Source organism: Acinetobacter junii CIP 64.5, from assembly GCF_000368765.1.
Lineage (GTDB): Bacteria > Pseudomonadota > Gammaproteobacteria > Pseudomonadales > Moraxellaceae > Acinetobacter > Acinetobacter junii.
Map to the genome: position 1 here is coordinate 974,902 of NZ_KB849655.1, position 57,671 is coordinate 1,032,572.

At 37.8% G+C, this 57,671-nt stretch carries 47 protein-coding genes and 2 pseudogenes (2 of these 49 only partly in view); 19 read left to right on the forward strand and 30 right to left on the reverse strand.

Going from position 1 to position 57,671, the window contains the following annotated elements:
- The 4 genes from clpK to F948_RS10280 all read right to left on the reverse strand — a co-directional run.
- Positions 1-145: the start of a heat shock survival AAA family ATPase ClpK gene (gene clpK, locus F948_RS10265; protein WP_004963481.1), read on the reverse strand. The gene continues 2,708 nt to the left of window position 1, outside the view; only the first 145 of its 2,853 coding nucleotides appear in the window; it begins with the start codon at positions 143-145; the stop codon falls past the left edge of the window.
- Between the two features lie 94 nt (positions 146-239).
- Positions 240-809, reverse strand: coding sequence for an Hsp20/alpha crystallin family protein (locus tag F948_RS10270; RefSeq protein ID WP_004963483.1), 570 nt, complete (start codon positions 807-809; stop codon positions 240-242).
- Positions 810-844: 35 nt separating this feature from the next.
- Positions 845-1,126: a helix-turn-helix domain-containing protein gene (locus F948_RS10275; protein WP_017397315.1), complete on the reverse strand. Its 282-nt coding sequence runs from the start codon at positions 1,124-1,126 to the stop codon at positions 845-847.
- A gap of 242 nt (positions 1,127-1,368) precedes the next feature.
- Positions 1,369-2,068 (reverse strand): IS1 family transposase gene (locus F948_RS10280; RefSeq protein ID WP_430732244.1). Its coding sequence is split into 2 segments (ribosomal slippage): positions 1,369-1,867 and positions 1,866-2,068, totalling 702 coding nucleotides; the frame shifts between segments, so codons are not numbered across the junction.
- A gap of 58 nt (positions 2,069-2,126) precedes the next feature.
- On the opposite strand from F948_RS10280, the pseudogene F948_RS10285 reads away from it, so the two are divergent.
- Positions 2,127-2,816 (forward strand): annotated as a pseudogene (locus tag F948_RS10285) (IS30 family transposase); the annotation flags it as partial.
- A 25-nt stretch (positions 2,817-2,841) separates the two neighbouring features.
- Here the strand turns inward: F948_RS10285 and F948_RS10290 are convergent.
- From F948_RS10290 to F948_RS16140, 3 genes and pseudogenes are all read right to left on the reverse strand, one after another.
- Positions 2,842-3,873: a hypothetical protein gene (locus tag F948_RS10290; RefSeq protein WP_004963490.1), complete on the reverse strand. Its 1,032-nt coding sequence runs from the start codon at positions 3,871-3,873 to the stop codon at positions 2,842-2,844.
- Positions 3,851-4,093 carry a hypothetical protein gene (locus tag F948_RS10295; RefSeq protein ID WP_004963492.1) on the reverse strand — a complete coding sequence of 81 codons (243 nt, stop codon included), beginning with the start codon at positions 4,091-4,093 and terminating at the stop codon, positions 3,851-3,853. The genes F948_RS10290 and F948_RS10295 overlap by 23 nt, the downstream gene beginning before the upstream one ends.
- Before the next feature lie 131 nt (positions 4,094-4,224).
- Positions 4,225-4,365 (reverse strand): annotated as a pseudogene (locus F948_RS16140) (transcription elongation factor GreAB); the annotation flags it as partial.
- Between the two features lie 371 nt (positions 4,366-4,736).
- On the opposite strand from F948_RS16140, the gene F948_RS10300 reads away from it, so the two are divergent.
- A complete protein-coding gene (locus F948_RS10300) occupies positions 4,737-5,846 on the forward strand; it encodes a transglycosylase SLT domain-containing protein (RefSeq protein WP_004963495.1) in 1,110 nt (369 codons plus the stop codon).
- Positions 5,847-5,900: 54 nt separating this feature from the next.
- Here F948_RS10300 and F948_RS10305 read toward each other — a convergent pair whose 3' ends face one another.
- Positions 5,901-6,284 (reverse strand): SCP2 sterol-binding domain-containing protein, encoded by a 384-nt coding sequence (locus tag F948_RS10305; RefSeq protein WP_004676693.1) that lies wholly within the window; start codon positions 6,282-6,284, stop codon positions 5,901-5,903.
- A 197-nt stretch (positions 6,285-6,481) separates the two neighbouring features.
- Entirely contained in the window at positions 6,482-7,387 is a 906-nt protein-coding gene (gene ttcA, locus F948_RS10310) for a tRNA 2-thiocytidine(32) synthetase TtcA (RefSeq protein ID WP_004908226.1), read from the reverse strand.
- Positions 7,388-7,879: 492 nt separating this feature from the next.
- On the opposite strand from ttcA, the gene F948_RS10315 reads away from it, so the two are divergent.
- Together F948_RS10315 and htpX are read left to right on the forward strand one after the other, a co-directional pair.
- Positions 7,880-8,740 carry a lytic transglycosylase domain-containing protein gene (locus F948_RS10315; RefSeq protein ID WP_004956064.1) on the forward strand — a complete coding sequence of 287 codons (861 nt, stop codon included), beginning with the start codon at positions 7,880-7,882 and terminating at the stop codon, positions 8,738-8,740.
- 214 nt (positions 8,741-8,954) lie between these two features.
- The gene (gene htpX / locus F948_RS10320; protein WP_004908232.1) at positions 8,955-9,860 is read left to right on the forward strand and encodes a protease HtpX; all 906 of its coding nucleotides are present in this window, start codon (positions 8,955-8,957) and stop codon (positions 9,858-9,860) included.
- A gap of 74 nt (positions 9,861-9,934) precedes the next feature.
- Here the strand turns inward: htpX and F948_RS10325 are convergent, their stop codons facing one another.
- The 3 genes from F948_RS10325 to F948_RS10335 all read right to left on the reverse strand — a co-directional run bounded on the left by F948_RS10325 (position 9,935) and on the right by F948_RS10335 (position 15,339).
- Positions 9,935-10,519, reverse strand: a complete 585-nt coding sequence (locus F948_RS10325; protein ID WP_004956059.1) for a DUF4112 domain-containing protein — start codon at positions 10,517-10,519, stop codon at positions 9,935-9,937.
- Positions 10,520-10,597: 78 nt separating this feature from the next.
- Positions 10,598-11,935, reverse strand: a complete 1,338-nt coding sequence (gene mgtE / locus F948_RS10330) for a magnesium transporter (RefSeq protein ID WP_004963502.1) — start codon at positions 11,933-11,935, stop codon at positions 10,598-10,600.
- Between the two features lie 299 nt (positions 11,936-12,234).
- Positions 12,235-15,339 (reverse strand): multidrug efflux RND transporter permease subunit, encoded by a 3,105-nt coding sequence (locus F948_RS10335; protein WP_004963506.1) that lies wholly within the window; start codon positions 15,337-15,339, stop codon positions 12,235-12,237.
- Positions 15,340-15,657: 318 nt separating this feature from the next.
- On the opposite strand from F948_RS10335, the gene F948_RS10340 reads away from it, so the two are divergent.
- Together F948_RS10340 and F948_RS10345 are read left to right on the forward strand one after the other, a co-directional pair.
- Positions 15,658-17,271: a phosphoethanolamine transferase gene (locus F948_RS10340; protein ID WP_004963509.1), complete on the forward strand. Its 1,614-nt coding sequence runs from the start codon at positions 15,658-15,660 to the stop codon at positions 17,269-17,271.
- Positions 17,272-17,423: 152 nt separating this feature from the next.
- Positions 17,424-18,560: a glycerophosphodiester phosphodiesterase gene (locus tag F948_RS10345; protein WP_004963513.1), complete on the forward strand. Its 1,137-nt coding sequence runs from the start codon at positions 17,424-17,426 to the stop codon at positions 18,558-18,560.
- A 34-nt stretch (positions 18,561-18,594) separates the two neighbouring features.
- Here F948_RS10345 and pnuC read toward each other — a convergent pair whose 3' ends face one another.
- Positions 18,595-19,164: a nicotinamide riboside transporter PnuC gene (pnuC, locus tag F948_RS10350; RefSeq protein ID WP_005402212.1), complete on the reverse strand. Its 570-nt coding sequence runs from the start codon at positions 19,162-19,164 to the stop codon at positions 18,595-18,597.
- A gap of 384 nt (positions 19,165-19,548) precedes the next feature.
- On the opposite strand from pnuC, the gene F948_RS10355 reads away from it, so the two are divergent.
- Positions 19,549-20,493: a DMT family transporter gene (locus F948_RS10355; protein WP_004963519.1), complete on the forward strand. Its 945-nt coding sequence runs from the start codon at positions 19,549-19,551 to the stop codon at positions 20,491-20,493.
- A gap of 110 nt (positions 20,494-20,603) precedes the next feature.
- A complete protein-coding gene (locus F948_RS10360) occupies positions 20,604-22,208 on the forward strand; it encodes a CocE/NonD family hydrolase (RefSeq protein ID WP_004963522.1) in 1,605 nt (534 codons plus the stop codon).
- A 28-nt stretch (positions 22,209-22,236) separates the two neighbouring features.
- Here the strand turns inward: F948_RS10360 and F948_RS10365 are convergent, their stop codons facing one another.
- The 5 genes from F948_RS10365 to rlmE form a co-directional block, all read right to left on the reverse strand.
- Positions 22,237-22,551, reverse strand: coding sequence for a DUF5713 family protein (locus F948_RS10365; RefSeq protein WP_004963525.1), 315 nt, complete (start codon positions 22,549-22,551; stop codon positions 22,237-22,239).
- 110 nt (positions 22,552-22,661) lie between these two features.
- A complete protein-coding gene (locus tag F948_RS10370) occupies positions 22,662-24,275 on the reverse strand; it encodes a vWA domain-containing protein (RefSeq protein WP_004963528.1) in 1,614 nt (537 codons plus the stop codon).
- Between the two features lie 119 nt (positions 24,276-24,394).
- Positions 24,395-25,252 carry a dihydropteroate synthase gene (folP, locus tag F948_RS10375; RefSeq protein WP_004963531.1) on the reverse strand — a complete coding sequence of 286 codons (858 nt, stop codon included), beginning with the start codon at positions 25,250-25,252 and terminating at the stop codon, positions 24,395-24,397.
- Between the two features lie 179 nt (positions 25,253-25,431).
- A complete protein-coding gene (gene ftsH / locus F948_RS10380) occupies positions 25,432-27,327 on the reverse strand; it encodes an ATP-dependent zinc metalloprotease FtsH (protein WP_004963534.1) in 1,896 nt (631 codons plus the stop codon).
- A gap of 136 nt (positions 27,328-27,463) precedes the next feature.
- Positions 27,464-28,114, reverse strand: a complete 651-nt coding sequence (gene rlmE, locus F948_RS10385; protein ID WP_004908277.1) for a 23S rRNA (uridine(2552)-2'-O)-methyltransferase RlmE — start codon at positions 28,112-28,114, stop codon at positions 27,464-27,466.
- A gap of 231 nt (positions 28,115-28,345) precedes the next feature.
- Here rlmE and yhbY point away from each other — a divergent pair, with 231 nt between their 5' ends.
- Entirely contained in the window at positions 28,346-28,669 is a 324-nt protein-coding gene (gene yhbY / locus F948_RS10390) for a ribosome assembly RNA-binding protein YhbY (RefSeq protein WP_004963538.1), read from the forward strand.
- Between the two features lie 7 nt (positions 28,670-28,676).
- Positions 28,677-29,213 (forward strand): DOMON-like domain-containing protein, encoded by a 537-nt coding sequence (locus F948_RS10395; RefSeq protein WP_004908285.1) that lies wholly within the window; start codon positions 28,677-28,679, stop codon positions 29,211-29,213.
- A 46-nt stretch (positions 29,214-29,259) separates the two neighbouring features.
- Here F948_RS10395 and F948_RS10400 read toward each other — a convergent pair whose 3' ends face one another.
- Entirely contained in the window at positions 29,260-29,868 is a 609-nt protein-coding gene (locus F948_RS10400; RefSeq protein ID WP_004963543.1) for a hypothetical protein, read from the reverse strand.
- Between the two features lie 360 nt (positions 29,869-30,228).
- On the opposite strand from F948_RS10400, the gene carA reads away from it, so the two are divergent.
- The 6 genes from carA (at position 30,229) to F948_RS10440 (ending at position 37,946) form a co-directional block, all read left to right on the forward strand.
- On the forward strand, positions 30,229-31,368 hold the full coding sequence (gene carA / locus F948_RS10405) for a glutamine-hydrolyzing carbamoyl-phosphate synthase small subunit (RefSeq protein WP_004956022.1): 1,140 nt from the start codon (positions 30,229-30,231) through the stop codon (positions 31,366-31,368).
- 14 nt (positions 31,369-31,382) lie between these two features.
- Positions 31,383-34,616 carry a carbamoyl-phosphate synthase large subunit gene (carB, locus tag F948_RS10410; protein WP_004908293.1) on the forward strand — a complete coding sequence of 1,078 codons (3,234 nt, stop codon included), beginning with the start codon at positions 31,383-31,385 and terminating at the stop codon, positions 34,614-34,616.
- 92 nt (positions 34,617-34,708) lie between these two features.
- Positions 34,709-35,185, forward strand: a complete 477-nt coding sequence (greA, locus tag F948_RS10415; protein ID WP_004878279.1) for a transcription elongation factor GreA — start codon at positions 34,709-34,711, stop codon at positions 35,183-35,185.
- Between the two features lie 68 nt (positions 35,186-35,253).
- Positions 35,254-35,880, forward strand: coding sequence for a CatB-related O-acetyltransferase (locus tag F948_RS10420; RefSeq protein ID WP_004963548.1), 627 nt, complete (start codon positions 35,254-35,256; stop codon positions 35,878-35,880).
- A 211-nt stretch (positions 35,881-36,091) separates the two neighbouring features.
- Complete coding sequence (locus tag F948_RS10425) at positions 36,092-36,529, forward strand: universal stress protein (protein WP_004956015.1); 438 nt, start codon at positions 36,092-36,094, stop codon at positions 36,527-36,529.
- Between the two features lie 341 nt (positions 36,530-36,870).
- Positions 36,871-37,946, forward strand: a protein-coding gene (locus F948_RS10440; protein ID WP_115636307.1) for an IS3 family transposase whose coding sequence is annotated in 2 segments (ribosomal slippage) — positions 36,871-37,123 and positions 37,123-37,946 — 1,077 coding nt in all. Because the reading frame shifts where the segments join, the coding sequence is not laid out codon by codon here.
- A gap of 714 nt (positions 37,947-38,660) precedes the next feature.
- Here F948_RS10440 and F948_RS10445 read toward each other — a convergent pair.
- The 3 genes from F948_RS10445 to F948_RS10455 form a co-directional block, all read right to left on the reverse strand.
- On the reverse strand, positions 38,661-40,160 hold the full coding sequence (locus F948_RS10445; protein ID WP_004963555.1) for a cation:proton antiporter: 1,500 nt from the start codon (positions 40,158-40,160) through the stop codon (positions 38,661-38,663).
- A gap of 244 nt (positions 40,161-40,404) precedes the next feature.
- On the reverse strand, positions 40,405-41,295 hold the full coding sequence (gene ypfJ, locus F948_RS10450; protein WP_004963557.1) for a KPN_02809 family neutral zinc metallopeptidase: 891 nt from the start codon (positions 41,293-41,295) through the stop codon (positions 40,405-40,407).
- Between the two features lie 37 nt (positions 41,296-41,332).
- Positions 41,333-42,256, reverse strand: a complete 924-nt coding sequence (locus F948_RS10455) for a DUF808 domain-containing protein (protein ID WP_004963560.1) — start codon at positions 42,254-42,256, stop codon at positions 41,333-41,335.
- A 163-nt stretch (positions 42,257-42,419) separates the two neighbouring features.
- Between F948_RS10455 and trpS the strand changes: the two genes are divergently transcribed.
- The 3 genes from trpS to F948_RS10470 all read left to right on the forward strand — a co-directional run bounded on the left by trpS (position 42,420) and on the right by F948_RS10470 (position 46,242).
- The gene (gene trpS, locus F948_RS10460; protein ID WP_004908319.1) at positions 42,420-43,433 is read left to right on the forward strand and encodes a tryptophan--tRNA ligase; all 1,014 of its coding nucleotides are present in this window, start codon (positions 42,420-42,422) and stop codon (positions 43,431-43,433) included.
- Between the two features lie 417 nt (positions 43,434-43,850).
- Positions 43,851-44,495 (forward strand): YqiJ family protein, encoded by a 645-nt coding sequence (locus tag F948_RS10465; protein WP_004950838.1) that lies wholly within the window; start codon positions 43,851-43,853, stop codon positions 44,493-44,495.
- Between the two features lie 34 nt (positions 44,496-44,529).
- Positions 44,530-46,242, forward strand: coding sequence for a flotillin family protein (locus F948_RS10470; protein ID WP_004963564.1), 1,713 nt, complete (start codon positions 44,530-44,532; stop codon positions 46,240-46,242).
- Positions 46,243-46,283: 41 nt separating this feature from the next.
- On the opposite strand, the gene pgaD is transcribed toward F948_RS10470, so the two are convergent.
- From pgaD to odhB, 8 genes are all read right to left on the reverse strand, one after another.
- Positions 46,284-46,763, reverse strand: a complete 480-nt coding sequence (pgaD, locus tag F948_RS10475; protein ID WP_004963567.1) for a poly-beta-1,6-N-acetyl-D-glucosamine biosynthesis protein PgaD — start codon at positions 46,761-46,763, stop codon at positions 46,284-46,286.
- Positions 46,750-48,024: a poly-beta-1,6-N-acetyl-D-glucosamine synthase gene (pgaC, locus tag F948_RS10480; RefSeq protein WP_004963570.1), complete on the reverse strand. Its 1,275-nt coding sequence runs from the start codon at positions 48,022-48,024 to the stop codon at positions 46,750-46,752. Before pgaC ends, pgaD begins: the two co-directional genes overlap by 14 nt.
- A 2-nt stretch (positions 48,025-48,026) precedes the next feature.
- Positions 48,027-49,862 carry a poly-beta-1,6-N-acetyl-D-glucosamine N-deacetylase PgaB gene (gene pgaB, locus F948_RS10485; protein ID WP_004963572.1) on the reverse strand — a complete coding sequence of 612 codons (1,836 nt, stop codon included), beginning with the start codon at positions 49,860-49,862 and terminating at the stop codon, positions 48,027-48,029.
- A complete protein-coding gene (gene pgaA / locus F948_RS10490) occupies positions 49,859-52,324 on the reverse strand; it encodes a poly-beta-1,6 N-acetyl-D-glucosamine export porin PgaA (RefSeq protein ID WP_004963575.1) in 2,466 nt (821 codons plus the stop codon). Before pgaA ends, pgaB begins: the two co-directional genes overlap by 4 nt.
- A 544-nt stretch (positions 52,325-52,868) precedes the next feature.
- Positions 52,869-53,759: a succinate--CoA ligase subunit alpha gene (gene sucD, locus F948_RS10495; RefSeq protein ID WP_004908342.1), complete on the reverse strand. Its 891-nt coding sequence runs from the start codon at positions 53,757-53,759 to the stop codon at positions 52,869-52,871.
- Between the two features lie 14 nt (positions 53,760-53,773).
- Positions 53,774-54,940: an ADP-forming succinate--CoA ligase subunit beta gene (gene sucC, locus F948_RS10500; RefSeq protein ID WP_004963578.1), complete on the reverse strand. Its 1,167-nt coding sequence runs from the start codon at positions 54,938-54,940 to the stop codon at positions 53,774-53,776.
- 137 nt (positions 54,941-55,077) lie between these two features.
- A complete protein-coding gene (lpdA, locus tag F948_RS10505) occupies positions 55,078-56,511 on the reverse strand; it encodes a dihydrolipoyl dehydrogenase (RefSeq protein ID WP_004963581.1) in 1,434 nt (477 codons plus the stop codon).
- Positions 56,512-56,607: 96 nt separating this feature from the next.
- Positions 56,608-57,671, reverse strand: the 3' portion of a protein-coding gene (odhB, locus tag F948_RS10510; protein WP_004963584.1) for a 2-oxoglutarate dehydrogenase complex dihydrolipoyllysine-residue succinyltransferase. The gene runs 127 nt beyond the window's last position; 1,064 of the gene's 1,191 nt are visible here — the last part of the coding sequence; the start codon falls outside the window, past its right edge; it ends in the stop codon at positions 56,608-56,610.

Consider the following 57,671-nt stretch of genomic DNA (forward strand, 5'->3'; position numbering starts at 1 on the left):
GCGGCGAGACGGTACGCTTTTGCTGGCGCACCAGTTGACGGTAATGGTCGTCACACAACAGCATGGTGCTGTGACGACCGTTGAGATTGGCTTCCACCCGCACGGTGGCGGGTTGGCCGCAGACCTGGCATTGTTTTCTGACCATGCTGATGCTCCTGTAAAGATTGATCTGACGAGGCACCGCCGATCACGGTGCCTCATTTCTTTTTTGGTTTTTGAGAAAAACGCGCTGCCCCGCGTCAGCCGTTGATCGGGATCGAGCGCCCCTGCTTGGGCGTACTGGCCTCGCGCTTTTCCATCGTGATCGTGAGCACGCCGTTCTTGAAAGCGGCCTTGATCGTGTCCTGGTTGGCATCGGCCGGCAGGTTCAGAGCGCGCTGAAAGCTGCCGTAGGAGCGCTCCACCCGGTGGAAACCGCCGTCTTTCGTTTCCTGCTCCTGACGCTTTTCACCGCGCACCAGCAGCACGTCGTTGTCGAGCGTGATCTGGATGTCTTTTTCCTCGACGCCGGGTACTTCCAGGGCGATCTTGTACTGCTTGTCGGTCTCCTGGATGTCCAGCGCCGGCTTCAGCATACCCGGCCAGTCCGACGGCCAGCGTGGCATGGCCAGCGTCGGGAAACCGAAGCCTCGAAATGCGTCGTCGAATAGGCGGTCGATCTCGCGATGCAATTGCAGGATGGGACTGACGGGCCCACCCGCCACCTGCAGGTCATTGCGCTGCACCGGCAGCGAGGCAGTGCTCTGTTGTTCTTCCTGCTCCTTTTTGAACCAGTTCCAGGGAGCCAATTTCTTGAAATCAATGTCCATGTCACACCTCCAGAAGAAAAATTGAAGACTCTCGCTCACTCCGTTTGCCTGCGGCGAAGGACAGCGCGCCCAGACGACACGGAGTGTTCCGCTGACTTTGGCTGCTCATCTGTGCGTATCACCTCCTTCTTTCTGCCTGCTTGGATCTGATCATTGATCCATCGATCGATTTCACTTTGACGAAACCGCCACGTCCCGCCCACCTTGAAAGCCGGAATTTCCCCGTGCGCGGCGAGCCGATAAAGCGTCCGCTTGCCGACTTTCAAGTACGCTGCCAATTCATCGAGCGTGAAAATCACCTGTAGGTGCGCTTTCATTTCGCCCTCTCCAATCGCGTCGCTTTGCGGTTCCGGCCAAGGAAATCATTGCAAGACTTTGCTAGATATTGCGCTTACCAGGAAAAAATATCAAGAGTCAATAGACTTCCGTCATAAATCAACAAACATACAATTTATTTGATCTTAAATTAATCAGCAAAATTATTTAATTCAAGGGATAATTCTTGGATGAAATTCAAAGATATTCAAAAATTGGAGGTGTTTCAAAAAGTATGCTGGCGTTAAACAAATCCGTTATTAAGGTAAAAGAAAGTCAAATCAAAGGCTTTAAAATGATTTTCGAGCTTTTTAGAAAAGTTGCAACTTCTCCTAAATCCACGCCTGATTCGATGACGAATTCTACAGTTGTTACCTTCAATACCGACGGTAAAAAACTTACCGATCACTTGCTTGCAACATTGAAATGCTGTGATAAAACTATCCCAATGATCACTCGCAATTCGAGCATATTGAACCCCAAGCTTTTTAAGTCTAGCTTTAAGACGTTGAACCGTTGCTAAAACCCGCTTACCCCAAACATAAGCAACAATTTCTCCAGATTCTCGATGGTAGGCATAAATAAGCCATTGTTTATTTTTCTTATTCCCTACAAAAGTCCAGAGTTCATCGACTTCAAGACATTCGTAGTTGCTTTGTTTAGGCTGAATCTGATAGATCGATTCACTTAAGGTTCGTAATACCTTGCCAATGCTGATACGCTCGACTTCAGCAATATCTCTCACCGCTTCCTCTGACCATTAAATGTAATATCTTGCCGGTAATACCTGAGTTACACCCTTGATAGCTTAATGCATGATCACCAATAAACTGACGTTTGCAATCTTTGCATTGATGGTTTTGTTTCCCATCTACTTTGATGCCATTTCTCTTTATATTGTTACTTAGACAGGTAGGACATTTGATTTGTAGCGTTATTTTCATACCTCTATTTTATCAAAAGCCATATTGTTTTTTTCAGCATACTTTTTGAAACACCACCCAAATTTCAGGTGCTTTAACACAACGCGGTTGGCTGGATGTACCTTCACATGAGTGGATTTACCAGTACATTTATCAAAATAAATCAAAAGGCGGTAAACTTCATCTACACTTAAGGCATCAGAAGAAATATCGAAAACGGGGTTACAAAATCACGGATCATAGGGGTCAAATCATTGATAAAACAAGTATTCACTGCCGAGACCAGGTCATTGATCAACGACAACGTTTAGGAGATTTCGAAGGTGACACGGTGATTGGTAAACATCATAAAGGTGCTTTATTGACTCTCGTTGATCGAAAGAGCCTGTATGTACATATTGTTCATTTAGGGCCAACGAGAGTATCCTCTCAAACGATTACTTGTGCATTAGATCGTTTACAAATGAGCCATGCTTATAGGGTGACATTTGATAATGGCAAAGAATTTTCCGAACACAAAAGAATTACTGATGCTGGCATAGAGACGTATTTTGCAGATCCTTACAAGTCTATTCAGCGAGCTAGAAATGAAAATACGAATGGTTTAATCCGTCAATATCTGCCAAAATCATCATCGTTTGATGACGTGTCAAACGAACAAATAGAGCAGATAGAATTTGCACTCAACCATCGTCCTAGAAAAACACTAGGTTGGTATACACCGAGTAAAGTTATGGCTGGTTTTTATACTGTTGCACTCGCCGCTTGAATCCGCCTATCTATATAACAGAGTCTTAATCAATATTAAAATTCTTTTTACTTAACAACATATTTAAAATTTCTTTTGGAGTATATTTACTCCATCTTTTATCACTCTCGATAATATATGAATTAATAAACAGCTCTTCCTCCGAATCAACCCAACCATATGGAAGACTTTTTGAATATAACTCTACGTTATCACTCTTATCCAACTTATCAATTCTTGCTGATATTTCATACCTAAAAACATGGTTCTTTTTAAAATCAAATTTACTATCTGACAGCTTTTCCATTTTGTATAATTGTGAAGTTGCATTTTTAGCACAATAATTTAAAATATTAAATATAACTTCTAAATTATATTTTCCTATCATTCTAGAAATTTCATAATCAAATGCATTATCTTTCTTCCATGGAATGGAATTTTTTTCACAAACTAAACCTACCAACCTATAAATATCAAAAAATCTTTGATTTAAAATAAATTCTTCAATTTCTTTAACATCATTAATTGTTATATTGGCATTAATAATGTTTGAGTAAAGTTCAATCAACCAACTGTCTATATCATTATATTTTTCAGGTACAATAATCTCGCAATGATAATCAAAATTCAAATTTAAATAGTTTTTTATTTTATTTTTCAATTCATCATCAAATTCTTTTTGATTCCCCATAAGTAATGAGCGCAATTCAGCTTGTTTTAAATTACAAGAATGACAGCCTTCAATTTCTTTTATATATCCTTTTTCTATGATTTTTATTGCTAAAAATTGATCACCACTATAATTTAACGCATATAAAGGATTCCAATTTTTAAGAGGGCTATTTTTATAATTTTCAATTAAAAGGTATAAATAAATTTTCTCCAAATAACTCAATTCCAAAAATTCTAAATTTTCATTATTTAATATACATTCGTGTTCCTGAATTTCGACAATCAATTTTTTAACTTTCTTAAGATTTCTATTTTTTTTACAATCATAGCAAATTATATCTTCTCTTAATATTTTCAATTTTAAATTTTTAAAATTTGCTCTATTACAAAAAAACAAAATCAGCATAACAATTATTACAATCTTTTAATTTCTTTATAAGAAGTGAGCCTGCGTCTGCTACTCTCTCAGAAAGATCATCATAGCCTTCCAAATTAAATTTATTAATTAAAAATTTAGCCGTAAAAACGAAATCAAATTTTATTTCATCTACAAATTTCCAGTAATCCAACAAAAGTTCAGTATTACCATCTTGTTTTTCTATAACTTCTAAAATTTTTGTTTTCATTTTTCCCTTTAACTTATATTTGATATGTTCTTCAAAATAGTACATACATATAGTATATATACTATTTTAAATATCTATTAAAATTAAATAATTGACATTAAATAGTATAAAAAATAGGGTTATTTTGACGAATCAGCATTTTCCGAACGATCGCCTAAACTTGCTGCCCAATTTACTTTTTTAGTGATCTCAGGTCGCTCGTCATGCCAAAGCTATTTCAACTCGGCAACCAATAAATCATGTCCTGTACGAGTAATTAAATTCGATTTCATAGATAAAAATACGCTATTACAACATTCCACTTACAAGATTTAGCATTGTATTCCTTATTTGATCATCACCAAAGTGTATAAATTTTATTCTTTTTCAAATCAGACGGTTGTGATGTATTTCTCATTTTTTTACTGTACAAAATTTGACAATCAGTTTTTTGACCCTTAATATGCGCCCCTAAGTTAGTTTTTGTTTACTTTTTATACATTTTGTGAATGTTGTGAAACATTTATTAAATATCCGATCAACCCAATGTCATTTTGAATGACGTTCATGACTTGCCCACCCCTTATCGAATTTATCAACTTTTAAAAGCGAAGTTTTTGTTTTCTGAGCTTTTAGGGCATAAATTATCTGTAGCGGAGACAACATGCACAGTAATTCAAGTTCTGGGTCTAGGCCTAGCCTTAACACTTTATCTTCTAAACGTCCATTTCAAGCTTTAGCTTTAGGATTCGCAATCCTTCCTTTTAATAGCTTGAATGCTGAGAAATCTCATCAATACAACACAGTCGTAACGACAAAAGTTTTAACCGTGGTTGCAGTTGAAAATCCAACCATTGTTTTTAAAGACGGCGAATTTTTACATGGTTTCGGTTACGATTTAGCTCGAAACTACGCACAAAGTCTCAACGTAAAGTTAGATTTTAAGACCGTACCTGACAATGCCACTGCTCTAAAGTGGATTGCTCAAGGCAAAGCAAATCTTGCAATGACCACAGCAAATCTTGCAACGATAGAAAGTAAACAGCTTGTTTCCTTTTCTGCAAGTTGTGGCGATCAGGCAACTTTGAGTAAAAATGGTTTAAACCCTCAATTAAACTGGGTGTTTAAACAAGCTGACGATCCACTGACTTTAACTGCGAGTGGTTTTGTTTGCCAAAGCAAACAGTCAGGAACAACTCAGCAACTAGCCTCTTTTTATAATCGTAATGTCGTTAAACCTGAATCTTGGTCAACGATTCAAAAAGACCTCAATCAGCGTCTTCCAATCTATAAGGCAAGCTTTAAACAAAGTGCTGCGAAATATAATTTAGATTGGCATTTATTAGCTGCAATTGGTTATCAAGAATCATATTTAAAACCCACTTCGGTGTCTCCCACGGGTGTTCGTGGTTTGATGATGCTGACGAGCAGCACAGCGCAAGCTATGGGTGTAACTAACCGTACTGATCCAATACAAAGCATTCAGGGCGGTGCTAAGTATTATGATCTTATGTTAGATCAATATGAGAATGTTCCCTATCCAGATCGTAACTGGTATGCGCTGGTTGCATACAATATGGGGCCAGGTGCAGTAAATCAGATTCAAAAACGTATTAAGGCTCAAGGTAAGAACCCAAATCAATGGGTAAACCTTTATGACTATTTACAGCGTAATCAAGCGCGTAATGGTCGTTACAAGCAAGCATTACAGTATGTCACCCGAATCCGTACATATCTAGAGCATCTAAAAACGAGTAATCGTATCGAAGTTTAAAATGCTCAGCGCAAAAAAAAGCTTACCAACGGTAAGCTTTTTTTTTGAATAAACTTATGCAGTTTGTTCAAGAACCTTTTTGAATAAATCTTTTTGTTCTTGGCTAGGCTTAGCAGTTTGTAATGCCATCAATTGAGACATGTCGCCTTGCACTTTAATTTTACCTGTCATGAATGCTTGCATAGCAGCTGCCATATCAAACTCTAAGAACACTTTACGTAGAGTCTCTGCATCCATATTTAAAGTTGTTTTAGCATTTGGAGATAAACCCTTTTGGATTTTACCAGCGTCTAAAGCTAACTCTGTATTTCCAGCTGCATCTGTTACAACTAAGTTAATCGCTAAGTTTGCAAGTGCTGGTGGTAAATTTAAATCACCTGCTTCAGCAGTAAGTTTTTCAACAGTTGCAAACCAATCATCAGTTAAAAATGCAGCCATGATTATTCCTCAAATGTATTTGTTCAGTTTCTTGTGCCATCTATCCAGACGACATCACATGAAGCTTTTTGCTCGTGCCCTGTTATAGCATGTAATTTTTATTTTAGGCTATGATTTTTTGTACGCGATATTCAATTTTTAAAAAATTTATAAAGAAAAGGCACTTATCAAAGTGCCTTTTAAAAAACTTTTACATTTTACTCTGCAGCAAAACTCAAATTCACCACATCGAGACGATTTTTCATTTCTTCTGGATCTTTCATATCAAACTCACGTTGACTATCCAATGCCTCGAAATCAAATAATTCACGGTCCGCTAGTTGTGATGGAGAAACATTCTGTAATGCCCCAAAAATACTATGTAAACGTTTCGGATATTGTTTATCCCATTCACGTAGCATGTCATTGATGATCGCACGCTGTAGATTTTCTTGCGAACCGCAAAGATTACACGGAATAATCGGGAACTTTCTTAACTCTGCATATTTGATGATGTCTTTTTCTTCAACATATGCCAATGGACGAATCAGAATGTTCTTTTTATCTGAAGATAATAATTTTGGTGGCATCGCTTTTAAACTGCCGCCATGAAATAAGTTCAAAAAGAATGTCGCCATGATGTCATCACGGTGATGACCTAATGCAACTTTGGTCGCGCCAATTTCTTGAGCAAAACCATATAGTGAACCACGACGCAAACGAGAGCAAACGGCGCAATACGTTTTACCTTCTGGCGTTAAACGCTTAGTTATCGTATAGGTATCCTTCTCAAGGATATAATATGGAATGTTATTTTCTTCCATATAGCGTGGTAGCACGTCTTCTGGAAAACCAGGTTGCTTTTGGTCAAGATTCACAGCCACGATATCAAAATTGATCGGTGCAATGCGCTTAAACTGCAACAAGATATCAAGCAATGTATAACTGTCTTTACCTCCAGACACACATACCATTACCTTATCGCCATCTTCGATCATGTTGTAATCACGAATTGCATGCCCTACTTGGCGACGAAGTTTTTTCAACAGGCGATAATACGCCGAACTTGTCGGAAGTTCTGGCTTGAAATTAAATCCTTGGTTGGACTCCACTGGCGCGTACATAGACGTGATTTACCCATAAACAAAAATACCGCGAGATTTTATCCGATTCCGAAAATTTGCGCACCAAAAGAATTTTTCAATTTCTTTCATTCGTCATATTCAAAAAGGATACTGACAAAACCTGCATCAAATTTGATCAGATTTAGCTAGATTGCTTATATTTCAAACTTTTCCACAGTTTTCCACAAAACCTGTGGATAAAATTGTGGATTTCTTCGCTATTGACAAACTGCTTTTATCTGAAAATAAGGCTTCCGATCAAATTGATCATTTTTTAACCAACACTTTTTAGTAATTAAAATCAATTACTTACATATGTCAAGTTTTCGTTTTCAAAAAAAATATTTAATTTTTTTTGATGAACATTCGCACAAAAGGACTTGATTTTTGTCAGACAGTCAAAATTAAAAAAATTGTAGCAAAAGTTCTTTTTATGATTTTTTTTGTTAAACTGCTGTGAAGAAATTATGCTTTTTTGCGAATATTATAACGATGGATAGTAAAAATTATTTTTTCGCCCTTTGGTTGGGGACAGTCGGTTTAATGAGCTGCTCAGCAATATATGCTGGTCAGACCATTTATCAATTCAAAGATACTAACGGCACCACACTTCTCACCAATAAGAAAAAGGCAGAATATAGCCATCTCAAAGTGGTGAAAGCCACTTATTATCCTGATAGTAATATTCACAGTTATAGCAACTGGGGTGCGAGTGAAGCTTCAGTACTTCCTAGCTATAGTCGTAATAAAAATGCATTTGATCAAATAATTCGACAAGCAGCTCAACAGCATGGAGTTGCAGAAGGATTAATCAAAGCTGTGATGCATACTGAATCGGGATTTAATATCAACGCACGTTCTCCTGTTGGCGCTCAAGGTTTAATGCAACTCATGCCAGCTACGGCTCGACGTTTTAATGTAAGTAATGCATACGACCCTCAACAAAACATATATGCTGGTGCAAAATACCTCAGTTGGTTACTACGAAGATTTAATGGAAATACTCAACTTGCACTTGCAGCCTATAATGCTGGAGAAGGTAATGTTGATAAATATGGTGGAATTCCTCCATTTAGAGAAACTCAAGATTATGTCCGTCGAGTAACCAGTCGTTATCAAAACTTATATGCTTCTGGTCTAGGCATGAGTAACTCATCGTCTGCTCAAAGTGGACAAGTACTAGCTCAGTCTGCGAACTACACTACTCCACCACGAAGCGAACCGAGTCCTCCACCAAAACAATATAATCGACAAATCATTACCCTAGCTGATGGTACTTTTACTGATGCACCATCAGGTACATATACTACAGCAAATGCAACTGCATCAGCCCGAATAAATATTAGCGAATGATCGTTTAGCCTATATTCTCACACTATGATTTTAGTGTTGATTTTATAACTTTCTCACTCGCTAAGTGACTGTTTAAATACTAGTTCATTGTTTTATTAGCTTAATGTATCTACGCCCATTTTTTGCTTGAATTTTTAAGCATCGCCCTGCATATTATGATCATGATTTAAATTTATAAATCAGATTACTTTTTCTTTACATGAGGGTTTTCTCAATGATGCGGATTGGTTTGTTCTTGCTAACCAACCTCGCGGTACTGGTTGTAGCTGGCATTATCTTGTCACTCTTCGGTGTCGGTAGTTACCATGGCGCGGGTGGCTTGAATCTAGGCAACCTTTTGGTCGTCTGTTTTGTCTTTGGTATGGTGGGTTCATTAATTTCCCTCTTCATGTCGAAGTGGATGGCTAAAAAAACCACTGGAACTGAATTAATTGACCCAAATGCGCCTCGAAATCAGGCTGAAGCGTGGTTGTTACAAGAAGTTGCTCAATTATCCCAACGTGCAGGTATCAAAATGCCTGAGGTGGGTATCTTCCCGTCATACCAATCAAATGCGTTTGCAACGGGTTGGAACAAGAATGATGCTCTAGTAGCTGTATCAACTGGCTTACTTGAGCGAATGAATAAAGATGAATTGCGTGCGGTTCTTGCACATGAAATCGGTCACGTTGCAAATGGTGATATGGTCACTTTGGCATTGATTCAAGGTGTTGTGAACGCCTTTGTGATGTTCTTTGCACGTGTAGCAGGCGATTTTATTGACCGCAATGTCTTTGGTCGTGAAGATGGAGAAGCACCTGGTCTTGCTTACTTCGCAATTACGATTGTTCTCGATATCGTATTTGGTATTTTAGCCTCTACGATCGTGATGTGGTTCTCTCGTCAACGTGAATACCGCGCAGATGAGGCTGGAGCACGTTTAGCGGGTAAACAAGCCATGATTTCGGCATTACTCCGTTTACAAGCAGAATCAGAAATGCCTGATCAAATGCCAAAAGAAATGAAAGCTTTTGCGATTACTGAAGGTAAAGAGCAAGGTTTCAGCTTAGCGGCTTTATTCCAAACTCACCCAAGTATTGAACAACGTGTAGCAGCTCTACAACAATTAAATGTTCAATAATTCAAATAGATTAAACAAAATAAAGCCTCCTTAATGGAGGCTTTATTTATATTTATGAGTGCAAATTAAGCCGATTAGAATGACTGATAAAGTTGCCATAAATAACTGACACCGAGCCAAACAGCGAGAATCAGTAAGATCAATACCGCAATTCCTAATAGATCAGGAATACGTAACCAAATCCAACTTACAATAGGATTACGCCAAAATGCTGAGGTCTTTTGCTTTTGTTCCAAAGACTCATGCAAAAAAGGGTGTACCACATGAATATCACTATGCACTTGGTATTCCTCTCGGATGTGGTCATGCACAATCTCTAATGTTTTACGACTTGGACGGATAAATACATCAAATAGTGTCCCAACAATCGGTACAAATCCAACCAGCATATCGAGCATGGCAAGCTTAATTACACCAGCTAATTTATGTTGCGGTACACCAACTTCTTTTGCCTTTTTAAAGGCATACATGGTCAGAATGAAACCCGCAATATCTCCTGCAAATGGAATTGTGCTTAATGCAGCATCCGCACCAACGCCCTGTTTCGTGAAGGGAATTCGGACTAAACTATCCATTGTGTTGGCAAATTTAGCTAAATCTCGCTCGACTGCGATTGCTTGCTGTTGAGTTAATTTTTTTTGTTCTGTTTGACCAGTCATCAATCTAACCTAAAAACTACGTTTATGCTTGAGAATAAAGTAGTTTTTAGATTTTGTTGGTACATTTATTATTAAAATTTAGAATAAAATCATTGAAGCTATAAACAAATAAACAATGACACCTGTCGCGTCACAAATCGAAGTAACTAAAGGCGCAGAAGCACTTGCAGGATCTAAACCAGCTTTATTCAGAATAAAAGGCAAACTCATACCAATCAAACACCCCATCAATACGATTCCCATCATACTTAGGGCAAGGACTAAAGCCACCATTTCATCACCACGAAAAAAACCTAGTAATGATACGGCAATCGCCATTGTTCCCCCCAAACACAACGCGACTAGGCTTTCACGTCCGAGTAAGTAAAACCAATCCTTAAATTGTACATCGCCTGTCGCTAAAGCTCTCACCATCAGAGTAGATGATTGCGAACCAGCATTTCCTCCACTCCCCACAAGTAACGGTAAGAAAAAAACTAAAACTAAGTTTTGGGCAATCACATCTTCGTAGTGTGCTATTCCGATACCTGAAAGCAAACTACCAAAAACTAAAAACACCAACCAAAAGACACGTTTTTGATAGAGCTGAAGAATCGGAGCAGATTTAATACTAAGTTTCGATGATGCATTTACTGCACCTACTTTTAAAAAGTCTTCTGTTGCCTCTTCACTAGCAACATCCATCGCATCATCATAGGTCACGATACCGACCATCATGCCCTTGCGATCAATAATCGGCAATGCCAATAGATCATAACGTGCAATCGTCTTTGCTACCTCATCTTGGTCTGTATCAACATAAGCTGTGAGTACATTAGTTTCCATAAGTAGATTAATATTTTGATCTTCAGCTGCTAAGATGAGTTGCTTTAAGGATAATACACCTAGAAGCTTTCTAGCTTCATCGAGAACATATGCAAAATAAATCGTCTCAGTGTCAGGGGCCTCTAAACGCAACATTTTGATCGCGTCATTGACCCGCATATTGGGCTTTAAGGTTGCATACTCCGAACTCATAATCGCACCAGCTGTTCCTTCAAGATAGGATGCAAGCTGGCGAATATCCTCTCTTTCAGCTTGTGCGAGTGCAGGCAACAGTGCATTTTGTTGGTCTTCATCCAAACACTTAAATACATCTGCACGTTTATCAGATGACATTTCACCAATGACTTCAGCCAGTGTATTGCGTGGCATGGCTTTTGCCAATTTGGCTTGTTCATTCGGTGCTAGATATGAAAACACATAGGCACGATCAGGCAAATGGGTCAATAATAATTGACTTTGATCTAAAGATAACTGGGTCAATACATCTGCAATATCAACAGGGCGAAATGTTTTTAGCGATGCTAAAGCGAGTTCGATATCATTATTTTTTAACGCGTCACTTAATAAATATAAAAAGTTGTTATAGCTCATGTGGATCTCTTCACTACAAATGATCAGCAATGAAGAGTGCTGTACAGTCTTTTAGTTGACTGACAATAAGAGCTCTTCATCCTGATTTTGATGAATAATAAAATGTGAAATTATGAATAAATCACAACTATGTATGTCCATTTAGGGAACAAAACCTCTTAGAACCGCTTATGCGGCAGGGCAATACTACAAATATTTCTTTTTATACTCAACCTACACAACAAAAATGAACAATTTGAGTCAAAGGTAAAATACCTCCTATCAAATTGTTCATCCGTAAAAATTAAAGCTTTAATAATCTATAATTTTGCAGTTTTCATTTTAGGCTTAAAGTAATGTGTGACTAACACGTACATAAATGGAATAAATATCAGCACCAAAACAGTTCCAAAAACCACACCGCCAAACACACTAAAACCAATCGCTTGTCGGCTCAGCGCTCCTGCTCCTGTTGAAAACATTAATGGGATAACACCCGCACCAAAAGCAATTGATGTCATCAGAATCGGTCTTAAACGTAAACCTGCCGCATGCAATGCCGCATCTAAACTATTGCGACCCTGTTGCTGTAAGCTTGCTGCGAACTCAACCATCAAAATTGCATTCTTACATGACAAACCAATCGTGGTTAATAGTGCAATCTGAAAATAAATATCATTAGCAAAACCAAACAGATAGCTAAAGATAATCGTTCCTCCAATTCCTAATGGAATGGCTGCCATCACAACAGATGGAATAGACCAACTTTCATAAAGTGCTGCTAAACAAAGGAAAATAAATGCGACTGAAACCAGATATAACCAAATCGCTTGATTACTCGATTGTTGCTCTTGATAAGATAAACCACTCCATTCCAATCCGACTTCGGGCATTTGATCTACTAAAGTTTGAATCGCTTGCATGCCTTGCCCACTGCTAAAACCAGCAGCTGCATCAGCATCGAGATTGATCGCAGGGTAACCCATAAAACGCTCTAACATCGGTGGTGCACCTTGCCAATCTATTTGGCTGAATTGAGTAAAAGGCACCATTTGTCCACTGTCATTTTTTACATACCAATAGTTTAGATCCTCAGGCTTTGAACGATATGGTGCATCACCTTGTAAATAGACACGTTTGATCCGTCCACGATCAATAAAGTCATTGATATAACTTCCACTCCAAGCAGTAGATAAAGTTTGGTTAATATCATTTACATTAAGACCATGAATCATCGCAGCCTTATAATCGATCTTGATATTTAATACGGCTTGATCATCATTGCTTTTTTTATCGAGATTCTCTACAGAATCCTGCTGATTGCCCTGCTGTTGTAAAGCTTCAAAAGACTTCACAAGACTATCCCGCCCCAGACCTTGAGTATCCTGAAGCCAGAAATCCATTTTGTCTGAGTTACCTAAACCGCGAATCACTGAAGGCATAATCACCATGATTCGCGCTTGATTATTTTTGGAAAAATATTGCATCGCTCTAGCACGAATCTGTTGAGCACTATTTTCTGAACCAGGTCTATCATCCCAATGTTTAAGAGAAATAAATGCTTGTCCAAGGTTTTGTCCTGTACCAGAGAAATTTCGACCATGGATGACCATGACACCATTCAAATTTGCTTTTTCATTTTCAAGGAAATAATCAGAAATCGTCTTACCTACCGCTTCTGTTTTACTCATCGGTGTACCTTGTGGAAGCGTAAATTGTACTCCCAGCAAACCTTGATCTTCTTGAGGTAGGAAACTCGTTGGAAGAATTCGATAAACCAAAACAAAACTTGCAATTAAGCCAACAATCGCGATTAAAGAAAATACTTTAAAACCAATAACCTTACTTGAAAACGTCAAATAACGCGTTTTGATATTGTCCAAACTATTATTGAACCAGATCGCCCATTTCGCCTGTTTCTGTTGCGGTTTGAGTAAAATGGCGCACATTGCTGGAGTCAAAATCAAAGCAACAAAAAGTGATAGCACCATGGCAACGACAAGGGTTATCGAAAACTGTCGATAGATAATCCCTGTTGCTCCACTAAAGAACGACATCGGAATAAAAACCGCAGTTAGAACCAACGTAATCCCGACCAATGCTCCACTGATTTCCTGCATGGACTGAATCGAAGCTTGTTTAGCACTTAATTGCTGTTCGTGCATAAGACGTTCAACGTTTTCAACCACAACAATCGCATCATCGACCAACAGGCCAATTGCCAATACCATCGCAAATAATGTCAGAGTATTAATGCTCATCCCTAAAACAGATAAAACAGCAAACGTCCCCAAAATCACAACGGGTACGGTCACAGCAGGAACGAGTGTTGCTCGCCAGTTTTGGAGGAAGATAAACATCACTAAGACAACGAGGATAATTGCCTCAACTAATGTCGAAACCACTTGTGACATAGACTCTTTTACAAAAGGAGTATCATCACGTGGATACACCACAAAATACCCTTCAGGTAATGCTTTTTCTAATCGAGCGACCTCTTTATATACTGCATCAGCAACTTGCATTACATTTGCACCAACGGTCAATGACAGCGAAAGACCTGATGCTGGATAACCATTTAAACGGTTAAAAACCTGATAATTTTCTGCTCCTACTTCAACTCGTGCGATATCTTTTAGATAAATAAATTGCCCATCATTATTGGCTTTTACGACGATGTTTTCGAATTGTTCAGGTGTTCGCAACAAAGACCCTGAGGTCACTTTCGCATTCAGATATTGATTTTCAACCGAAGGGAGTTCTCCAATTGCACCTGCAGCTACTTGAGTATTTTGATTTTCTAATGCCGATCGAACATCACTAACTTGTAATTGATAACTCTGTAGTTTTTGTGGATCTAACCAAATTCGCATTGCATACTGCGAACCAAAAATATTAACTTCACCAATCCCTTCAATACGGCTCAAATTAAGCTCAAAGTTATTGGTCAAATAGTCAGAAATATCTAAATTTGTTGAACGTCCAGATTTATCACCTAGACCAATCACCATAAATGAATCGCTTAGTGACTTGCGTACGTTCACCCCTTGACGTTGAACATCTTCAGGCAGACGATTGATTGCCCCATTAACTGCATTTTGGACTTGGACTTGTGCTTGATCTGGATCTGTGCCCTGTTCAAAGAACAAACTTATTCGGCTATTACCACTCGCATCACTGCTGGAGCTAAAATACAGTAAATTGTCGATTCCTTTGATCTGTTGTTCAAGCACTTGCGTAACACTGTCTTCAACAGCTTGAGCATCTGCACCACTATAAGTTGCAGAAACAGTAATTCGAGGAGGCGCGATATCTGGATATCGCTCAACAGGGAGATTTTGTATCGAAAAAATACCAACCGCCATAACGATAATCGCGAGTACGGTGGCAAAAATTGGTCGCTCAATAAAAAACTTGGATAGCATGGCTGTTCATTCCATTTTCTGAAACAGTCAATTGTTAAATGAGACTAATAAGAGTAGTTCAGTTCTTGATCATTACTGAACAATTAAGCAAACACCATGCCTTTTAACATATCATTTCAAATCGAAGAAAATGAGGAGAAATAATGGATTTTATTACAAGGTTCACATCTTTAATATATGAAGCATTTTGAAATGAAGATCATACATTTAAAATTAATTTACTGCGCAATCAAATACTTCACAAATACAGATTGACAGGTCAAGAACTTCCACAGATATTAGCGTGTTCGGCTCTCTCTCCCATTGTACTTGACATTTATGACGGCAAGCTTAAAAAGTTTTAATATTCTGCTACTTATTCTGCTGCCTGCTCTCGTTACAGGTGGTTTGTTAATTGTTGCAGGAAACCTATCAGATGGTTTACGTCTAGGTTTTTTATCCCTACCAGGCGTTATTTTTACTTACTTTGCGATCACGCGAAGAAAAACATATTGGTATATTTTTTCTTTGTTGTGGTGGTTTATTTTTTTACTCGACTCACTACTCAGATCAAGTACATGGTTTCTGTTTAGTAGTGATAGTGAAGCCTACTTTATTATTGAAGCGATTGCCAATACTAATCGCCAAGAAATTTGGGAATTTCTACAACTTCATTCAGTCGCAGTATCTACTGTTTTTATCAGTTTAATTATTCTCATCGCGCTGCATAGTTTTGCAGTCTTTAAATTAATTAAAGTCCAACATGTAGAGCAAATTTGGCAAAGTAAAATCTTTCGCTCATTTATCATTTTGCTTACTGTATTAAGTTTGACTAGCTATTTGATGAAACCTTCTCGCAAGGTGCATCCTCTTATTTTTTGGACAGAATATCAAACTAAGATTCAAGATTTCCGTGGGCGAGTAAAACAACATAAGAATGTACATAAGCAATGGGATTTAAGTGCTGAAAAAAATCTAGTCATGACGCGACAGGCCAAAGGTAAACAAACCCATGTCCTAGTGCTTTCAGAAAGCTTAACCAGTTTGAATCTTGGCATTTGCGGTTACCCTAGAGATACCACACCTGAGTTGAATAAACGACTTTCAGAGATTAAAGTTTTCTGTAATGCATTTTCGCCATCGCCATCTACGATCAATGCTTTACGTGTTTTATTGACTGAAAGCCCTGCATCAGAACATAAAAAATATTCACCCGAAAGTGTATTGGCTTATGCTCGAGCAGCAGGATATAAAATTTATTGGCTAAGTAATCAAGATGATAGTTATCTATCATCATTGTTTGGTTCTTATGCGGATCAAGCCATTTATAAAAATACCCGTTCAGGTCGTAGCAGCTCATCTTTAGATGAAAATTTACTCCCTATTTACCAGCAGGCACTTGCTGATCCCGTCGAGAAGAAGCTTATTATTTTACATCTGATCGGGACTCATCCTAATTACCAAGAACGCTACCCAACGACATTCAATAAATTTAATAGTAATAGTAATGATCGTGTTGAATCAGATTTAAAAGCACGAAATATCGATCCTTGGATTCGTTCCTTACGTAATGATTATGACAATGCAGTGCTATATGAAGATCATTTATTGGCAAAAATGCTGGACACTTTAAGAGCTGATCATTTACCTGATTTTAGGTCTTTCACGGTAGTTTCAGATCACGGTAATGAAGTTGGACATGAACTAGATTATGCTGGTCATAGCCCAACGACCAAAGCAGGCTACCAAGTTCCTGTCATCATGTGGTCGGATAAGTTAAATTTAACAGGCGTGAATAAAGACACAAATCTCAATACTGCTGAACTGGATCAGAATTTAATGCATATCATGGGCTTGAAAGATAAATCCTCTTCCAATCATTCGTATTGGCTAGATCAAGATTATCGTTTTACACCTGAGGCAAATTGGCCGTATTGGGAAAATAAATCCTAAGAAAATTAATATCTCCCCCAGTTTGATCAAGAGGTTAAGCTGGGTTTATTTTTATCTATAAAAAATTCATAAAATTATCATCTTATTGTCATCCATTTGATAAATTTAATTTGCACAATGACTGCTTTAATTAAAAATGAAAGAGTCAATTTATGTTAAAAAAAGCAGTGATTTGCCTGAGCTTACTCAGTTTAGTTGGTTGTAATGATGACAATAATGATCAAACCAACTCCAAACAACCGAATTATGAGCTACCGAAAATCTTAGTCGTTGGTCACCGTGGTGCTAGTGCTCTACGTCCAGAACACACACTCGCCTCCTATCAAAAAGCTATCGAAGATGGTGCAGATTTCATTGAACCCGATTTAGTTTCGACCAAAGATGGTGTGTTAGTCGCACGTCATGAAAATGAAATTAGTGGAACAACCAATGTTGCAGAATTGCCAGAATTTGCTAATCGTAAAAAAACTAAAGTAATTGACGGCGTAAGTATTGAAGGCTGGTTTACAGAAGACTTTACCTTAAATGAGCTACAGCAACTGAAAGCGCGTGAACGAATTCCACAGTATAGACCAGAAAATACTAAATACAATGATTTATATCCAGTTCCGACTCTAGAGCAAATTATTGAACTTGCTGATGCTCATTACAAAAAAACAGGCAAGATTGTCGGCTTATATATAGAAACGAAACATCCAACGTATTTCCAAAATCAAAATCTAGCAATGGAAGATCGTTTACTTCAAACGTTATCTAAATATAAATACAGTCGAGATATTGCTCCAATCTATCTTCAATCATTTGAAGTAAGCAATTTAAAATACCTTAAACAACAGTTAGATTTGCACAAGAGCCTCAAACACGCACAACTCATCCAGCTTTATGATGAACAATCAGCTCGACCAGCAGACTATGTTGCTAAACAAATCTCGACAACATATGGAGATATGGCAACCGCTCAAGGCTTAAAAGAAGTGGCAAGCTATGCAAATGGTGTTGGACCATGGAAAGTATATGTCTTTAAAGATGCAAGCATGACTGAAACCACATCCTTTGTTAAAGATGCACACCAAGTTGGTTTAAAAGTTCATCCTTATACTTTCAGACCTGAGAATAATTTCTTGGCTGAATCCTTAAAATGCAGCTCAAAAGCTGACGAACGTTGTGAATCTGGCTCTATCAAAGAAATGCAACTCTACTTTAAAGCAGGTGTTGATGGCGTATTTACTGATGATCCTGCTATTGGGCGTAAAGCAGTACAAAGTTATTTAACTACCTCTGCACAATAAATCAAAAATGGGTAGTTTCAGACTACCCATTTCCTTACATCGCAATTTGATTGCGCTTTACCTGTTGCCATTGCCACCAACCATAAGCCGCTAAACCTACAAATACCGCATACAAGCCTGCTGTTAACAGTAACTCTTTATAGATAAACATACCCACATAAACAATATCAACGACGATCCATAAAATCCAAGTCTCAATATATTTTCGACTTGTCCAATAGGTTCCTAGTAAACTAAATGCTGCTAACTGTGAATCCAGCATTGGAACAGATGCATCCGTAAATTGCTTAAGAAACATACCGAAGCACAAACCACCAATCGATGCTAAAATTATGTGCAGATACATCGATTTTATATTTATTGTTTCAACGCGAATTTCATGATCTTGGCGTTTTCCTGTCAACCATACATACAATCCATATAGATTCATACCTACAAAGAAGAACTGTAGAATCGTTTCTCCATACAACTTAAAATTAAAAAAAAGATATGCATAGAGAACACATGCGAATACATTAAATCCCCAACACCACATATTTCGCTTTATGGTTAAGCTAACGCCAATAATACTAATTAAAACGGCGAAAATTTCTAAATTAGACAAATTAATACTTCAATGTAGTCCGATCTATTTATTATGAGAAATTCTATTTAATAATCAATTTTTAAAATATGATTTTTCTTAAATCTATTTTATTGCCACTATAAATATGACTATTTTTAAGACATATCTTATGTTATAAAAATTACAAATATTCAGTTAAACCTCTTATGACTAAATCGAAAAGTTTTTCTCCACGCTTAGTACAAATTTCGCATTGCGTCTCAGCCTATGCAGCATGGCGACGTGTCTGCATTTTTATGCGAGGAAACTTTTCTAACATTGATCAAATGAATGACTAAATAAAACATTCACAACAGAAAGGTCGCCTCAACAGCGACCTTTTTTTATTGCATAAAAAAAACCTATCCATAAGGAAGTTATCAAATGACACAGTTACAACAAAAGAATTTTATTTCACCAACACAGACTTCGCCGACTGTAACGATGTTTCACCCTCGCCTTGCTACAGTCGGGCAATTTATTGCGGTTGTATTGATTTGGTCGCTCACTCCATTAGCAGCCGTCTGGACCGTGCATGAGATTCATTGGGCGTGGGGCTTATTTATCCGATTCAGTTTGGCCATTCCTTTAGCACTCATTTGTTTAGTCTGCTTTCGACTTAAATTAACCCTCAGTAAACAGGCACTGATGAGTTATCTCGCAGGTGCATTAGGATTATTTGGTTCTATGACATTTTGCTATATGGGAGCAACTCGAGTTTCATCGAGCATGATTTCAATCATTTATGGAACAGCACCTTTATGGACAGGTTTGATTTCAGTTTTTATCCTTAAACAAGAACGATTTCATAACCGCCAATGGTTTGGTCTGACGATTGCCTTTATAGGCTTGTTACTGACAATGGGTATCGGTTCACGCGATATTCAACTTGATCTTGTTGGCGTGATTTATGAAATCATTGCAGTGATGCTCTATGTATTATCTATGTTTGCAATTGCACGAGTTGGAGCTGGTATACACCCTATCATTCAAATGACAGGTTCAACGATCGTGTCATGGTTAGGTTATGTATGCCTACTTCCCTTTTTTCTGTCAGCAATTCCAACAGAGCTGTCAAGCATTCAAACCTCTATAGCTTTACTCTATAGTGCTTTGTGCTCTTCAGTTTTGGCTATGATTTTTTATTTCCACTTAGTCCAAAAACTCAATCCAACAACAGTCATGCTCATTACGATTATTACACCAGTACTGGCAACAATTTGGGGTACCTTATTTAATCATGAGCAAATCCATTTATATTTGGTTACTGGATTGGGCTTGCTGTGTTTTGGTCTTTTTGCGTATACCTATCCTAGAACTAAATTCTAGCTAATCAGAACTCGAGTTGGTCAGTAAAATGACCGACTCGTCGATAGCATAACCCGCTATGCTACAGTTACACTACTTATAGAAAGATTTATTCAAGGATGAAAGAATCAATGCGTAGTAGCCTTTTATGGATTTGGTTGGCTGTATTTTTGATTTTACAAGGCTGTGTGCATGCCACTGTTCAACCAAATCAAATTTCTAAAGCTCATACGACTGAGCTAAAACAACGTTATTATCAAGTCAAAACAAAAGCTTCTGATGGAACCTTGATTGCTTTTACCGTCTATCAACCCAAACTATCAACAAATCAAACTGCCCCATTAATCCTCCATACACATGGTTTCGGCCTATCTCGCATGAAGCGCCCTGAACTAAGCTTGTATGGTTTTCTACTTCCAACTGGGCAGGTTGCCAAATCAGCTTGGAAAAAAGGCTATTGGGTCATCAGTTTTGATCAACGAGGACATGGGGGGAGTCAAGGAAAGATTCGCTTAACAGACCCTGAAAAAGAAGCACAAGATGTCATTACGATTTTAAATTGGGCTGAACAAAATTTACCGCAACTGGCTAAAAATCAAAATGGTGTTCGTGCTGGAATGATTGGTGAATCCTATGCAGGTGGTGTGCAATATATTGCTTCAGCTTTAGACAAACGATTACAAGCAATTGTGCCTATTACGACATGGTACGATATTGTTGAAAGTTTAGCCCCAAATGGTGTGCCAAAAAGTAACTGGATTGATTTCTTAAATCTGATTGGAGACTGGTGGAATTGGAACAAATTCGACCCAGAATTAAAACAAGCATATCGAGATACTCAACAGCAGCAACTCAATCCTTCCATTTATGATTTTCTAAAAACACATCAAGCTAGCTGGTTTTGCCAACGTGAACAACGTCCTCAGGCTGATGCTTTAATTATTCAGGGATTTAGAGATGTACTTTTCCCATTTAATGAAGGTGTGAAAGCAACAAAATGCTTGCAAGAAGCGAATCGTCAAGTTCATTTGATCGGTGTCGAAGGTGGGCATCTACAGCCATTTGCTCAACACTCTCCTTTGGGCAGTACACCTTTTTGGTATATTGGAAAATCTATTCGTTGTGGGAATCAAAAGAGCTACGATTTACAAAAAACCATAATAGGTTGGTTCGATCTCAAACTAAAAGATCAAAACTCATCATCTGAACTTCCTGAAGTCTGTATTGATCAAAGTCCAGTAGTCCAAATCAATGATTTAAAACCAATTACATCTTACGATTTGAACAAAACATGGATTTCACCTAACACAACTCAGGATGTATTTATTCCTATTCACACAGCAAATCAAAAAAGCTTCATCACGGGATCATCTTTATTATCACTTGCTGTCGAAACAGAAAATGATGATGCAACTTTTTTTATTTCAATGGCAGTTAAGTCAGCTCAAACAGGGAAATATAAGACTCTTAATGAACAAACAACGCCATTTAACCCAAAACGTAAGCAGCTTTATGACCAAATTATTTCTGGATTAAATTTAAAGACACAGAATTATCAAGATGTTGAGTTACCAAGCATTAATACCCATCTTCAACAAGGAGATACGATTGGGCTACTCGTTCATAGTCAAAGTAAATATTACAAAAGAGTAAAACAGAACAAAGTTGAAGCTTGGATTTCTGGCCAAATAAAGTTACCTAAATTATGGAGTGAAAAAGAGGTAACTCAGCAGTAATTATTAAATAATTATATCGAGAGTGTGATTACCACTCTCGATTGGCAATTAACTCTTCCATTTCGATATCAAGATAACCTGCATCTTGAACAATCATCATCATAGCTTCAGCGATATAATCTGCGGCTGTATCATCTAAACTTGACTCTAAATCTTCAAACTGAGGTTTCATCTCATTGATTTCTTTCATCGTTTGATGAGCTACTGCGTAAATTTCCATTTCAGATAAATCAGACCGACTGACTTTCTTTGAAAATTGCTTAATATGTTGTTTGATTTCAGCCACGAGAATATCGGGGTAATAATCATCATCAAACATCGGGAGAAGTAAATTTTCAAACATAAAAATGAATACATCAATAAAACGACATGCTTATATCACAATCTCATGTAAAGCACGATATTTAGGCATAAAAAAAGCGGCTCTATCAACCGCTTTTTAGAAAACAGATTTTAATCTTTTCGTGCACTTAAATTCTTGGCGATCTTAGCAAGCTCTACGAACTCTGCACGCATTTGATAAGGATCAGGTTGAGTAGATTGCTGACCAAGTTGAATGATCTGATCCCAGCCCACTGCACCATTATATTGTCCACCTTTTAATTGCTGTGCATATGAAGCTACTGCAATCGCAAATCTTGTATCACTATTGGCTTTTTCTAGAGGCTTGCTACCAAGCTGAACAGCTTGATTCAATAAGATGCTTTTATCTTGATTTGGCAATTTATAGCGCAAATTTACAAATGCATATTCTGTTTTCTTTGAAGCATCTATTTTTGTGCTTGCTTGATAGCGTGAATCATTATTCCAGCCTTGCTGACCCACTGGAATAATTTCATATAGTGCGGTGACATTATGTCCTGCACCAATGTCTCCAGCATCAACTTTATCATTATTGAAATCTTCCTGTTTCAACATACGATTTTCATAACCAACTAATCGATATTCTTTAACAGTTGCTGGATTAAATTCAACTTGAATTTTAACATCTTGAGCGACAGTGGCTAATGTTGATGATAACTGACGTTGCACGACTTTTTTAGCTTCATTCTTATTGTCGATATAAGAGTAATTACCATCACCTGCATCAGCGATTTGCTCCATTAATTCTTCATTGTAATTACCTGTACCATAACCTAATGCAGTCAAAGAAACTCCACTTTTACGCTTCTCAGCCACCATACCTTTTAAGGTACTAAAATCTGTAATTCCAACATTAAAATCGCCATCCGTAGCCAATAAAATGCGATTGATTCCATTTTTAATAAATGCTTTTTCAGCTTGTTTGTAAGCTAGTTGTATCGCCTGCTCTCCTGATGTAGCCCCACCCGCACGAAGCTCATCAATTACACGAAGAATTTTATCTTTTTGATCACCTGAGGTGGGTTCTAAAACTAATTTTTCCCCGCTCGCATAAGTAATAATCGTTACTTTATCTTGAGGACGAAGCTGTTCAGTTAAGATTCTTAATGTTTGCTTCACTAATGGCAATTTATCTGGATCATCCATACTGCCTGAAACATCGACTAGAAAAACAAGATTAGCAGCAGGTAACTGTTTGACTGATAAATCTTTTGCTTGAATGCCAATTTTGATTAATTTGGCATTTTCTTTCCATGGAGAATCAACAGTTTCTGTTGTCACTGAAAATGGATGGATTCCAACAGGTTGAGGATATTGATAATCAAAATAATTAATCATTTCCTCAACACGAATAGCATCAACAGGAGGCAAGCGACCATCATTCAGAAAACGTCTTGTATTGGTATAACTTCCTGTATCGACATCTATACTAAAAGTAGAAACTGCTTGCTCAGCTACGCGATGAACTGGATTGACTTCATTCTTTTGATATTTTTCTGTGTTTGCCTCAAGTTTTACTCGCTCAGGTGCAGGGATTGCAGCTATGTAAGACGGAGTAACCATCTTACGTGCCATTTCCGAAGACATATGCGCAGTCGGCGGCGGTGACATAGCAACAATGCCTGTTTCCCTGACTGGATTACCACAAGCAACGAGCATAGAACTGAGTACTGCTAAACTCAAAATTTTCTTTGATTGATACATCTTAAAACCCCTAGATCTAATTTCAATTTTTTAAATATATCTTTTGATTAATATTCTACGTAAAAAAATAAAGATACACCGTATGTTAATGTATTTTTATCTTCATAATTTCTCTTAAATTACAATGAACTGAACAACATTCTATTCCAAACATTGATTGCATCTTTAGTCGCCTTAACATCATGTACGCGAACAATACTCGCACCCTGCTGGATACTTAACATATGCCCCATGACACTCCCTACTGTACGCTCTTGTGCTGGTATACCCGCTAATGCATCACCAATAAATCTTTTCCTAGATAAACCAGATAGCAAAGGAAATCCCAAGCGATTCAGTTTCCAAAACTCGTTTAGTAATTGAAAGTTCTGTTGAGCATTTTTAGCAAAACCAAAACCAGGATCGAGAATAATATTTTCAGGTTTGATTCCAACTTGAACAGCTTGATCTAGACGCTGTTGTAATTCTTGAATCACGTCCTCTGTCACATTTTCATATTGATCTAACTGATTCATATTAGTCGGCTCACCACGCATATGCATTAACACGACAGGTATATTCAATTCGGCAGCCATTTCTAATGCTTGGGGACGTGTGAGTGCACGAACATCGTTCCAAATATGTGCACCTGCTTTCACTGCCGCACGTATCACCTCGGGCTGACTGGTATCAATCGACATGATCACATCGTGTTTTGATAATGTTTCAACCACAGGAATCACACGGCGAATTTCTTCTTCTAGTTCGACTGGCGAAGCATTGGGACGGGTAGATTCTCCGCCTATATCAATGATAGTAGCGCCCTGCTCAATCATTAGTAACGCACGTTGTACTGCTTGATCTTTTTGATGATGCAACCCACCATCGCTAAAAGAATCAGGAGTTACGTTCAGAATACCCATAATTTGAGGTTGAGATAAATCTAAACTTAAACGACCACACTTTAACTGACAATTTGGTAATGGCATCAACTGCATTTAGACACTCCTCTCTCTAGTTTGTATATATTAACAAGACTGAAGTGCGCAAGCTGATGATTTATTTTCAATAGAATAATAAAGTTGCAATTTCCAAGCTAACAAATGCTAATTTTATTTATATATTTTTTAGAACATAAAAAAGAGCAACCTAAATTGCTCTTTTTAATTTCAAGGTATTAACCCATTGCTGGTAATGGTGGTGGCGTAGATGGACCATCTTTTGGTGGTTCAAATGCAGCCACAGGATTCTCAGCAACATATACTTTTGGTGGACGAGGTTCACGACCTTCCATGATGTCACGAATTTGGTCACGATCAATCGTTTCCCATTCCATCAAGGCTTTAACCATAGCATGTGCGATATCTTGATTATTTTCCAAAATATCACGAGCAACTTTATATTGTTGATCAAGGATACGACGAACTTCTTCATCTACTTTTTGTTGTGTAGCATCAGAAATTGTACGACTACCAACATTTCCAAAGAAACCATTTTGGTTTTCATCTTCATAGACCATGACGCCAAGTCTTTCTGACATACCATATTTGGTTACCATCGCACGAGCCATTTTAGTCGCTCGTTCGAAGTCGTTTGAAGCACCAGTTGACATTTGATTAATGAAAACTTCTTCAGCAATACGACCGCCAAATAAGATTGAAAGCTCATTCAACATCTTATCTTTATAATGGCTAGTTTGGTCTTGTTCAGGCAGCTGCCATGTCACACCCAAAGCCCAACCGCGTGGCATAATCGTTACTTTATGCACAGGATCAGTACCAGGCAAGATTTCAGCAACGATGGCATGACCCGCTTCATGGTACGCAGTAGCACGACGTTCTTCTTCACGAATCACCATCGACTTACGTTCAGGACCCATGTAGATTTTGTCTTTTGCATCTTCGAAATCATGCATGTCGACAGTGTTCTTGTTACGACGAGCAGCGAACAATGCAGCTTCATTCACTAAGTTTGCTAGTTGCGCACCAGAGAAGCCTGGTGTACCACGTGCAAGGACTTTAACATCAACACCAGTCACTGAAGGTAATTTCTTCAAATGAACATTTAAGATTTGCTCACGACCACGAATGTCAGGTAACCCTACCATCACTTGACGGTCAAAACGACCTGGACGAAGTAAAGCTTTATCCAATACATCTACACGGTTTGTGGCAGCAATTACGATCACACCTTCATTGCCTTCGAAACCGTCCATCTCTACAAGCATTTGGTTCAAGGTTTGTTCACGTTCATCATGACCGCCACCTGTACCTGAACCACGATGACGACCTACAGCATCAATCTCATCAATGAAAATAATACATGGTGCATGACGTTTAGCTTGTTCGAACATATCACGAACACGTGAAGCACCAACACCAACAAACATTTCAACGAAATCAGAACCAGAAATACTAAAGAAAGGAACTTTAGCTTCACCAGCAATTGCTTTGGCTAATAATGTTTTACCTGTACCTGGAGGACCAACCATTAACACACCACGTGGAATAGTTGCACCAAGACGTTTGAATTTTGCTGGATCTTTTAAGAAATCGACAATTTCAACGACTTCTTGTTTTGCTTCGTCACAACCTGCAACATCAGTAAACGTTACCTTGATTTGATCTTCAGATAACATTTTTGCTTTTGACTTACCAAAACTCATAGGACCGTTTTTGCCACCAGCGCCACCGCCCATATTACGCATGAAGAACATGAATAATAAAATGATGAGCAATACTGGGAAACTCGCAATGAGAAGTTGCATCAAAATGCCTTGACGTTGCGGAGCTGTCCCCTCAACTACAACATTTTGTTTGTTCAAGCTTGGTAGCAACTCAGTGTCTTCAACTTGTGGGCGAACCGTTTCAAATGAAGAACCATTGGTTTTTTCACCGCTAATATTTAAACCGTCAATTGTGACTTGTTTAATCTGCCCAGCATTAACTGCTGCTACGAAATCAGAATATTTCATCGCGGCAGGCTTATTGCGGTCACTGACGTTGCTAAAAATCAAAATCAGAACACCGAGTATGATGAGCCACAATACGGCATTCTTGAAGTAATCGCTCAAGGCTTTATTCCCATATCAATCTAATTTGATCATACCTAATCTTGGCTGACCTTCACAAAAACAGCAATGAATTTGCGTTGCAAAAAACTTAAAAGGTACAAAATGCACAATTTTTAACAACTTGGCAAGTACACTTTTATTGCAATGCCTTTTTACGACCTTGTCCAATCAAAAAAACCTCTTTTGATCGAGCACGAGACGCCTCAGGTTTAGCTGTTTTTAATACATCAAAACTATCGACCACTTGCTTTCTGAATTCGTCAAAGCCCGAACCTTGGAACACTTTAACAATAAATTGTCCATTTGGTCCTAAAACTTTTTGAGCAAAATCCAAAGCCAATTCACAAAGATAAATTTGGCGCGGTTGATCAACAGCCCTATTACCTGATGTATTGGGGGCCATATCAGAAATTACAACGTCAACTTGACGTCCATTTAAAATATTTAACAATTTTTCAAAAACTTCTTCCTCTCGGAAGTCACCTTGTAAGAAAGTCACGTCAGGAAGTGCATCCATTGGTAAAATATCTGAAGCAATTACTAGACCATTAGAACCAACCAGCTTTCCAGCGATTTGTGACCAACTACCTGGTGCTGCACCAAGATCGACAACCGTCATTCCTGGTTTGATCATTTTATATTTTTCTTGGATTTCAAGTAACTTATATGCTGCACGAGCGCGATAACCTTCTTTTTGTGCTTTTTTCACAAAAGGATCATCCAAGTGCTCTCTCATCCATGCACGACTGCTTTTAGACAATTTTTGATTGGTAATGCGTGTCGCCATAACTCACTAAATTTCAAAAAACTTCTGATTAGTCATTGTACGTGAAAATTACTCCCATTACAGTACGGATGTACTTCATTCACACGAACTTTTACAGATTTTTTTCGATCATCTAAATTGGATATTTCTCTTATTTTTGATCATTTTTATCCATCCACAAGCGCCATTAATCTATCTTAGAAACGGGATGCAAGTTATACTACTTCGTTTTTCAAATCAGGTATTTTTTAAATGGCGGCTTTATCTATCCATGAGCGCAAACGTTTACGTCAAATTGGCCACGCGCTGAATCCAGTTGTTATGATTGGTGGTCAGGGTTTGACAGAAAACGTAATTGAAGAAACAAATCGCGCTTTGAATGATCATGAACTTATCAAAGTTAAAATCTCGGGTGAAGATCGTGAAGATCGTGCAGCTGTAATTGATGCACTTGTTGAAGCTACAGGCGCTGAATCAGTACAAAAAATTGGTAAAATTGTTTTGCTTTATAAGAAAGCGGACAAACAAAATCAAAATCTCTCAAATCTCGTTCGTTTTGCACATTTAAGCAAGTAATCAAGCTATGGCAAGTTATGAACTCTCTGCTTTCGATCGTTTTAGTGCAATTACCGTTGTTGGAGCGATTGAGCAACAAACACCAGCGACTATAAATGTTGGTTTTTGGGTTCGTGACCCAAATCAGTTTTTAATTTATCCCGATCTCGTCGCAGCACATCCTCGCCTCGACTTTTTATGGGAACAAACGTGTTTTGAAATTTTTGTAGGTGTGAAAGATGAAGATTTCTATAGAGAAATTAATCTTTCCCCTTCTCAAGCTTGGCAAGCTTATCAATTTGAAGAATACCGATTCCCTGAAAATATACCGCCACTTCCTGCATATGATATTGAGCTAAATCACTTACAGAAAACCCATTACGGATTAAATGTAAGTTTAGACCTTACTCAATTTATGCAAAGCAATAAGTTGAAGTGGTCAGATTTATATGTAGGTTTAACTGCTGTATTAAATACCACACAAGGTATGCATTATTTTGCCATGCAGCACAGTAGCCCTCAAGCCGATTTTCACAACAAACGTGATTGGCTACATCAATTTTAATCAATAAAAAAGCGAGAATATATCTCGCTTTTTTATTGGCTAGTAATTAACTAGCACGAACTTTGTTCCAAGCTTCTACAGCTTGATCTTTAGTACGTTTAAAACTGCCAACTAGCGTATCTTTGTGCTTAACAGAGATTTGGCTAATATCATCTTTTAATTCTTTGCTTACTTTCGTTAAATCTTCAATTAAAGCATTTAACTCAGTTTTCAACGCATTCTTTAATTCAAACAAGTTACCTTGAGAAGAATTTAATTGTGATTTGATCACTTCAATACGTTGAAGTAAATCTTGCTTGATTTGAGTCAATTGATTTTGAATATTTTGATTCAATTCTTTAGCTTCAGTCTCAATTTTTTCTTGAGTTTCAGCAATCACTTCTTTCACTTGCTCTTGAGTTTCAGCAATTACTTCTTTCGCTTGTTCTTGAGTTTCAGCAATTACTTCTTTCGCTTTAGCAGTTTTTTCAGCTACAACTTCTTTCGCTTTTGCTGTTTTCTCTGCAACTGCTTCTTTAACTTCAGCAGTCTTTTCAGCTACAACTTCTTTCACTTCTGCTGTTTTTGCAGCAACAGTTTCTTTAGCTTTAGCCGTTTTCTCGACAGCAACTTCTTTCACTTCTTCAGCAGTTGTCGGCGCTTGATTCTCAGCCATCTTGATTCCCCTCTATACTGATTGTTGATTTTTTGGCTAGGTATAAGATAAATCGCTTCAGCATCGAATCAGGCAAAAATTGTCTAACAATTTGCATAATATCTCATTCTATACTTAGAAGAATGAGTTATTTTGCAATAGACACTCTTTTCTGCCCCTCATTTTTACACGTGTACTTTTAACTCACTTTAATAAATAAAACACATAGACTTTTCAGAGACTCATGCGTATAATGCGCTGTTAAGTTACAAGCGAGCAGACTGGAAGGAGGGGCATGTTTTTAAAGACAGCCTACCTTTTTTTATGTCTACTCGCTTTTTTACAGCCCTATTTTTGTGGTTTTAGTTCAGGAGCTTTGGTTTGAGCACCCCCGCCATTTTAGCCCTCGCAGATGGAACGATCTTTAAAGGAACGTCTATCGGTGCATCGGGTAGTACGACTGGTGAAGTCGTTTTTAATACTGCCATGACTGGTTATCAAGAAATTTTGACTGACCCAAGTTACGCACAGCAACTTGTTACGTTGACTTATCCTCATATCGGAAATACTGGCTGTAATAGTGAAGACGTTGAATCAGGTCGCATCCATAAAGTATGGGCGAATGGTTTAATTATTCGTGATCTTCCACTATTACACAGTAACTTCCGTTCTGAGCAATCACTTAGCGAATATTTACAACAACATAATGTTGTTGCAATCGCAGATATTGACACACGAAAGTTAACTCGTATCTTACGTGAAAAAGGAGCACAAAACGGTTGTATCCTTGCTGGCGAAAATATTACAGAAGAAGAAGCTATTGCCAAAGCACGTGAATTCGGTGGTTTAAATGGTCTTGATCTTGCTAAAGAATGCTGTGACCCTGAAGGTTTCGAGTGGACTGAAGGTTCTTGGGCATTAGGCAAAGGTTTTACCCAACCAGAACTTAAATATCATGTTGTTGCATATGATTATGGTGTCAAAACCAACATCTTACGTATGCTCGCAGATCGCGGCTGTAAGTTAACAGTTGTTCCTGCACAAACACCTGCTGAAAAAGTCCTTGCTTTAAATCCAGATGGCGTTTTCTTGTCAAATGGTCCTGGTGATCCAGCAGCATGTGACTATGCAATCGAAGCAGTTAAAACCATCGTTGAAACCACAACATTACCAGTCTTTGGTATTTGTTTAGGTCACCAAATTTTAGCGCTTGCTTCTGGTGCGAAGACGATGAAAATGAATCATGGTCATCACGGCGCCAACCATCCTGTACAAAACCTTGAGAATGGTACAGTGATGATTACTTCTCAAAACCATGGCTTTGCAGTTGATGAAAGCACCTTACCTTCAAACTTAAAAGTAACACATCGTTCATTGTTTGATGGTACAAACCAAGGTATTCATCGCACTGACAAACCTGCATTCAGCTTCCAAGGTCACCCTGAAGCGAGTCCTGGTCCACATGATTGCGCTCCGTTGTTCGATCATTTCATCGAACTTATCGAAGCAGCTAAGAAGTAATTAAGGAGCGAATAATGCCTAAACGTACGGATATTAAAAGCATCTTAATTATTGGTGCTGGTCCTATTGTCATTGGTCAGGCGTGTGAGTTTGACTACTCTGGTGCACAAGCATGTAAAGCGCTTCGTGAAGAAGGTTACCGTGTTATTTTGGTGAACTCTAACCCAGCGACCATCATGACCGATCCTTCAATGGCGGATGCAACTTATATCGAGCCGATCACTTGGCAGACAGTTGCACAAATTATTGAAAAAGAACGCCCAGATGCAGTTCTCCCAACGATGGGTGGTCAAACTGCATTGAACTGTGCACTTGCATTAGATGCTAACGGTATTTTAGAAAAATATAACGTTGAATTGATTGGTGCATCAAAAGAAGCGATTGAAAAAGCAGAAGATCGTAAACTTTTTGACATCGCAATGCGTAAAATTGGACTTGAATGTCCTCGTGCTGATGTTGCTGAAAGCATGGAACATGCATTGGAAATTCAAGCACGTTTCGGCTTCCCAGTGATCATTCGTCCGTCATTCACGATGGGTGGTTCTGGTGGTGGTATCGCATACAATAAAGAAGAATTTATTGAAATCTGTGAACGCGGTTTCGATCTTTCTCCAACTAAACAATTATTGATTGATGAATCATTAATTGGTTGGAAAGAATACGAGATGGAAGTTGTTCGTGATAAAAACGACAACTGTATTATCGTATGTGCGATCGAAAACTTTGACCCAATGGGCGTGCATACTGGTGACTCAATCACTGTTGCCCCTGCTCAAACATTGACAGATAAAGAATATCAAATCATGCGTAATGCATCGGTTGCTGTTCTGCGTGAAATCGGTGTTGAAACAGGTGGTTCAAACGTTCAGTTCGGTATTAATCCGAAAGATGGTCGTATGGTTGTGATCGAGATGAACCCTCGTGTTTCTCGTTCATCTGCGCTTGCGTCTAAAGCTACTGGCTTCCCGATTGCAAAAATTGCTGCAAAACTTGCGGTTGGTTATACCCTTGATGAATTGAAAAATGACATCACTGGCGGTGTAACACCTGCAAGCTTCGAACCAGCAATTGACTATGTCGTAACCAAGATTCCACGCTTTAACTTCGAAAAATTCCCACAAGCTGAGCCTGTTCTTACAACTCAGATGAAATCTGTGGGCGAAGTGATGGCGATTGGTCGTAACTTCCAAGAATCTGTTCAAAAAGCACTTCGTGGTCTTGAAGTTGGTGTGAGTGGCTTTGATGAAAAAATCGAAGTTGGTACAGCAAATGCTAAAGACATCATCTTAAAAGAGCTTAAAGTTCCAGGTCCAGATCGTATTTGGTATGTTGCCGACGCATTCCGTCATGGTTTCTCATTAGATGAAGTGTTTGAAGCAACGAAGATTGACCGTTGGTTCTTGATCCAAATTGAAGATATCGTTAAAACTGAAGCTCAAGTAAAAACTTTAGGTTTTGGTGATTTAAACGCTGACAATATCCGTTCATTCAAGCGCAAAGGTTTATCTGACCTTCGTATTGCTGACTTAATGGGTATTTCACAAAAGCAATTCCGTAAGCAACGTTGGAACTTGGGTGTATATCCAGTTTATAAACGTGTTGATACATGTGCTGCTGAGTTCGAATCAGGTACAGCTTACATGTATTCAACTTATGATGAAGAATGTGAAGCAAATCCATCAAGCCGTGACAAAATCATGGTCATCGGTGGTGGTCCGAACCGTATTGGTCAAGGTATTGAGTTTGACTACTGCTGTGTACACGCTGCCCTAGCTATGCGTGATGACGGTTACGAAACAATCATGGTGAACTGTAACCCTGAAACTGTTTCTACCGACTATGACACATCAGATCGTTTGTACTTCGAACCTGTTACATTGGAAGATGTACTTGAAATCGTACGTACTGAGAAGCCTAAAGGCGTGATCGTACAATACGGTGGTCAAACACCTTTGAAATTGGCTCGTGCTTTGGAAGAAGCAGGTACACCAATCATTGGTACATCTCCAGATGCGATTGACCGTGCAGAAGACCGTGAACGTTTCCAGCAAATGATTCAACGTCTACAGCTTCGTCAACCGAACAACAGCATTGTAAAATCTGCTGAAGAAGGTATCTCTGAAGCTGCAAAAGTTGGTTATCCGCTAGTTGTTCGTCCATCTTATGTATTGGGTGGTCGCGCAATGGAAATCGTATATAACGAAGAAGAACTTAAGCGTTACCTTCGTGAAGCAGTTCAAGCGTCTAATGAAGCGCCTGTTCTTCTTGACCGTTTCCTTGATGATGCAACTGAAGTTGATGTGGACTGCGTATCTGACGGTAAAGACGTCGTGATTGGCGGTATCATGCAACATATTGAACAAGCAGGTATCCACTCAGGTGACTCAGCATGTTCGATTCCTCCTTACTCTCTTTCACAAGAAGTTCAGGATGAAATGCGTCGTCAAACTGTTGCGATGGCAAAAGAGCTTGGCGTTGTAGGTTTGATGAACGTTCAGTTTGCAGTAAAAGGCAACGACATTTATGTACTTGAAGTGAATCCACGTGCATCACGTACGGTTCCTTTCGTATCGAAATGTATCGGTGAATCTTTAGCGAAAGTTGCTGCTCGTTGTATGGCTGGTCAATCTTTAGAATCTCAAGGATTCACTAAAGAGATCATCCCAACTCACTTTGCTGTAAAAGAAGCGGTATTCCCGTTTGCTAAATTCCAAGGTGTTGACCCAATGCTTGGACCTGAGATGAAATCTACAGGTGAAGTTATGGGTGTAGGTGAAACATTTGGCGAAGCATTCTACAAAGCTGTACTTGGTTCAAATGAACGTTTACCAGGCTTGCCAACTGAAGGCGAAGTGAAATATGCATTCTTATCTGTTCGTGAATCAGACAAGAAATATATTGCTAATATCGCTAAACAATTGATTGCTTACGGTTTCAAACTTGTTGCAACCAACGGTACTTACCAAGTATTGCAAGAAGCTGGTTTGGAATGTGAAGCAGTCAATAAAGTGACTGAAGGTCGTCCACACATTGTAGACCGCTTGAAAAATGGTGAAATTCATCTTATTGTCAACACCACTGAAGGCAAACAAGCTCAATACGATTCTGCAATGATTCGTCGTGCTGCCCTACAAGGCAAAGTGTACTACACAACGACAATCAATGGTGCAGAAGCAGTTTGCCAAGCATTTGCTGTGAAATTGCCAATGGATGTATACCGCTTGCAAGATTTACAAACTGTAGGTTAATTCTCTACCGATAAAGTCCCGTCACCTTATCGGTGGCGGGCTTTTTCTTTTTTTAATCCTGTATTTTCCCAACCAATTTAGAGGGGACTAAAATGCAACGTTATCCTATGACTCCTGAAGGCAAGGTTGCCTTAGAGAAAGAATTACAACAGTTAAAAACAGTTGATCGCCCACGTATTACACAGGCTATTGCTGAGGCACGTGAGCATGGTGACCTCAAAGAAAATGCTGAGTATCATGCAGCACGTGAGCAACAAGGCTTCTGTGAAGGTCGTATTCAAGATATCGAAGGTAAACTTGGCGCATGTCAGGTAATTGACGTTAAAGATCTTGAACAAAACGGTCGTGTTGTATTTGGTGTTACGGTAACGATTGAAAACCTAGATACTGAAGAACGTAAGACCTATAAAATCGTAGGCGACGATGAAGCAGATTTTAAAATTAATAAAATCTCAGTGAACTCTCCAATCGCTCGTGGCCTATTAGGCAAAAGCGAAGGCGATGAAGCTAAAATTCAAACACCACAAGGTGAAGTTGAATACGAAATCGTGAGCGTGGAATACCTATAATATTCCAAGCCCAATTAACCCCTCACCTTTGAGGGGTTTTTCTTCTCAAATTATTCTGTGAAATGTAAATGGACTCAACTTCGATCAACTCCCCTGTTAAACATTGGTGTGAGTTCGAATTTATTGCGAAAACTGTAAAAAATCCAAATATTCATATTAAAGGTAATTATTCCTATTATTCTGCTTATTGGGATCAAGGTTTTGAACGTTGTGTAGTACGTTATCTACATGACAAAGTATCCACACCAGATAAACCAATAGACCAGCTCTATATTGGTAATTTTGTTTGCTTCGGTGCCGAATGTGTCATTATGATGGGCGGCAATCAGCTGCATAGAGCTGACTGGATTTCCACCTTCCCTTTTGATACACGCAGTTTTCTTGCTGCGGGTGACACCATAATTGCAGATGGCTGCTGGATTGGTAGCAGAGCCATGATCATGCAAGGTATTAAACTCGGTGAAGGTGCTGTGGTTGCCACAGGAGCTATTGTCACTCAAGATGTACCTCCTTATGCAATTGTAGGCGGTGTACCTGCTAAAATTATTAAGTATCGTTTTTCCGAAACAGATATTGAAAGACTACTTTCTTTAAAACTCTATGAGCTAGATGAAAAGCAGATTTTAAAAATTAGAGAACTATTACAAACTGATCAACTTGATGGTTTACACTCATATTTAGACAAAAGTCTATGAAACAATCAACTTTAAAATACCCCTTATACAACTTTAATATTTTTATAATTTTCAAATAATTAAACACATCAAAACATCTAAAACCAACAATTATTCTTATGAAATTACTAGGTTTTATTATGCGAATAATAAGTTTAATATGAAAGTATAGTTTTTATTTTAAACAAAAATTTAGAAGCGAATCAAAGTGTAATAATAAGGAGTATTTATCATGGCTTATCAAAAAATTCTTGTCGCTATCGACGACTCTGAAATTTCAGCAAATGTCATTCAGCAAGCAGCACAACTTGCTAAAGCTTTAAATAGCCAAATTACTTTGGTTCAAGTAATGACTTTAGACCCATATTTGGCAGATGCGTATTTACGTATGGGGCAAAGCAATGAACTAATCGAACGTGTTCGATCTTATGTTCAGGAAAATTTAACAAAAGCTCAAAAACAATTTGAAGAATTGGGACAAACAGTTGCAACACAAGTTGTAGAAGGTTTTTCAGTTCATGAGGAAATTATTAAAGCTGCTCAAAATCTTGAAGTGGATTTAATCATCATGGGATCTCATGGTAGAACTGGATTTAAAAAGTTTATTTTAGGTAGCGTTGCTCAGAAAGTTTTAGGAGAAAGTCATATTCCTGTTCTGATCGTTCGCTGATCTAAGGTTATCCTTAGTCTAAAAAAACTGCATGTCCGATTTCAGACATGCAGTTTTTTAATTATTTTAATAAGTCAGACCTATAATTTACTTATTAACATGATTTGATTCGATTGAATAAATTATTTATTTTATTTTAAGCAAAAAATTAAAATATCCATTGATAATCTTTTAATTTAATTTTGTGATTCTCTAACAAAATACCTTCATTTTTTAATAGCTTTAATTGTCGATTTTCACCATGTTCATCTAGGTTTGTTGTACTCACTTGGTAATCCCCCCTAAAAATAATAGGATCTAAAAGTAGAATTTTCTCTTAAGATACGAGCAGGAGATTCTGCATGAAAACATCTAAATTTACTGACAGTCAGATCATGTCCATCTTGAAACAGGCAGAATCTGGCACACCTGTAGCGACCCTTTGCCGTGAACATGGCATGAGTAATGCTACCTTTTATAAATGGCGTGCCAAATATGGTGGTATGGATACATCATTAATGGCTCGACTGAAAGAGCTAGAAGCCGAAAATACCAGACTTAAAAAGATGTATGCGGAAGAGCGATTAAAGGCCGAAATCATCCAGGAAGCGATGGCAAAAAAGTGGTAAAGCCATCTTGCCGGCGTAAGATGGCACAACAGGCAGTTGCCCAGCATGCCATTAGTATTCGTTTGGCTTGTAAAGCATTTGGCATTAGTGAAACCTGCTACCGCTATCAAGCCAAACTCAGCGATGACAATGCACTCATTGCTGAACAGCTCATTGAACTCACTGAGGAAAATTCCGATTGGGGCTTTGGTTTGTGCTTCTCGTATTTACGGCATGTTGGGAGTTGCTGCTGGAATCACAAGCGGGTTTACCGCATTTACTGTGAGTTGGCACTGAATCTGCGTATTAAACCGAGAAGAAGACTAAAACGGCATGCGCCTGAACCATTGAAAGAACCAATCCGAGAAAATCAGGTTTGGTCATTAGATTTTATGCATGATCAGCTTTCCGATGGTCGCAAGTTTCGATTATTGAATGTGATTGATGATTACCGCCGCGAAGGCCTAGCCATTGAAGCAGGGTTCTCATTGCCCACAATCAGGGTTATTCGTACGTTGAATCAATTGCTGGAGTGGAGAGAAAAACCGTTAGTGATCCGATGCGATAATGGTCCCGAATTTATCAGTCACGAATTTGTGCGCTGGGCTACTGAGCACGGTATTCGTATTGAATATATTCAACCGGGTAAGCCGCAGCAGAATGCGTATATTGAACGCTATAATCGGACCATACGTTATAGTTGGCTGAGCAAGCATTTATTTGATACTTTGGATGAAGTACAAGATTATGCAACAAACTGGTTGTGGCATTACAACCATGAAAGACCACATCAAGCTAACAAAGGAAAGCCACCTCTAATGGCTGCTTAACCTCTACTTTTAACTTCGGTTATTTATGGGAGGATTACCGTAGTACTTTCCATTGTAGTAGAAAGTGTTTTATGGCTTTCCTTAGAAATAATTTGAATTTCAGACATTTTGGCTATTCCTCTGATTATTTAATAATTTTTGTGTATGTATATTCGTCAAGTTTAATAATCATTTCCCATACCTCTTAGAATCTAAATTAAGATCATTTTTTGTTAAATATATCACAAAAAAAATTTACAAAAATGACAGGACATTTTGATTAAAAAGTCAAAAACCGTTAAATCAAACTTTAAATAATTAAAAAAAATACACTTGTGAATTAATTTGTTAAATATTATTAACAATTGTTAAACCGGCTTTTCTCTTAAGGTTAACTCAACACATTAAAAAAAAATATATTAACTAAAAGTATAATATTTTAACTATTTACAGATCAGTAAATTAAGTAACAAAATTTAAAATTGACTAATAACAATCAGTTATTCAGCAGACCAATAATTACTTTCATTAAAATCGTATTTTCCATAGAAAATGTCAATTTATGGATAAAAAATAAGCAAAATTTTTCAAGAGCTTAGCCATAAACCCTATTGAAATTATTCTGTTTTTATCTCGTTAGGGACTAACAAAACTTACATATTAAAAAAAACTTATTATCGTATAAACACAAATAAACAAGTTCAAATCTAGAACTACATAACCATGCAATGTATTTTAGAAATTATTCGGATTCTGCAATTGTTCAACTTCTTTTTCTTTTTCTGGATGATAGATTTCTGTTTTTGTATCTTCAGACTTTTTATTGGTTATTAGCTCAGGGTTATAGATTTTAATGATTTCCTTTCCATCTTGGTCTTCTGTGACCACATACTTAAAACCACGGCGATTCATTTTATGACATAAGCGTTGGTAAGCACCTTTTACACCATTTCTCTCCTCATTGGGATTGTAATAAAATGCATTCATTACTGCGGGTAAACCTAAACCACAAACAACGCCAGACAGCAGAACACTAATGAATGTGTAACCAATTAAAATACTACTATAAGGACTTAAAGCAGGAATGTTTGCTACAGCGAGTATTAATGCCAATGAGATTCCACCTCGAACACCTCCCCAAGAAAGAATAGTTAAACTACCGTTATAACTTTTGTTCTTAAAAGAGGGAAAAAGCCTGAACGCCGCAAAATTCGCTGCGAATCGAGAGAGATGCAGAATTAAAAAGGCAAATATTCCGCCGATGATCAAGTTTGCACTTAGATCTAAGATAAAAAGCTCTAAGCCAATTAGAGTAAACAAGAACGAGTTAATAATCCCTTCGACGGTATGCCAAAAATGATTTACCTCCCTGATTTCGCGTTGTTCTCGGATCTCCTGCCACTTATTACCAACGATCAAGCCGCCAATCACACATGCAATCGGTGCTGAAGCATGTGCAAATAGTGCAACTAAATATGAACCACTGGCTAGTAAAGCAGTTGTAAGAATCAAAGATTCCATCTCATGCTTACCTTTTAGTAGCCGTAAAATCCCAAGTCCAAATGCAAATCCTATAAGCACTGCAACAAGAATTTCGTAGATTAGTGTTTCAATCGTACTGATAAGTGAAAAATGCTCGCCACGAATAACGTTGAGTAATGTCATGAATAACGCAATACACATCGCATCATTAAATAATGATTCGCCTTCTAGTTTTACAATCAAATGATGCGGTGCTCGAATGGAACTTAAGACCCCTTTAATCCCTATAGGATCTGTTGCACCTAATGCAGCACCTAATAGCAGCAATACAGAAATCGGTACTGGATAACCAACTAACCATTGGAATACATAAAGTAATCCAGCATAAATCATCGCGCAAAGTACTAGCGCAATGGTGGCAAGAATGCTGATCGGTTTCCAATAATTTTGTAGGTCAGAAATTTTGAACTTTAAAGCTGATGATGTAAGAATGAAACAAATCACACCATTAATTAGAAAATCATAAAAGTCGATATCACGTACTGCGGATTCAATATTGTGAATATTGATTTCAACAAATTGGTTCCCGTTTAAAAGACTGGCACCCCATTGTAATAAAAATACAAAGATAGCTGAGACAATCGGCACCCCAATTGCTTGTGGGAAACCGAGTACACGTTTGTTGAAAATAGTGGTTGCAATTGAGAGAGTAAAAACTGCTGTCAAAGCTTGTAAGAGAAAAAAATTACCCATACCACCTCTTTTTTCATCACCTTCAGATTTAGCTCATTCAGTGCTCAGACTCTCGCCATAATGCGTACAATATAAATGCATAAGGCATCACCTCATCAGAAGTTCACTTCTTTTTCTTTCTTTTTCTAAACCTTATAGTTTAGCTAGGAAATTACTCCATCAGCTAAACATTGTTATTTTAATCGAGCGAAACGATATATCGGTATAAATTTCGTATGAAAATCAACAATAAATAAAATTCAGACTATTTAAAAGTATTACATTGATTGATATCACCTGTGGTGTATCCCAACTCAAACCATTGCATACGTTGTTCGCTTGTACCATGAGTAAAGCTATCTGGTACAACTTGACCTGTTGCTTTTCTTTGTAAGTAATCATCACCAATTTTTTCAGCAGCATCCATTGCCTCTGCGATATCACCCTGTTCGAGAAATTGTGTTCTTTGTTGATTTTGATTCGCCCAAATACCAGCGAAACAATCTGCTTGAAGTTCTAAGCGAACTGAAAGTTGATTTCCTTCTACTTGGCTGGATTGCGCACGAGCCTGCTGCACTTTTCCTGAGATACCAAGTAGGTTCTGAATATGATGTCCAACCTCATGTGCTATGACATAAGCTTGTGCAAAATCCCCAGCTTGATCTTGACGTGACAATTCTGTTTGATTTTGCTCACCAGAAATACCCATTTGTTGGCGCATATCTTTAAAGAAAGAAGTATCGATATAAACCTTTTGGTCTGCTGGGCAATAAAAGGGACCCATTGCCGATTGCGCAGTACCGCAACCTGACTTCACTACCCCACTAAATAAAACTAGTCGAGGTGGCTTATAAGTCATGCCTAATTGTTGAAAAATTGGCGTCCATGTATCTTCTGTATCAGCTAATACCGTACCCACAAACTCACTTGCTTCTTTTTGTTCTAAAGTCAGATTTTGCGGTGCTTCGGCTGTTGATGTTGTTTCACTGGTAACAGCTTGTGTTGCTTGGTAAGCTTGCTGAGGATCAACACCAAAAAACTTCCAAGCAATAAATGCAACCACTAAACCGATGATACTAATACCACCAGCTTTAACACCGCCACCACCACGACGATCTTCCACATTGGTACTTACACGACGCCCTTTCCAACGCATGACTACCTCTCTTTATTATAATGATGACGGTTTCTTTTTATTTAGATGCTTTTGACCAAACTTTTTGTATTAGCCCGACAACAATTAATACAATAGCACCCGCGATAAATCCAATACCCAAGTTAATTAATGTTGGTGTTAATGCACCAATGATTGAACCAAAACTTGGGATTAACTCCAAATGATCAACAGTTTCTTCCGTAAAATGGTGTAATAAAGGAATCGTGTGTGTAATGATGCCACCACCGACTAAAAACATTGCTACTGTACCAACGACAGACAATGTTTTCATCAGAATCGGAGCAAAAGCCAGTAAACCACGACCTACTTTATTTTTAAATTCTGAAGCTTGTTGAGTTAAATACAACCCTAAATCATCAATTTTGACAATCATCGCTACAAAACCATAAACACCAATTGTCATGGCAATCGCAATAACACTCAATACAGATACTTTAGTCATAAATGCGGCTGTCGCAACAGTACCCAACGAAATCACAACAATTTCAGCAGATAGAATAAAATCTGTACGTATTGCACCTTTGACTTTTTCTTTTTCAAATTTTGCTAAATCAACCTCTATTGCTTCTAGATCAGCACTTGCTTCTTCGGCAGTTTTTGCTTTTTTGTGATGTAGCATGTGTACTACTTTTTCTACACCTTCATAACAAAGGAACAGACCACCAATCATCAATAATGGATTAATAAGCCAAGGTGCAACTACGCTAATTAACAATGCTAATGGAACAAGAATGAGTTTATTAACAAATGAGCCTTTTGCTACGCTCCACACAACTGGTAATTCTCGGTCAGAGCGAACACCACTCACCTGTTGAGCGTTTAAAGCTAAATCATCACCTAATACGCCAGCTGTTTTTTTTGCTGCCATTTTACTCATTACAGCAACATCATCTAAAATTGTTGCAATATCATCAAGTAATAGTAATAAACCACTCGCCATTTTTATTTCCTAGTTTGTATTTATCTCGCTATTGTAGATTTACTCAATAAATTCACAACATTATTTTCATAAAAGTTTGTTCAATCGCTGACGAAATTTTTTTATTTCCCGTACAATAAGGTCAATTTTATATTTATGAAATCACTGAAACTTGGAACATATCATGAGTAATGCTGATCAACGTCCAATCATTTTGACTGGCGACCGCCCTACTGGACAACTTCATTTAGGTCATTTTGTCGGTTCATTGCGTTCTCGTGTTGGTTTACAAGACAGTCATCATCAACACTTATTACTTGCTGATGCTCAAGCTTTGACTGATAACGCAGATAATCCTGATAAAGTACGAAATAATATTCTTCAAGTTGCTTTAGATTATCTTGCCGTTGGAATTGATCCAACTAAAACAACGATTTGCGTTCAATCATGTTTACCAGCCCTCAATGAGCTGACCATGCTTTACCTCAACTTCGTTACGGTTGCTCGCTTAGAACGTAATCCAACAATTAAATCTGAAATTCAGATGCGCGGTTTTGAGCGTGATATTCCTGCTGGTTTTTTATGCTATCCAGTTGCTCAAGCAGCGGATATTACGGCATTTAAAGCAACGGTTGTACCAGTAGGTGAAGACCAAATTCCAATGATTGAACAAACCAATGAAATTGTTCGTCGTGTAAATCGTCAAATTGGACATGACCTCCTACCTGAATGCAAAGCATTATTATCGAACATGGGACGTTTACCTGGATTTGATGGTAAGGCAAAAATGTCAAAGTCTTTAGGTAATACTATTGTTTTAAATGCTTCTGATAAAGACATTAAAAAAGCTGTCAATGCGATGTACACCGATCCAAATCACTTGCGTATTGAAGATCCAGGTCAAGTTGAAGGAAATATCGTATTCACTTATTTAGATGCATTTGATCCAAACAAAGAAGAAGTTGAAGAATTAAAAGCACATTATCGTCGTGGTGGTTTAGGTGATGGTACAGTTAAAAAACGCTTAGAAGGTATTCTAAAGGAACTCATCACTCCAATCCGTGAACGTCGTGCTGAACTTGAAAAAGATCCAGACTATATTATGGATATTCTTAAGCATGGTACTGACAAATGTCGAGATATCACGCAACAAACTTTAGATGAAGTAAAAAGTGGATTAGGTTTATTTAAATTCTAATTACAATACTTTTACCATAAAAACAGCCCATTTTTTGGGCTATTTTTATTTAAGCTTTTGATTTAAGTTTATTTTAGGAACTTTAACCCGAACCCAATAACTAACAAATTTTGTCACTTATTAACACTTGATAACACTCGTTAACACGAATATCTATGAACACAGTCAAGTTTTTTATTAGTATAGCCAAGTAGGTTAGATAACACTAATCTCATGACATTTCTCCTTTCAACCGAAACTGTTTTACAGATTCGTTGTTCAACGCAATGACAACCCCAATCATTGCGTTTTTTTTGCTTTAAATATTTAGCTTGGAATTTGATTGAATTTTATGCTCGATACAATTAATCTTATAAATAATTAGTTTTTATAATTTTTTTAAAAAAATTTTTCCAAAAGAAAAAAGAGTATATACAAATGATATGGGATTTATTAATACACCCTTCCAACATTGTTTTTAGCGTTTCTTTATTGCTATGTCTATGTATAGGTGTATTGGAATTGATTTTATTAATGTTTGGGGGAAGCAGCAGCTTCATCGATCAATTTCTTCCCGATAGTTTGACTGACGTTGATCACGCTGATGTTTCAATGGATCATGCAGATAACCTTTTCACTCAGTTTTTAGAATGGCTGTATCTTGGAAAAGTACCTTTACTAGTTTGGTTGATTATTTTCCTAACTGTTTATTCACTCACTGGTTTAATTATTCAAGATGTTTTTTTCAATTTTACTGAACACTATCTATCTGCTTGGATCATTGCACCTGCCTGTCTTTTTCTATGTATGCCACTCGTTCGTGTTGCAGCAAAACTCATTTCCAAAATTATTCCTAAAGATGAAACAACTGCAATTCATAGTGATGATCTGATTGGTCGTACTGCCAAAATTATATTGGGTGAGGCAAAGCCTAATTCTCCTGCCCAAGCAAAAGTGAAAGATCAATTTGGACAAATGCACTATGTTTTAGTGGAACCAGAATTAGATGTTGTTTTTACTCAAGGTCAAGATGTGATTTTAACTCAAAGAACCAAAATTGGCTTTCAGGCTATTTCCGCTTAATTTTTCTTAATATAAATGATATGAGGGTGTTTTAATGTTCAATTCAGCATTGACTGAAATTTTAATTATTACAGGTGTAATTTTCGCAGCACTGATATTTATCGGTATCGTCATTGCTCGTTTATATACTCGTTCAAGCAAAGAAGTTTCATTCGTAAGAACTGGTTTCGGTGGAGAAAAAGTCATCTTGAATGGAGGTGCGATTGTGCTTCCTGTATTGCATGAAATCATCCCCGTCAATATGAACACATTGCGTCTAGAAGTAAAACGTGCAGCTGACCAAGCTTTGATTACACGTGACCGTATGCGTGTAGATGTAATGGCAGAATTCTACGTTCGCGTTAAACCTACAGGTGAATCCATTGCGACTGCAGCACAAACCTTAGGTCGGAAAACCATGTCTCCACAGGAGTTAAAAGATTTAGTCGAAGGTAAATTTGTCGACTCTTTACGTGCTGTAGCCGCGGAAATGGCAATGGAAGAACTGCATGAAAAGCGTGTCGACTTTGTACAAAAAGTTCAACAGGTGGTTTCTGAAGATTTATCTAAAAACGGTTTAGAACTTGAAACCGTTTCATTGACAGGTTTAGATCAAACTGGTTTTGAATATTTCAATCCACAAAATGCTTTTGATGCTGAAGGCTTAACTAAACTTACAGAAACAATCGAAGACCGTCGTAAGAAGCGTAATGATATTGAACAGGATGCTGATTTAGCGATTCGTGCTAAAAATCTTGAAGCAGAGCGTGCGCGCCTTGAGATTTCTCGTGAAGAAGAATATGCAAAACTGCAACAAGAACGCGAAATTTCTATTCGTAAAGCAGAACAACATGCTGAAATTGCTTCTCAAGAAGCAGGTAAAAAGCGTGAAGCTGAAGAAGCTCGTATTGCTGCTGAACGTGAAGTTGAACTTAAACGTATCGCTTCTGCTCGTGATGTAGAAAACGAAAATATTCAAAAAGCTCAACTTATTCAAAAAGCACAAGTTGAACAGAAAAAAACTATCGAACTCGCAGAGCAAGATCGTGCAATTGCAATTGCTGAAAAATCACGTGCCGAATCTGAAGCTAAAGCTCAAGCTGACAAAGCCAGAGCTGAGGCTGTAAAAGCTGAAGAAGAAGTCGTCACGGTGCGAGAAACTCAAAGAGCAGAACGTCAAAAAGCTGTCGAGCTTGTAGCAGCTAAACAAACTGCTGAAAAAGAAGCGATTGCGATTACTGTGGCAGCTGATGCAGGTAAAAAAGCTGCAGCAGATGAAGCAGAAGCTGTTCGAATTGCTGCGGAAGCTGAAGCCGAAAAGATACGCTTAAAGGCAAAAGGTGAAGCTGATGCAAAAGTACTTCTCGCACAAGCTCTCGAAAAACAATATCAAGTAGATGCTGAAGGTACACGTGCAGTGAATGAGGCAGCCAATGTTCTTTCTGCAGAGCAAGTAGAGATGCAAGTTCGTTTAGCCTTACTCAAACATTTACCAGATATTATTCGTGAAAGCGTTAAACCAATGGAGAATATTGACGATATCAAGATTCTACAGGTGAATGGTTTAAATGGTTTTGCTGGTGGTACTACATCAAGTGAAACCACTGAAAATGGTCAAACATCTTTGTCTGATCAGGTTGTGAATAGTGCCCTACGCTACCGTTCTCAAGCACCTTTGATCGATAGCTTAATGAATGAATTAGGCCTACAGGGTGGTGATATTAACGGCCTTACTAATACTTTAAAATCTCAAAATAAGTTAGATTGATAAGAATAGGTCAAAAATAAACGCGGTCTTGACCGCGTTTTTTATTGTTTTTCAGCCAGCTCAAAATTGGTTAATCTGCCTTCCTGATCATAATGCAGGGTGACATTCTTAGCATCTCTTAAGGCATTCATTTGTTCGGTATTTAACTCGAAACTCTGTGCCAATTGATCAACAGAAATATTTTTCGGAAAGGATCTTCTTTCTTTATTATAAAAACGAAACCAATTATAGGTCGCCCAAATAATTAAAGTCAGGATGAACAACATGATTGAAATGATTAAATAAAGGATATCAATCGATTGCTCTGGTATATTCATCACGAATAATTGTTCATATGCACTGAAACCTTGGAAAATCCATAATAATGCAGTGATTAATGGCATAAAAATCCATATCCAAAGCAACCAACCTAAAAAAAACAATCCATAGCCAGCCGTTTTGTTTCTGACATAACGAGGTTCATCAATGTACTGAGGAATTTCCAATTGTGTAAGGTCATAGACCATTTTAAAGTTTGACATGATCTTGCCCCCCTCTAAATCCACGATCAGGACTTACCCAACGTGCACGTTTTGGTTTTTTAAATATGGTTTTTGGCAATGCGATCGCGGTTGTGATGGTCATTAATACCCAGAAAAATAATGGATACCAGATAACCCAAAAATATGTCCGTAAGGTTCGACTATTGTCATATTGGCGATCGATCATCAAACTCACTAAAAACTGCATAAGGCAGGTCATACCTAAAACAATCCCATACCAGTTAGGCAGTACGGTAGTAACCGCCCATTGTTCTGGTAACTCTAGAAATAGGCCAATCACATATAGAAGAATGATAGCTGTCATTACATAAACCCAAATCACGCTAATAATTGCTTCAAAAACGACTGGCCACATGCGTCTTAAACGCCATTTAAATAACTTCGGTACATAAGCAAATAAAACTTCGATACCACCTTGCGCCCAACGTAGGCGTTGTTGCCACAATCCTTTAAAGGTTTCAGGCATGTAGATATAACAAAGTGCTTTTGGTACATACTGTAAGTCCCAATGATCGAACTGGAGCCGCCATGAGACATCAATATCTTCTGTGATCATGTCATCACGCCAATAACCAATTCGATCTAGTGCTGTTTTTCTAAAACCTGCAATCACCCCTGATACCGTAAAAATCCGCCCATAAGTACGTTGTGCACGTTTAATCAATCCAATGATTGAAGAGAACTCACCTACTTGAATTTTGCCCAATACACTGGAACGGTTAATAATGCGTGGATTACCTGTTACTGCACCGACTCTCGGATAGTGTGTTAGATAATTCATCATCCAAAAAACGGCATGAGGATGCAGTAAAGCATCGCCATCAATGCAAATTAGAAACTCATGCTGGCTGACCATCGCACCTGCTCTCAAGGCATATGCTTTGCCCTGATTTTCTGCCAAATGCACCACACGTAGTTTTGGATAGTGCAACGCAAGTTCATCTAAAATCTCTGCGGTTTTATCCGTACTTCCATCATTTATAGCAATCACCTCAAAATCAGGATATTGGCTTTGCATAGCGAACTTGATGGTTTCTCGAATTTGTTCTTCTTCATTAAAACAAGGAATGATAATGCTACAACTTTCTTGACTAGGTTCAGGGAAAACCGTTTGCCGAAATTCACGTTTGAAATAAAACCAAATTCCACCCGCCATCCAAAGCCAAGCCATTAATAAAGGAAATAAAAATGCAAAGCCAAAAAATAAGTCGCTTAAAGAAATATCTGAAAAAAATTCCATAATTAGCGCCCTCCTTGTTTCAACACATAAGGATTGCGATAGCTGAGCGGACTACCATTTAAGCTCAACTCACGATAAAGATATTGATGAATCGTAGCCCCATAAGAAAGCTGATAATTATCTACACCAATTTTTTGAACACCTTGTCGTTTTAATTGCTGATAAATTTGCTGATATTTTTTCCAATCATAAGAAGAAGCTTGATTATTGATCTGCAAACTAATGATCAAATGTTGTTTTTCACGTTCAGTTAAAGTCGATAAAGCTTTATCTAGCTCATTTATATTATTTTTTGATTGATTCGAATCTAAAGCGATATACAGAAAATCAGCATGATCAGGAATCAACTGCAGTAACTTTTGTAGCCCACCCCACTGGGCTCCCTTGTAACTAAATTTTAGTGCTGTCTGATAATTTGTACTGACATTGACGTAATAATTTGCTTTCAATTTAGTCTTATTTTTGATCGTCAATACATCATCGATTTTCTTCTGACAAATGTAATCCCAATCTCGTTGACTAATTGCACAGTGTAATGTGTCATCTGTTTCAATCATCAAACCCGTGATGGAACTATTATTTTTGACTAAATCTGCAGTTAACTCTAACAAGTCGTAACCTTGTTGAGTTTCTAAACTCAGAGGAAGTTCTGCATAAACTTTATTTGCAATCCGTGTACGTGCTTGCCAGACCACCCGATTTAATAAGTCCGCTTTCATCGGTAAACTACGATTAGGAAAATAAGCAACATCAATTTTTCCATCATCATTCTGATCTTCAACAACGGTCAGCAATAAATTATTCGACTTAAAAGCTCCAACCTGATCCAATAATTGACCTAATCGCTGTTCAGAATTTCCATTATCTTTTACCAGTTCAGCTAAATTAAAACGCAAAAAACTCTTACGTTGCTTATAAGGTGCATGCCGATCCAATACAAAATCTTGCATTTCAGCGTAAATTTGAGCTGGTATTGGATTATCAATGATCAAAGCACGTTGATAAGTCCCAAATAAATCTGCTGTGTTTAACTCACTACCTAGGCTAAATGACAACGGTAAACCTACCATACTCGCCAATTCCTCGGTTTCTTTGGTCACAGCTCCATAAGGCCAAAAGATTGCGCGAGTATTAGTACCTAGCTCTTTATCTAAAATTTGCTTAGATTGTAGCAAGTCATTCAAGACTCGACGTCTAAAGGCTTCATCAGTCTCATAACTTTCAGACTGAGGAAAATATTGCCGAGTAATTGCTGCGAACTCTAGATTTTTTTGAGGGTTTGCGGCAATACCGTAATGTAAATTGTCACTATGAGATCCAAACTCCACCAAGCCAGAAGCTTGCATTTCTCGCATTTGCTGCCATGTCATCAAATTACTTGTACCATATGCCTCAATAGCATCTTTGGTATTGCCGTTAATCCAACTGGTTGGTATTGCAAATACAGCAGGGATTTTATGTAGTTTTAATAATGGAAAAATATGTGTGTATGCACTCGATACACCATCATCAACGGTTAATAACAACGCTCTCTCAGGAAGAGCTTTTCCTGCATTACGCGCTTGCCAAACATCCTCTAATCGTATCGGTTGCCATTTATTATCTTTAATCCATTGTAAAAATTGCGCAAAATTTTGACTGCTAATCGCATAATAATCACGATCACCTTTTGCTGCGACATCATCACGAACATCATGAAATGTCAGCGTCACAAATTGATTAGCGTTAGAGCTCGTTTGTGCGGATTCGGAAACTGCCTTATCAATAGGTTGTGCAAATAGATTGAATGACATTGCGCTAATACATGCCATTAAGCAGAAAGGAGATTTTATATTCATTTGAACCGTCCTTCGAAGCCCAAAATGGCATATGTTTTGTCTTCGTGCTCACCATCATAAGGATGAGATCCCCACCCTACGCCATAATTTAGATACCAAACACGTGAAATTCGCCAATCATGGCGATACAAAAAGTTATAAACGGGCTGATGAGCAAAATCTTTTTGCTTAAAAGTACCCAGAGTCAGCTCAAAATGCTGTTTAAAGTCACGCTCATATTCACGCCATGTCAACCAATCATGTTGCAGATTTAACTCGATGCTATGACTAGATACAGGGTTAAAATAATCAACTTGCACAGCTTTATTTCTTCCGTAATATCCAGTAACAGTCGCTTTGCTTGTGTGTTGTGGTGATTGAAAAAATTGCTGACTGAAATATGCCTGATAAGCTTGTCGTAAATTTCCATCATCAATATCTATCGCTTGATATTGAATACCTGCTTTTCGAGACTCATTAGCTTGCCAATTCATCGCAGCTACATAAGATTGCCCTTTGTGCTTTTGGGCAATCGCTTGTAATGGTATATCAGCATCAGAATCGACTGAGAAGTTGTATGCCCAATGATCATTTAACCAATGCGACCAATCCAATCTAACACCAAGTCGATCTTGATCCTTTCTTTCGGACAATAGAATATTGGCTGTTTTTCTATTTGAAGACCATTCCAGTCCCAGCCCTACCCGAGCATCGTCTAATTTCTTATTTTTATACCGTGCTTTTCGATATTGATGCTCAAGAAAGATACGATAATAATCATTAAACCAAGGACTATTTAAACGCGTCCAGAAACTCTGTTCGTTTGATCCTCGTAAACTATTTAATAGACGGTCATCATTAGACTTATTCCTTGAAAAATAACTATGATGTTCTACACTCCACCGATCGCGATCCTTTAACTCTTTATAACTTAGTTGGACACCTGTATCGTCAGCAGCCGTTTGTAAAAGCTTTTTATTTAATTCTCGCCAATATGAAATATTTCCCAGAGCTTGCGCATTATTCATTTGGTTGATTTCCGTCATTTGGCTGACTTCATCCAAACCATTCCATTGTTCTAAACTTAGTTTCGCTGTTAATGGTTTTTGCCTCCAACGTTGAATCAAAGCCAGATTATTTTGATAACCAATATTACGTGGTGCGATTGAAACCAAATTTTCAAAATACTGTTCGGCTTTTTCTAACTCATTCCGATAAGCAAGATTTAACCCTTTTAAAGTTAAATATTGTTCCCAATCTTCATGAGTTGTACGATCTACACCTTTTACTTGGCTATATTGATAACGTCTTAATTGATGTTCCATTTCATCAATCAAGTTATTTGCTTCTTCAAATTTTTCTTGTTCTAAATACGCATAATATAAGGCTGAATAAACATCATAATCAGCATAGTTCTTTTCATTAAATAATGACAAATAAACTTGCTCTGCTTGTTCAGGTTGATTGGTAGCTAAATACGCATCTGCAATTGCATGACGTGTATAAGTTGGCCAAAGATCTAGTGGAATACTAATACTCTGTAAAGTAGTTAATATATCCGTGTAACGCTTACGTTTCGCTAAAGCATAGATGTAATCAGCGTAAAAGCTTTTTTGCCAATGAGGATAACCATTTACTATGGGTTTATACGATTCCATTTCAGCAAGTACGCGGTCTAATTCAACATATGCATCTGCATATTTGCTTTCTTGTTGAGCAGTTTTATAAACAAGTACTGCATTTTTGATTTGAGTGGCGAATTGACTTAGTTTAATTCTGATCACTAAATCAGGATGAGTCTGAAATAAGACAGAACGCGTTATATATTCATTTGTCACCTTATAATTTCCGTTATCATTTAGTGCTAATAAATATTCCTCTTGAGAAAATTGATTTTTTTTCTTATCAAAAGCAGCATTTGCGGCTTGCAATGCTTGGATAGGCATTCCTACTAATCGATAGGTATGCGATAACAGCACTAGTTCTTCTGCATTTAATTGCTGCATATCTACTTGTTTTAATATGCTTTGAGCTTCCTGATTTTGCTTTGTTTCAGCAGCTATCGTTGCTAACCATACGTTCCACCCCATTTGAGGATTATGAGCTCTAAACCCTGTAATCATCTTTTTAGCCAAAGAATATTGTGTGGCATCTCTTAAGGTTTTCACGACACTGGTCTGCGCATAAATAGGAAATACTTCTATTTGTATATTTTCTATACAGGTAATCAACTCAGTAGCATGAAGCGTATTTCTTCCATACGAAAGTACAAAATAATCCGCAATTAATTTTTGGTCTTTAGGATACAAAACTAATAATTTCTTTAAATCAAGTAACCCATGATCAACCTCTCCTTTCTGGATTAATTGAACAGCATACTCTCTCTGTTGATCAATCGGATTTGAATAAACAGCGCTTCCACAACACAATAAAACAAAAAGAGATACACAATGCACAGGAATAAATAATTTTATTTTAATCATATTATTCCTCATTATTTAATATTTACTATAAATAATAATTTAATAAAAAAATAACCACAACAATAAATTAAAAAATTTTACTCCAAATTAAATTTAAATATAAAATTATACCAAAGTTTAAAATAAAAATTAATATAAGCATATGTAATAATTATACTTATTCAAAAACAATATAAAAATAAAATCAAATTTAATTTTCCATACGAAAAACTTAAAAAAACGAAAAATAATTTAGATAAACATTATATTAAATAAAACTTAAAAAGAAAGAACGACCTGTATAATAAAGATCGTTCTGTATAAATTAAAATAGATAATATTTAAAACTCATTTTTAATATTTTAATTAAGCTTTTTCAAAAAAAATAAAACCTAAACATAATATAAAAAGTTATATTTTCATCTATTACAATCAGTTAATTATATCCATCAAATTTATTTATATGTTTTTTCGGCATCTTGCACGTATTTTGTCACAATATTGCACTTATAAAAAAAACCCAATGTCACCATTGGGTTTTTTCAAGATAAATAAATCTAACGTATTACGCTAAACCTTTCTCTTTCAGCACTTGCATCATTGTTGAGCCAAGTTCAGCTGGGCTACGAGTGTAAGCCATACCTGCTTTTTCGAATGCAGCAAATTTCTCTTCTGCTGTACCTTTACCACCAGAGATAATCGCACCAGCATGACCCATACGTTTACCTTTAGGCGCAGTTACACCAGCGATGTAACCAACAACTGGCTTGGTTACATTCGATTGAATGAATTCAGCAGCTTCTTCTTCTGCAGTACCACCAATCTCACCAATCATGATGATTGCATCAGTATCAGGATCGTCTTGAAATAATTTCAATGCATCGATTTGGTTCATACCAGGGATTGGGTCACCACCGATACCGATACAAGTAGATTGGCCTAAACCAAGCTTAGTTGTTTGAGCAACCGCTTCATAAGTCAATGTACCTGAACGTGAGATAATACCAATACGACCAGGTTGGTGGATGTGACCAGGCATAATACCGATCTTACATTCACCTGGAGTGATCACGCCTGGGCAGTTAGGACCAACTAAACGAGTACCATTACCGTTAGTTTCTAAATAGCGTTTTGCTTTAAGCATATCGATTGTTGGAACACCTTCAGTGATCACAACAATAAGACCAACGCCTGAATCAACCGCTTCAACGATAGAATCTAATACAAATGGAGCTGGAACATAAATAACAGATGCATCAGCACCAGTCTCACGTACAGCATCTTTCATTGTATTGAATACAGGAAGGTCAAGGTGTGTTGTTCCACCTTTACCTGGCGTAACACCACCAACAACTTTTGTACCGTAGTCTAAAGCTTGTGCAGAGTGGAAAGTACCGTTTTTACCAGTAAAACCTTGTACCAATACTTTAGTGTCTTTATTAATTAATACGCTCATGATTGATACTCCCCTTACGCTTTAACTGCAGCAACAATTTTTTCTGCAGCATCAGATAAACCGTTTGCAGAAATTAATTTCAAACCAGATTCATCAAGCAATTTCGCACCTAGCTCAGCATTGTTACCTTCTAAGCGAACAACAACTGGTACAGTTACGTTTACTTCTTGAACTGCTGCAATAATTGCTTCAGCAATCATGTCACAACGAACGATACCACCAAAGATGTTGATTAAAACACCTTGTACAGAAGTATCAGCAAGAATAATTTTGAATGCTTCGATTACACGCTCTTTAGTCGCACCGCCACCAACATCTAGGAAGTTAGCAGGCTGACCACCATAAAGCTTGATGATGTCCATCGTTGCCATTGCAAGACCAGCACCATTCACCATACAACCGATGTTACCTTCTAAAGCAACATAGTTAAGGTCAAATTCAGATGCTTTTAATTCACGCTCATTTTCTTGAGATTTATCACGCAAAGCTGCAACTTTTGGCAAACGATAAAGCGCGTTAGAGTCAATACCTACTTTCGCGTCTACACATAAAATTTCGCCATTTTCACGAACTGAAAGTGGGTTAATTTCAAATAAAGCAAAATCATTTTCTACAAATGCTTGGTAAGCAGCAGACATAATTTTAACAAATTGACCGATTTGTTTATCTTTCAAACCAAGAGCAAATGCAACTTCACGTGCTTGGAATGGTTGTAAACCTACTAATGGATCAACTTCAACTTTAATAATTTTTTCAGGTGTTTCTTCAGCAACTTTCTCGATTTCTACACCACCTTCGGTAGAAGCCATGAAAGTAATACGACGGCTAGAACGATCTACAACCGCGCCTAAGTAAAGCTCACGCTCAACTGGATAGACATCTTCTGCAACAATAATGCTGTTAACAGGCTGACCATTTGCATCTGTTTGATACGTTACAAGACGAGTACCAATAATATTGTTAGCAAATTCGATAACATCTTCTTTTGATTTTGCAACTTTTACGCCACCAGCCTTACCACGACCACCAGCATGTACTTGCGCTTTCATTACCGCGAATTTACCACCAAGCTGTTCAAACGCAGCTACTGCTTCATCTGCATTTGTTGCCAAAATACCTTCTTGTACTGGCATGCCATATTTTTTTAATAACGCTTTAGCTTGATACTCATGTAAGTTCATTTAATTACCTACTACGTTGTTTATTGTGACGCGACCTAGATATTCTTAACACTAGGACACTACATTATGAGACGACGACTGTCTTATAAACCAATCGTCTTCATTCAAAAAAGTGTGGCGAACCACACTTTTTGTTTTTATTTGCGCTTACGTTGAATCGCGTGGATTGCACGACCATCAACTGAAAGTGCAGCTTCATGTACAACTTCAGAGAACGTTGGATGACCAAAAGTCATCAACTGTAGATCTTCAACAGAAGAAACAAACTCAAGTGCGATCATACCCTGATGAACGATGTCTGATGCATTAGGACCGACAACGTGCATACCCAAAAGACGATCTGTTTTTGCGTCAGCAACAAATTTAACAAAACCAGCTGTATCACCAGCAGCTAATGCACGACCATTAACCGCAAACGGGAATTGACCGGCTTTAACTTCGTGACCTTTTTCAGCAGCTTGTTCTTCAGTTAAACCAACCCAAGCAGCTTCAGGATGCGTGTAAATAACACTAATAATAGTGTCATAATTTACTTGAGCAGCATGACCATGGATACGCTCAACAGCCATCACACCTTCTTCCATTGCTTTATGAGCAAGCATTGGACCACGAACTAAGTCACCGATCGCATAAACGCCTTCAACAGATGTTTGGCACTGATCATTTACATCAACTAAACCACGTTCAGTGAGTTTAATGCCTGAATCTTCTGCCAATAGACCTTCTGCATAAGCTTTACGACCTACACAAACGATTAATTTGTCAAATACTTGCTCTTTATCTTCGCCAGCTTGGTTATATTTAACAGTCACTTCACGACCATTAACTTCTGTACCAGAAACTTTTGCACCAATACGAATATCTAAACCTTGTTTCTTCAAGATTTTTTGAAATTCTTTAGAAAGTGCTTTATCAGCCATTGGCAGGAAAGTATCTAATGCTTCAAATACAACAACTTCCGAACCAAGACGACGCCATACCGAGCCTAACTCTAAACCGATAACACCTGCACCGATAACACCAAGACGTTTTGGAACTTCTGGGAATTTCAAAGCACCAGTTGAGTCAACAATCAAATCTTCATCAACAGGAGCTACAGGGATATTTACAGGTACAGAACCAGTCGCAAGGATGACATACTTAGGTTCTAAAACTTGTACTTCACCTTCAAATGGCGTGAATTCAACTTTTTTACCAGCAAGTAATTTACCAGTACCTTGTAACCACTCGATACCATTACCTTTAAGTAATTGAGCAACACCACCAGTCAATTGATCAACAACTTTGTCTTTGCGAGCTAACAAAGTATCTAAATCAAATTTAACTTCACCAGTCGTGATACCGTGTTCAGCAAGTTCATGAACTGTTGCTTCGTAACGATGAGAAGAGTCAAGCAATGCTTTAGAAGGGATACAACCAACGTTTAAACACGTACCACCCAAAGATGGTTTACCGTTATGAATACGTTTTTCGATACATGCAACTTTAAAACCTAGTTGTGCAGCACGGATTGCTGCTTCATAACCGCCAGGTCCACCGCCAATAACAACAAGATCAAACTGTTGAGACATTTTTATCTCCAATCAATCTCCCTAAATCCCCTTTTGATTAAGGGGACTGAACTTTCTTAATTAAAGAAAAGTTAGGGATGATTTTTAAATAATAAGTTATAGGTCAAGAATAAGTTTAGCCGGCTCTTCTAACAATTCTTTAATTGTTACTAAGAAACCTACTGCTTCTTTACCATCAATTAGACGGTGGTCATATGAAAGCGCTAAATACATCATTGGCAAGATTTCAACTTGTCCATTTACCGCCATAGGACGTTCTTGGATTTTATGCATACCAAGAATCGCTGTTTGTGGCTGGTTTAAAATAGGTGTTGAAAGTAATGAACCGAAAGTACCACCATTAGTAATAGTGAATGTACCGCCAGTCATCTCTTCGATCGATAATTTACCTTCACGTGCTTTAGCAGCATATGCAGCAATACCACCTTCTACTTCAGCATAGTTCATACGATCAGTATCACGAAGGATTGGCACAACTAAGCCACGATCAGAAGAAACTGCTACACCGATGTCATAGAAACCGTGATAAACAATATCATCACCATCAATCGACGCATTTACAGCTGGATAGCGTTTTAAAGCTTCTGTTGCTGCTTTAACAAAGAAAGACATGAAACCTAAACGAGCACCATGGCGTTTTTCGAAAGCATCTTTATATTGCTTACGCATTTCCATGATCGGCTTCATGTTAACTTCATTGAATGTTGTTAACATTGCAGTTTGTTGGGTAGCCGCCAATAAACGCTCAGCAACACGCTTACGTAAACGTGTCATTGGAACACGTTTCTCGATACGTTCACCTACAGCAACGCTTAACGGCTGAACTGAAGCAGCTGGTTTATGATTTGCAACGTCTTCTTTAGTGATACGACCACCACGACCAGTACCTTGTACGTCAGCAGCATTGATACCTGTTTCAGATAATGCTTTACGAACAGCAGGGGCTTGGTTTTGATCAACAGCTTGAGTTGATGCAGCCGCAGCTGGGGCAGATGCCACAGGAGCCGCTGCAACTGGTGCAGCAGCTTCAGGAGCAGCCGCAGAAACAGCACCAGCTTCAAATTGAGCAATTACTTCATCAGAAAGAACTGTATCGCCTTCACCTTTGATGATCGCAACTAAGCTACCATCAGCTGGAGCAACCACTTCTAAAACAACTT

Bases quoted from the DNA above. Each gene is read 5' to 3' on its own strand.
- F948_RS10270 (WP_004963483.1), bottom strand. From the start codon at position 809: ATGGACATTGATTTCAAGAAATTGGCTCCCTGGAACTGGTTCAAAAAG.
- F948_RS10275 (WP_017397315.1), bottom strand. From the start codon at position 1,126: ATGAAAGCGCACCTACAGGTGATTTTCACGCTCGATGAATTGGCAGCG.
- F948_RS10290 (WP_004963490.1), bottom strand. From the start codon at position 3,873: ATGCTGATTTTGTTTTTTTGTAATAGAGCAAATTTTAAAAATTTAAAA.
- F948_RS10295 (WP_004963492.1), bottom strand. From the start codon at position 4,093: ATGAAAACAAAAATTTTAGAAGTTATAGAAAAACAAGATGGTAATACT.
- F948_RS10300 (WP_004963495.1), top strand. From the start codon at position 4,737: ATGCACAGTAATTCAAGTTCTGGGTCTAGGCCTAGCCTTAACACTTTA.
- F948_RS10305 (WP_004676693.1), bottom strand. From the start codon at position 6,284: ATGGCTGCATTTTTAACTGATGATTGGTTTGCAACTGTTGAAAAACTT.
- ttcA (WP_004908226.1), bottom strand. From the start codon at position 7,387: ATGTACGCGCCAGTGGAGTCCAACCAAGGATTTAATTTCAAGCCAGAA.
- F948_RS10315 (WP_004956064.1), top strand. From the start codon at position 7,880: ATGGATAGTAAAAATTATTTTTTCGCCCTTTGGTTGGGGACAGTCGGT.
- htpX (WP_004908232.1), top strand. From the start codon at position 8,955: ATGATGCGGATTGGTTTGTTCTTGCTAACCAACCTCGCGGTACTGGTT.
- F948_RS10325 (WP_004956059.1), bottom strand. From the start codon at position 10,519: ATGACTGGTCAAACAGAACAAAAAAAATTAACTCAACAGCAAGCAATC.
- mgtE (WP_004963502.1), bottom strand. From the start codon at position 11,935: ATGAGCTATAACAACTTTTTATATTTATTAAGTGACGCGTTAAAAAAT.
- F948_RS10335 (WP_004963506.1), bottom strand. From the start codon at position 15,339: ATGCTATCCAAGTTTTTTATTGAGCGACCAATTTTTGCCACCGTACTC.
- F948_RS10340 (WP_004963509.1), top strand. From the start codon at position 15,658: ATGACGGCAAGCTTAAAAAGTTTTAATATTCTGCTACTTATTCTGCTG.
- F948_RS10345 (WP_004963513.1), top strand. From the start codon at position 17,424: ATGTTAAAAAAAGCAGTGATTTGCCTGAGCTTACTCAGTTTAGTTGGT.
- F948_RS10355 (WP_004963519.1), top strand. From the start codon at position 19,549: ATGACACAGTTACAACAAAAGAATTTTATTTCACCAACACAGACTTCG.
- F948_RS10360 (WP_004963522.1), top strand. From the start codon at position 20,604: ATGCGTAGTAGCCTTTTATGGATTTGGTTGGCTGTATTTTTGATTTTA.
- F948_RS10365 (WP_004963525.1), bottom strand. From the start codon at position 22,551: ATGTTTGAAAATTTACTTCTCCCGATGTTTGATGATGATTATTACCCC.
- F948_RS10370 (WP_004963528.1), bottom strand. From the start codon at position 24,275: ATGTATCAATCAAAGAAAATTTTGAGTTTAGCAGTACTCAGTTCTATG.
- folP (WP_004963531.1), bottom strand. From the start codon at position 25,252: ATGCAGTTGATGCCATTACCAAATTGTCAGTTAAAGTGTGGTCGTTTA.
- rlmE (WP_004908277.1), bottom strand. From the start codon at position 28,114: ATGGCGACACGCATTACCAATCAAAAATTGTCTAAAAGCAGTCGTGCA.
- yhbY (WP_004963538.1), top strand. From the start codon at position 28,346: ATGGCGGCTTTATCTATCCATGAGCGCAAACGTTTACGTCAAATTGGC.
- F948_RS10395 (WP_004908285.1), top strand. From the start codon at position 28,677: ATGGCAAGTTATGAACTCTCTGCTTTCGATCGTTTTAGTGCAATTACC.
- F948_RS10400 (WP_004963543.1), bottom strand. From the start codon at position 29,868: ATGGCTGAGAATCAAGCGCCGACAACTGCTGAAGAAGTGAAAGAAGTT.
- carB (WP_004908293.1), top strand. From the start codon at position 31,383: ATGCCTAAACGTACGGATATTAAAAGCATCTTAATTATTGGTGCTGGT.
- greA (WP_004878279.1), top strand. From the start codon at position 34,709: ATGCAACGTTATCCTATGACTCCTGAAGGCAAGGTTGCCTTAGAGAAA.
- F948_RS10420 (WP_004963548.1), top strand. From the start codon at position 35,254: ATGGACTCAACTTCGATCAACTCCCCTGTTAAACATTGGTGTGAGTTC.
- F948_RS10425 (WP_004956015.1), top strand. From the start codon at position 36,092: ATGGCTTATCAAAAAATTCTTGTCGCTATCGACGACTCTGAAATTTCA.
- F948_RS10445 (WP_004963555.1), bottom strand. From the start codon at position 40,160: ATGGGTAATTTTTTTCTCTTACAAGCTTTGACAGCAGTTTTTACTCTC.
- ypfJ (WP_004963557.1), bottom strand. From the start codon at position 41,295: ATGCGTTGGAAAGGGCGTCGTGTAAGTACCAATGTGGAAGATCGTCGT.
- F948_RS10455 (WP_004963560.1), bottom strand. From the start codon at position 42,256: ATGGCGAGTGGTTTATTACTATTACTTGATGATATTGCAACAATTTTA.
- trpS (WP_004908319.1), top strand. From the start codon at position 42,420: ATGAGTAATGCTGATCAACGTCCAATCATTTTGACTGGCGACCGCCCT.
- F948_RS10465 (WP_004950838.1), top strand. From the start codon at position 43,851: ATGATATGGGATTTATTAATACACCCTTCCAACATTGTTTTTAGCGTT.
- F948_RS10470 (WP_004963564.1), top strand. From the start codon at position 44,530: ATGTTCAATTCAGCATTGACTGAAATTTTAATTATTACAGGTGTAATT.
- pgaD (WP_004963567.1), bottom strand. From the start codon at position 46,763: ATGTCAAACTTTAAAATGGTCTATGACCTTACACAATTGGAAATTCCT.
- pgaC (WP_004963570.1), bottom strand. From the start codon at position 48,024: ATGGAATTTTTTTCAGATATTTCTTTAAGCGACTTATTTTTTGGCTTT.
- pgaB (WP_004963572.1), bottom strand. From the start codon at position 49,862: ATGAATATAAAATCTCCTTTCTGCTTAATGGCATGTATTAGCGCAATG.
- pgaA (WP_004963575.1), bottom strand. From the start codon at position 52,324: ATGATTAAAATAAAATTATTTATTCCTGTGCATTGTGTATCTCTTTTT.
- sucD (WP_004908342.1), bottom strand. From the start codon at position 53,759: ATGAGCGTATTAATTAATAAAGACACTAAAGTATTGGTACAAGGTTTT.
- sucC (WP_004963578.1), bottom strand. From the start codon at position 54,940: ATGAACTTACATGAGTATCAAGCTAAAGCGTTATTAAAAAAATATGGC.
- lpdA (WP_004963581.1), bottom strand. From the start codon at position 56,511: ATGTCTCAACAGTTTGATCTTGTTGTTATTGGCGGTGGACCTGGCGGT.